The sequence below is a fragment of the Lactococcus muris genome (genome assembly GCF_042849115.1).
Lineage (GTDB): Bacteria > Bacillota > Bacilli > Lactobacillales > Streptococcaceae > Lactococcus > Lactococcus muris.
Genome location: NZ_BAAFQO010000019.1, coordinates 1 through 41920, shown reverse-complemented (window position 1 = coordinate 41920; position 41920 = coordinate 1). Strand labels below are relative to the sequence as shown.

Annotated in this window: 41 protein-coding genes; 11 read left to right on the top strand and 30 right to left on the bottom strand. The window is 39.5% G+C overall.

What is annotated here, in order from left to right; genetic code table 11:
* The 9 genes from ACGHCK_RS10150 to ACGHCK_RS10110 form a co-directional block, all read right to left on the bottom strand.
* Nucleotides 1-598 (bottom strand): IS30 family transposase (locus ACGHCK_RS10150; protein WP_394304441.1); only part of this gene is annotated, 598 nt, incomplete at its 3' end.
* A gap of 348 nt (nt 599-946) precedes the next feature.
* Nucleotides 947-1921: a choloylglycine hydrolase gene (bsh, locus tag ACGHCK_RS10145; RefSeq protein WP_271328245.1), complete on the bottom strand. Its 975-nt coding sequence runs from the start codon at nt 1919-1921 to the stop codon at nt 947-949.
* A 507-nt stretch (nt 1922-2428) separates the two neighbouring features.
* The gene (gene groL / locus ACGHCK_RS10140; RefSeq protein WP_251422864.1) at nt 2429-4054 is read right to left on the bottom strand and encodes a chaperonin GroEL; all 1626 of its coding nucleotides are present in this window, start codon (nt 4052-4054) and stop codon (nt 2429-2431) included.
* Nucleotides 4055-4082: 28 nt separating this feature from the next.
* The gene (gene groES / locus ACGHCK_RS10135; RefSeq protein ID WP_202230133.1) at nt 4083-4364 is read right to left on the bottom strand and encodes a co-chaperone GroES; all 282 of its coding nucleotides are present in this window, start codon (nt 4362-4364) and stop codon (nt 4083-4085) included.
* Between the two features lie 148 nt (nt 4365-4512).
* On the bottom strand, nt 4513-4662 hold the full coding sequence (locus ACGHCK_RS10130; protein WP_251422862.1) for a ClbS/DfsB family four-helix bundle protein: 150 nt from the start codon (nt 4660-4662) through the stop codon (nt 4513-4515).
* 381 nt (nt 4663-5043) lie between these two features.
* Nucleotides 5044-5433, bottom strand: coding sequence for a single-stranded DNA-binding protein (locus ACGHCK_RS10125; protein ID WP_202230132.1), 390 nt, complete (start codon nt 5431-5433; stop codon nt 5044-5046).
* Between the two features lie 77 nt (nt 5434-5510).
* The gene (ytpR, locus tag ACGHCK_RS10120; RefSeq protein ID WP_251422859.1) at nt 5511-6134 is read right to left on the bottom strand and encodes a YtpR family tRNA-binding protein; all 624 of its coding nucleotides are present in this window, start codon (nt 6132-6134) and stop codon (nt 5511-5513) included.
* Nucleotides 6131-6457, bottom strand: a complete 327-nt coding sequence (locus tag ACGHCK_RS10115) for a thioredoxin family protein (protein ID WP_251422856.1) — start codon at nt 6455-6457, stop codon at nt 6131-6133. Before ACGHCK_RS10115 ends, ytpR begins: the two co-directional genes overlap by 4 nt.
* Nucleotides 6454-6741, bottom strand: a complete 288-nt coding sequence (locus ACGHCK_RS10110) for a hypothetical protein (RefSeq protein WP_202230129.1) — start codon at nt 6739-6741, stop codon at nt 6454-6456. The genes ACGHCK_RS10115 and ACGHCK_RS10110 overlap by 4 nt, the downstream gene beginning before the upstream one ends.
* Before the next feature lie 148 nt (nt 6742-6889).
* Between ACGHCK_RS10110 and pepA the strand changes: the two genes are divergently transcribed.
* Both pepA and ACGHCK_RS10100 read left to right on the top strand, forming a co-directional pair.
* A complete protein-coding gene (gene pepA, locus ACGHCK_RS10105; protein WP_251422853.1) occupies nt 6890-7957 on the top strand; it encodes a glutamyl aminopeptidase in 1068 nt (355 codons plus the stop codon).
* A gap of 123 nt (nt 7958-8080) precedes the next feature.
* Nucleotides 8081-8734: a phosphatase PAP2 family protein gene (locus ACGHCK_RS10100; RefSeq protein ID WP_251422850.1), complete on the top strand. Its 654-nt coding sequence runs from the start codon at nt 8081-8083 to the stop codon at nt 8732-8734.
* A 167-nt stretch (nt 8735-8901) separates the two neighbouring features.
* Here ACGHCK_RS10100 and ACGHCK_RS10095 read toward each other — a convergent pair whose 3' ends face one another.
* The 3 genes from ACGHCK_RS10095 to ACGHCK_RS10085 form a co-directional block, all read right to left on the bottom strand.
* On the bottom strand, nt 8902-9309 hold the full coding sequence (locus ACGHCK_RS10095) for a methylated-DNA--[protein]-cysteine S-methyltransferase (RefSeq protein WP_202230126.1): 408 nt from the start codon (nt 9307-9309) through the stop codon (nt 8902-8904).
* Nucleotides 9299-9808, bottom strand: coding sequence for a methylated-DNA--[protein]-cysteine S-methyltransferase (locus tag ACGHCK_RS10090; protein WP_202230125.1), 510 nt, complete (start codon nt 9806-9808; stop codon nt 9299-9301). Before ACGHCK_RS10090 ends, ACGHCK_RS10095 begins: the two co-directional genes overlap by 11 nt.
* A gap of 81 nt (nt 9809-9889) precedes the next feature.
* A complete protein-coding gene (locus ACGHCK_RS10085) occupies nt 9890-12319 on the bottom strand; it encodes a transglycosylase domain-containing protein (RefSeq protein ID WP_271328243.1) in 2430 nt (809 codons plus the stop codon).
* Nucleotides 12320-12454: 135 nt separating this feature from the next.
* Between ACGHCK_RS10085 and tyrS the strand changes: the two genes are divergently transcribed.
* From tyrS to ACGHCK_RS10070, 3 genes are all read left to right on the top strand, one after another.
* Nucleotides 12455-13714, top strand: coding sequence for a tyrosine--tRNA ligase (gene tyrS, locus ACGHCK_RS10080; RefSeq protein ID WP_251422839.1), 1260 nt, complete (start codon nt 12455-12457; stop codon nt 13712-13714).
* A 128-nt stretch (nt 13715-13842) separates the two neighbouring features.
* Nucleotides 13843-14310 (top strand): hypothetical protein, encoded by a 468-nt coding sequence (locus ACGHCK_RS10075; RefSeq protein ID WP_251422836.1) that lies wholly within the window; start codon nt 13843-13845, stop codon nt 14308-14310.
* Nucleotides 14311-14389: 79 nt separating this feature from the next.
* A complete protein-coding gene (locus ACGHCK_RS10070) occupies nt 14390-16480 on the top strand; it encodes a cation:proton antiporter (protein WP_271328242.1) in 2091 nt (696 codons plus the stop codon).
* 33 nt (nt 16481-16513) lie between these two features.
* Here ACGHCK_RS10070 and ACGHCK_RS10065 read toward each other — a convergent pair whose 3' ends face one another.
* The 5 genes from ACGHCK_RS10065 to ACGHCK_RS10045 form a co-directional block, all read right to left on the bottom strand.
* Nucleotides 16514-17917 (bottom strand): MFS transporter, encoded by a 1404-nt coding sequence (locus tag ACGHCK_RS10065; protein WP_251422831.1) that lies wholly within the window; start codon nt 17915-17917, stop codon nt 16514-16516.
* Nucleotides 17918-17985: 68 nt separating this feature from the next.
* Nucleotides 17986-19206, bottom strand: a complete 1221-nt coding sequence (gene thiI, locus ACGHCK_RS10060) for a tRNA uracil 4-sulfurtransferase ThiI (protein WP_251422828.1) — start codon at nt 19204-19206, stop codon at nt 17986-17988.
* Nucleotides 19207-19287: 81 nt separating this feature from the next.
* A complete protein-coding gene (locus ACGHCK_RS10055; RefSeq protein ID WP_202230415.1) occupies nt 19288-19749 on the bottom strand; it encodes an HIT family protein in 462 nt (153 codons plus the stop codon).
* A 60-nt stretch (nt 19750-19809) separates the two neighbouring features.
* Nucleotides 19810-20820: a YeiH family protein gene (locus ACGHCK_RS10050; RefSeq protein ID WP_251422826.1), complete on the bottom strand. Its 1011-nt coding sequence runs from the start codon at nt 20818-20820 to the stop codon at nt 19810-19812.
* 193 nt (nt 20821-21013) lie between these two features.
* Nucleotides 21014-22852, bottom strand: a complete 1839-nt coding sequence (locus ACGHCK_RS10045) for an APC family permease (RefSeq protein ID WP_251422824.1) — start codon at nt 22850-22852, stop codon at nt 21014-21016.
* 363 nt (nt 22853-23215) lie between these two features.
* Here ACGHCK_RS10045 and lysS point away from each other — a divergent pair, with 363 nt between their 5' ends.
* Both lysS and ACGHCK_RS10035 read left to right on the top strand, forming a co-directional pair.
* On the top strand, nt 23216-24706 hold the full coding sequence (gene lysS / locus ACGHCK_RS10040) for a lysine--tRNA ligase (protein WP_202230455.1): 1491 nt from the start codon (nt 23216-23218) through the stop codon (nt 24704-24706).
* Between the two features lie 69 nt (nt 24707-24775).
* Entirely contained in the window at nt 24776-26371 is a 1596-nt protein-coding gene (locus ACGHCK_RS10035) for an NAD(P)/FAD-dependent oxidoreductase (RefSeq protein WP_251422821.1), read from the top strand.
* Nucleotides 26372-26482: 111 nt separating this feature from the next.
* Here the strand turns inward: ACGHCK_RS10035 and ACGHCK_RS10030 are convergent, their stop codons facing one another.
* The 4 genes from ACGHCK_RS10030 to ACGHCK_RS10015 all read right to left on the bottom strand — a co-directional run bounded on the left by ACGHCK_RS10030 (nt 26483) and on the right by ACGHCK_RS10015 (nt 28934).
* The gene (locus ACGHCK_RS10030) at nt 26483-27121 is read right to left on the bottom strand and encodes an ATP-binding cassette domain-containing protein (protein ID WP_251422818.1); all 639 of its coding nucleotides are present in this window, start codon (nt 27119-27121) and stop codon (nt 26483-26485) included.
* A complete protein-coding gene (locus tag ACGHCK_RS10025; protein WP_251422814.1) occupies nt 27108-27281 on the bottom strand; it encodes a hypothetical protein in 174 nt (57 codons plus the stop codon). Before ACGHCK_RS10025 ends, ACGHCK_RS10030 begins: the two co-directional genes overlap by 14 nt.
* On the bottom strand, nt 27278-28378 hold the full coding sequence (locus ACGHCK_RS10020; protein WP_251422811.1) for a hypothetical protein: 1101 nt from the start codon (nt 28376-28378) through the stop codon (nt 27278-27280). Before ACGHCK_RS10020 ends, ACGHCK_RS10025 begins: the two co-directional genes overlap by 4 nt.
* Before the next feature lie 361 nt (nt 28379-28739).
* Nucleotides 28740-28934, bottom strand: coding sequence for a hypothetical protein (locus ACGHCK_RS10015; RefSeq protein ID WP_251422809.1), 195 nt, complete (start codon nt 28932-28934; stop codon nt 28740-28742).
* Between the two features lie 490 nt (nt 28935-29424).
* Between ACGHCK_RS10015 and ACGHCK_RS10010 the strand changes: the two genes are divergently transcribed.
* Nucleotides 29425-30312, top strand: coding sequence for an Rgg/GadR/MutR family transcriptional regulator (locus ACGHCK_RS10010; RefSeq protein ID WP_251422807.1), 888 nt, complete (start codon nt 29425-29427; stop codon nt 30310-30312).
* Nucleotides 30313-30382: 70 nt separating this feature from the next.
* Here ACGHCK_RS10010 and ACGHCK_RS10005 read toward each other — a convergent pair whose 3' ends face one another.
* From ACGHCK_RS10005 to ACGHCK_RS09985, 5 genes are all read right to left on the bottom strand, one after another.
* The gene (locus tag ACGHCK_RS10005; RefSeq protein ID WP_394304561.1) at nt 30383-32062 is read right to left on the bottom strand and encodes a hypothetical protein; all 1680 of its coding nucleotides are present in this window, start codon (nt 32060-32062) and stop codon (nt 30383-30385) included.
* A 186-nt stretch (nt 32063-32248) separates the two neighbouring features.
* Nucleotides 32249-33232, bottom strand: a complete 984-nt coding sequence (locus ACGHCK_RS10000) for an FAD:protein FMN transferase (protein WP_271328459.1) — start codon at nt 33230-33232, stop codon at nt 32249-32251.
* Nucleotides 33201-33797 (bottom strand): NADPH-dependent FMN reductase, encoded by a 597-nt coding sequence (locus ACGHCK_RS09995; RefSeq protein WP_251423903.1) that lies wholly within the window; start codon nt 33795-33797, stop codon nt 33201-33203. The genes ACGHCK_RS10000 and ACGHCK_RS09995 overlap by 32 nt, the downstream gene beginning before the upstream one ends.
* Before the next feature lie 55 nt (nt 33798-33852).
* Nucleotides 33853-34659, bottom strand: coding sequence for a transporter substrate-binding domain-containing protein (locus ACGHCK_RS09990; RefSeq protein ID WP_251423900.1), 807 nt, complete (start codon nt 34657-34659; stop codon nt 33853-33855).
* Nucleotides 34660-34671: 12 nt separating this feature from the next.
* Nucleotides 34672-36102, bottom strand: coding sequence for an amino acid permease (locus tag ACGHCK_RS09985; protein ID WP_251423897.1), 1431 nt, complete (start codon nt 36100-36102; stop codon nt 34672-34674).
* 324 nt (nt 36103-36426) lie between these two features.
* Between ACGHCK_RS09985 and ACGHCK_RS09980 the strand changes: the two genes are divergently transcribed.
* Nucleotides 36427-37179: a peptidylprolyl isomerase gene (locus ACGHCK_RS09980; RefSeq protein WP_202230432.1), complete on the top strand. Its 753-nt coding sequence runs from the start codon at nt 36427-36429 to the stop codon at nt 37177-37179.
* Between the two features lie 379 nt (nt 37180-37558).
* On the opposite strand, the gene ACGHCK_RS09975 is transcribed toward ACGHCK_RS09980, so the two are convergent.
* The 3 genes from ACGHCK_RS09975 to ACGHCK_RS09965 all read right to left on the bottom strand — a co-directional run bounded on the left by ACGHCK_RS09975 (nt 37559) and on the right by ACGHCK_RS09965 (nt 40230).
* Nucleotides 37559-38437, bottom strand: coding sequence for an RluA family pseudouridine synthase (locus tag ACGHCK_RS09975; protein ID WP_202230433.1), 879 nt, complete (start codon nt 38435-38437; stop codon nt 37559-37561).
* 313 nt (nt 38438-38750) lie between these two features.
* Nucleotides 38751-39563, bottom strand: coding sequence for an NAD kinase (locus tag ACGHCK_RS09970; protein WP_251423893.1), 813 nt, complete (start codon nt 39561-39563; stop codon nt 38751-38753).
* Nucleotides 39550-40230, bottom strand: coding sequence for a GTP pyrophosphokinase (locus tag ACGHCK_RS09965; protein ID WP_202230435.1), 681 nt, complete (start codon nt 40228-40230; stop codon nt 39550-39552). Before ACGHCK_RS09965 ends, ACGHCK_RS09970 begins: the two co-directional genes overlap by 14 nt.
* A gap of 301 nt (nt 40231-40531) precedes the next feature.
* On the opposite strand from ACGHCK_RS09965, the gene ACGHCK_RS09960 reads away from it, so the two are divergent.
* The gene (locus ACGHCK_RS09960) at nt 40532-41128 is read left to right on the top strand and encodes a CYTH domain-containing protein (protein ID WP_202230436.1); all 597 of its coding nucleotides are present in this window, start codon (nt 40532-40534) and stop codon (nt 41126-41128) included.
* Between the two features lie 130 nt (nt 41129-41258).
* Nucleotides 41259-41777 (top strand): dithiol-disulfide isomerase, encoded by a 519-nt coding sequence (locus ACGHCK_RS09955; protein ID WP_251423890.1) that lies wholly within the window; start codon nt 41259-41261, stop codon nt 41775-41777.
* A gap of 41 nt (nt 41778-41818) precedes the next feature.
* Here the strand turns inward: ACGHCK_RS09955 and ACGHCK_RS09950 are convergent, their stop codons facing one another.
* A complete protein-coding gene (locus ACGHCK_RS09950; RefSeq protein ID WP_394304562.1) occupies nt 41819-41914 on the bottom strand; it encodes an IS3 family transposase in 96 nt (31 codons plus the stop codon).
* Nucleotides 41915-41920 lie beyond the last annotated feature (6 nt).

The following is a 41920-nucleotide window of genomic DNA, read 5'->3' as shown; positions in this document are numbered from 1 at the left end:
TGAGCGTAACCAAGCATGAACCACCAGTCTTTCCAGCTACAGTATCGGCTTCCCAATGTCCAATCTCCAGACGTTGATTGGCACTTTCTGGACGTTCATGAATGGTATGGGAGATAGGGATTTTCCCCCTCTTTTCTTGATGTCCTTTCGTGTGCCTAGTTTTCCCTTTATGACGCAGTGAACGAATTAACCCACGATTACCATGACTTAATTTTTCAAGCTCAAATAGGCCATTATAGATTGCCCTATAGAGGGTTGTATAACTGACCTGTACTTCCGAATCTTCATGCTTTAATCGTGCAGAGATTTGTTCAGGAGACCATTGTAAATCAACGAATAAGTGTCTCACTTTCTCCCAATATTGACGATTGGTGAAGATTGCTTTTCTTCCACAATGACTTTTTCTGCTCTGGTATTTGCTTTGGGCAACCGTTGGAGAGTAGTCCTGATTAACACTATTTCTTTTAAGCTCCCTTGAAATTGTGGAGACACTCCGATTTAAGCGTCTAGCGATTTCACGCACAGAAACCTTTTGTGATGACCACAAAAATATACTTTCTCGTTCAAATATTGTAAGATGAGTGTAGGGACTATTCATATTTCCTCCAGCTTAATAATGTTCTCGACAAACTTATTATACTGGATTTATGAATAGTCTTTTTTCTGTTGCACTTAAATTATAAATTCAAGCTACTAAAAAATCCCCACCGAAGCAGGGACACCTATAAGAACAGACTTTTATTATAACATAAAAGAGCACCGCGAAACTACGACGCTCTCAATTCTATGAATAATATGTTTGCCGCTCACTTAAGCAAAAAGACGGCCTTGGATGTTACTGTTGTAGCTTATGGCTCCAAATATATTCTGACATCTGTTTTTTTACTTTTCAAGCGCCAATCTGAATGTTTTCATTTAGAAAAAATTTACCAACATTCTACATAAACTAATTGGCATAATTAATTTGCTGCTTTTCTACTAGGGGATACTTAACTATTTGATTACTCTCCAAGTCCTCTTTAAACATATCTAAGGCTGTAATTTGGCTATTTTCATATGTTCGATAATAATAGATTCCCTTATCTGCATTGCAGCAGGATGAATATACTGTATATTCGTATTTCTCATCTCCTACGTCACACAGGCCTCTTTGTTGCTCCACTGCTCCTAATATATGGAAAAACTGGCTAATGCTTTCATCTTCTGAATTTCCTGATACTGAATTTAATTTCGCAAAAGCTGCTCTAACAAATCGAGATGTTGAAGAAAGATCTCCTGGTAAGCCTATTCCTCCCATACCTCGACTATAAACCTCTAAATCCACTTGATTTGAAAAATTATTTTTAGGTGTCATGTTAGATAATGCACGATAGTTATTCAAATTAAAGAGTTGATAATCAAAAGAAGGATTATTTGTTAAAACTCCTACAGGATTATCGTATATATGAAGCCCATCTTCCATACTTTCAATGACGATTGATTTCTCCTTATCTGCAAGCAACCAATGCAACGGTGATAGAGGAAGGTCATCACTAAAATTAATATTGACTAAATTTATAGTATTTAAAAGTTTTTTGGCTTCATCTACAGTCGTACACTGCCCTAAAATGTATGGAATAAATTCAAAAGGTGAAACATTTTCTTTTCCTTCCTCATATTCATTATAGTATGCGTAACCAGCAAAATTTAACCCAGCCATACATAGCCCTTTTTCATTCATGGCATCATAGTAAAGAGGATAATCTGCTATACCTGCAGCTATTCCAATCATTGCATAATAAGTATTTAAATTTTCTATTTTTCGAAAATCTAAGATATAATTTCTCGGAGTAATAGCTACAACTTCATTGTAAGATATCTCATAGTCAAAATTTCTTCCAAAGTAATGGTCTTTTGTCACGTATGTAATTGATGTGCACATAATTCCCTCCAAATTCTCAACTTAATGCTAGATACCGTGTTTATTACACTATACCCAAACAGTTTCAATAGACAATGTTTTGAATAAATTTCATACAATTGACCACATTTTATTAACTCTTCACAGCTTTAAACGTTCCCTATGAAAAGTTTACACAATTTCTAAAGTGTGAAGAAAATTCTAAGCAATCAACCGTATTCAACCACATTATAGTAGTCATTCTGCCTCATGTCAAGAAATTTCTTCCATACAAGAAAAGATTAAACACATGTACCTATCCTAGCAAAATCAAACACATCTCTGAAAATAATGATGGAACGTATAGGACATGCTAAGGCAGATACTCCCCTATTAATTTATAACCATGTTACTCAAAAATCAAAAGATCAGATAACAACTGCCCTAGATAATATACTTTAAATTATTGTCCACCTTTTGCTCCCTTTATGCATTTTATGAGTAAAGACACAAAAAGAACCCTTATTATTAAAGGGTTCTTTTATAATATTACATCATGCCACCCATCATTGACGGATCCATGGCTGGAGCAGCTGGACTAGCTGGCTCTGGTTTATCCGCAACAACTGCTTCTGTCGTCAAGATAAGACCTGCTACTGATGCAGCATTTTGAAGTGCTGAACGTGTTACTTTTGCGGGATCCACAATACCTGCTTCAATCATTTGCACCCACTCACCGGTAGCCGCATTGAAGCCGACACCTTTACCTGCAGATTTGAGCTTGTCAATGATGACTGAACCTTCATAACCAGCATTGGCTGCAATTTGGCGTACAGGCTCTTCAAGTGCACGGCGAACGATGGTCACACCTGTTTGTACATCCCCTTCTTCTTCCAGCGCATCAAGAGCAGAGAGGACTGTTACAAGAGCAGTACCACCACCAGCGACGATACCTTCTTCTACAGCTGCACGTGTTGCATTAAGCGCATCTTCGATTAAAAGTTTTTGTGCTTTGAGTTCAGTTTCTGTAGCAGCACCTACTTTAATCACAGCGACACCGCCAGAAAGTTTTGCTAAGCGCTCTTGAAGTTTTTCACGGTCAAATTCAGAAGTTGTTTGTTCAACTTGAGCTTTGAGCGTAGCTACACGTGTTGCAATTGCATCTGCTGAACCAGCTCCTTCAACAATTGTTGTGTGTTCTTTATCGACAGTGACTTTGCTCGCCTGTCCAAGGGCTTCTAAACCTGCATCTTTAAGTTCCAAACCAAGCTCTTCTGTAATAACAGTCCCACCTGTAAGGATAGCTAAATCTTCCAGTTGTGCTTTACGACGGTCACCAAACCCTGGTGCTTTGACAGCAACGACATTGAAAGTACCACGAATCTTGTTCAACACAAGAGTTGGTAAAGCTTCACCATCAACATCATCTGCTACGATAAGCAAAGGACGGTTTGTTTTCAAGATTTGTTCAAGTAAAGGTAAGATTTCTTGGATATTTGAAATCTTCTTGTCCGTAATCAAGATGTATGGATTATCAAGGTTAGCAACCATTTTTTCATTATCTGTTACCATGTATTGAGACAAGTAACCACGGTCAAACTGCATACCTTCTACAACTTCAAGTTCAGTTTGCATACCTTTTGACTCTTCAATAGTAATAACACCGTCATTACCAACTTTTTCCATAGCATTGGAGATGTACTCTCCAACTTTTTCTGAACGAGAGGATACAGCTGCAACTTGTGCAATAGCTTCCTTACCAGATACTGGGATAGCCAACTCTTTAAGTGCTTTCACAGCTGTTTCAGTAGCCAGCTCAATACCACGACGAATTCCCACTGGGTTAGCACCAGCAGTTACGTTTTTCAAGCCCTCACGGACGATAGCTTGTGTCAAAACTGTGGCTGTTGTTGTTCCGTCACCGGCAACATCATTTGTTTTTGAAGCAACTTCACTAACCAGTTTTGCTCCCATATTTTCAAAATGATCTTCCAGCTCAATCTCTTTTGCGATAGTTACACCATCGTTAGTGATAAGGGGACTTCCGTAAGATTTTTCAAGAACAACATTACGACCTTTAGGGCCAAGTGTTGTTTTTACTGTATCTGCTAAAATATCAATACCACGAACCATTGCTGAACGTGCATCTGATGAAAATTTAATATCTTTTGCCATTTTTTACTCTCTCCTGTCTTTATTTTCCTTAAACAATCGCAAGAATATCAGATTCCTTGATAATCAAGAAATCTTCGCCTTCAAATTTTACATTGGTACCCGCAAATTTTTCAAAGAGAACTGTATCACCAACTTGTACTGTAGGTGCAATAACCGTTCCATGATGAGTTGTTTTTCCTGGACCTACTGCTACTACTTCAGCAATCTGCGGCTTTTCTTGGGCCGCTGAAGCCAAGACAATACCACCTAAAGATTTTTCTTCTTCCTCTTTTATACGCAAAACAACGCGATCTGCTAAGGGTTTCAACATGTTATTCCTCCATTTTTGTTTTATTTTAGCACTCTTTAAGTTTGACTGCTAACTTATATCTCTTATTTTACCGCGAAGGTCAAAATTAGTCAAGAAAAAAACTCTTTTTTCTATCTTTGGAACCTTTTATTATGAAGGCGTATCTTCTTCAGAGCCCAATCATAATAGAGGCAAGAGAGAACTGAAAATACTGCCCTAAGCTTGTCGTTCCAGTCCACGAATAAAAACTCTCTGTGTAGAGCGCTTTATCAAAAAATTGTCGCAAGGGACTAAGCCTTTCTTCATGACTCACAGACATTTTTTCTTGATTGCTCTAGTAGGGAGTTATTTGCTGCTTTTCTCCAAAATATTGGTTCATTTCCAACTATAGAGGAGGGTAAAAAGTCTTGATTCTCCCTTACATAGTTTTGTAAAAGTATCTGCCACTCACAAAAATGCACAAAGACATCATATATGTTTTTGTCCCGCCCCTAATGTGCTTTCCCTACCTCGTTCATAGCCAAACTTAAAGTTGCTTTCTCGTGCTTCAAGAGAGTTATACAACCAAGTTACATATTTTACTCCAGTTTTCCTATGAAAAAAGAAGAAGTTCTTCCTTTATTTTTCGCGTTTGTATCCTTCTTCCTCATCCTTCATTGTTTCCTTTATATTAGCAGAAGAAAAATGGTTTTTTTCGCTGTCAAAAGGGAAGTTCTTCTTCTTTCAAATCTAGAGGCTCACTTTCTACATTTCCCTGTCGCATGGCGACTGTTGCACGGCTCTCCAAAAGATCAAAGTTTTTAACCAAAACTTCTGTCACATAGCGTTTCTGTTCCTGTTTATCAAGATAAGTTCGCGTTCGTATTTCTCCTTCAACCGCAAGTAAAGCTCCTTTTTTAGCATAAGATGCACAATGTTCAGCAGCTCTTTCCCAAAAAACTAGGGAAATAAAGTCCGCATCCTTCTCACCTTCTGCATTTTTGTAGCGTCTTTTAACTGCTAAATTTATCCTAAGCAAGCTCTTATCGTTTGTCGTCTTACTTAGCTCTGGGGTTGCAACAAGCCGCCCAATAAGTAGTGTTTTATTCATCGTTTTACCTCCTGTTATTAATAATACGAAAAAAGATTCCAACTTTCACTGGAATCTTTTTCTTTATTTTATTTTTTTTAAGCTTGCCACATTGTTTCTGGGTCAAAAGCTGCACCAGCTGTCACGTCTGTTTGTAGGTCAATAATTCCACGAACTTGTGGCGCATTTGGCAAATCAAGCTCACGCGCTGAACATAACATACCAAAGGAAGGTACACCACGCAGAGCACCAGGCCAAATCAAACTTCCTGAAGGCATCATAGCACCTGGTAAGGCTGCAACTGTTTTCATACCAACAAAGGCATTAGGTGCGCCACAAACGATTTGCACAGGTTCTTCTAATCCCACATCTACTTGACATACATGCAAATGATCACTGTCTGCATGATCTTCCATTGTGAGAATCTCCGCCACAACGAACTTGGGCTGTCCATCATATACAAGTTGCTCTTCAAACCCTGCTTTACTCAATCTTAGGTTAAGCTCTGCAACCTGTGCTTTAGTCAAAGCGTTTTGCCCTTGAGCCAAATCTGGCCACTCTTCTTTAACATTGAAAATATTCCAAGCTACTGTTTGCCCAGTATCTTCACGGAAGACACGCGCAACATCCGCCTTACGCTCGTAGTTTACGTCCGCTCCCTCATTGTTCGCCACAATAAGCATGAGGACATCACCCACATTTTTATTATACGTTGCAATCATTTTCTTTCTTCTACACCCTTCAAAAATTCACTCACTTCTTCTTTTGTTTTACGCAATTTATTAACCAAACGGCCTGTTTCCTTGCCATTTTCAAGTGTTACAAAACTAGGAATGCCCATGATTCCCCATTCGATAGCTAAGTCCATAAATTCATCACGATCAACTTCTACAAAGTTAAAATCTGAAAACTCTGCTTCGAGTTCTGGCATTCTTGGTTTGATGAACGTGCAGTCGGGACACCAGCCTGCAGTAAAGAACAGCACGTGTTTGCCATCTGATTTAACAATTTCAGCAAGCTCTTCGTAATTTTTTGGAATAATCATAAATACTCCTCTCCTAACTCTGTAATTTTCAAGGTTTCTCCATCAATTTCAAAATTGATATTTTGGTTTTTCCCAACAACCACACCACCTTTATAAATAGCTCCTCGATCAGCTTCTTCAAAGAGCCAGACCACTTGAATATCTTGATCGGCAAAAGATTCGCGTACAGCGTCAATAAGCTCCTCGCGCAAATTACCCTCAATATGTTTGTAGCCTCGGTAAAGTATCTGCGCGCCAGCTATAGCGGCAAGCAAACCCAAGCCAACTTTAAAATATTTTTTCATATAAAAATTTTAACATAAAATCTTTCATATTAATACTTATAATTACTCCTCCTTCCTCTTGTACCAGTTGCCCCCTCCTGACAATATGTTGTCATATGTTACCTTTAAATGCTACAATAAGGGGTATAAAAAACCAAAGGAGCCTCACATGACTTTATTTAGCAAGATTAAAGAAATAACTGAAATCCAAGCAACCAGCGGCTATGAAGCCCCTATGCGTGACTATATGCGCGCACGCATGATTGAGCTAGGATATAGCCCTGAAACTGATGGCCTTGGAGGCATCTTTGTCACAAAAGAAAGTCAAATAAAAAATGCTCCACGCGTGATGATTGCTGCGCATATGGATGAAGTTGGTTTCATGGTTTCCTCCATCAAATCTGACGGAACTTTTCGCGTTGTCGCTCTTGGTGGATGGAACCCCTTAGTTATTAGTGCCCAACGTTTCACTCTATTTACACGTGATGGTCAAAAAATCCCTGTCGTTACCGGCGGCTTACCTCCACATCTTTTACGCGGTGCTTCCGGAGCACTCACTTTGCCACAAGTTGAAGACATTATCTTTGATGGTGGTTTCATGAACAGAGAGGAAGTTTTAGAATTTGGGATACGTCAAGGGGATGTTATCGTCCCAGAAGCTGAAACTATCTTAACTGCCAATGGCAAAAATGTTATCGGCAAAGCTTGGGATAACCGTTATGGTTGTCTTATGGTTCTAGAACTTTTGGACTACCTTAAAGATAAGGAATTGCCTGTTACATTAATTATTGGCGCAAATGTCCAAGAAGAAGTTGGTCTGCGCGGCGCTCATGTTTCAACACGAAAATTCAGACCTGAGCTCTTCTTCGCTGTCGACTGTTCACCGGCAACGGATACATTTGCTAATGACAACGGTCGTCTAGGTGCAGGCTCACTGCTCCGTTACTATGACCCCGGACACATCATGCTTCCTGGTATGAAAGATTTCTTGCTCAATACAGCAGAAATCAACGGCATTAAGACACAAGCCTACATCTCCAAAGGCGGCACCGACGCTGGTGCGGCCCACTTGCAAAATGAAGGCATACCTTCAACAACAATCGGCGTATGTGCACGTTACATCCACAGCCATCAAAGTATCTTCAACATTGATGACTTCATGGAAGCTCAAAACTTTATTCGTGCCATTGTGACATCACTTGATAAAGAAAAGATTTCAAAGATTAAAAATTATTAGTTTACAAAGAGGCAGCCGCCTCTTTTTAGCGGTAATTCGCTAAAATCCCTCTAGCATTCATCTTTGTTTTAGATAAAAAGTAAAAAATAAAAGTCATTTTTCAAATAAGATATGAAGGAAACTATGAATAAAAAAATCTACTATAGCTTAGGTGCTGTGGCACTAGCTTTATTTATAATACTCACTGTTATTGTGAAGCTCCATTACACCCATTCTCCAATGCCATATATTGATCCCTACTTGCAGACAGCTGCATGGCACTTGCAAGACAACACTTTTCTTATACAAGTTTCATCTATTGTTGCAGTCCTTCTAGGGGATGCTCTGGGAGCTATAGTTGCGCTAATCATTATTGCGGTTCTTTTTATTAAAGATAAAGTGTCAGCGATTTGGCTGGCCCTTGTTTCGGGAATAGCTGTGGGAGGCAATGCGCTCATCAAGCTCATCATTGGTCGTGAGCGTCCAGAACTGCACCGTTTTCCTGCCTTTTTCGATCAAACTGGGAAAAGTTTTGCGAGTGGGCATACGACTTTTGCAGTCGTCCTGTTTGGTTGTCTCTTTTTCATCCTCTTACAATATCTTACTTCTATATGGAGCAAGTATTTAGCTGGTCTCGTGACTTTATTCCTAATCTTTTTAACAATGTTTTCTCGTGTGCTGCTTTGGGTGCATTATCCCTCTGATACCTTAGGAGGATTGCTTTGGGGCGTTTCCATTATCTGCTTTACTTATCCTACTTATCTTCACTATAAAAAACGTGCTCTTCAAGCAAGTTGAAAAACACCATATAATTTCTCCTTCATATAATCTGAGGCAAAAAATCCAAAATAATCAAAAATCGCTCAGTTTCGGCAAAGAAAATGCCGTAGTTGAGCGATTTTACTTTTAGGACTTAGCTTGAACTCCGTCGAATTTCGACTTTTCTCCCAGCCTCTTTTTTTCCTTTATTTCCTGTTTAAATTTTTTTCATACTCTAGAATTTTCTGTTTTATGTGTACAGCATCCTCCTGCCCCATGAAACCTCCCAAGCTTCCGTCTTTACGAGTGACTCTGTGGCAGGGTAAAATTACAGGTAGGGGATTTCGTGCTAAAGCTTGTCCTACAGCTTGTTGAGCTTGAGGACTGCCGACACGGGCTGCCATTTCTTGATAACTAATCGTAGTTCCCGCAGGAATTTTTTGTAGTTCTAACCAAACAGCTTGCTGAAAGGCAGTACCTCCACTTAATTCAAAGTTCTGGTTATTAGTAAGTTCCTCATAGGTCACTTCTTCATGTTGGTTATCAAAAAAAACTTGGATAATTTGTCCTCTCTGATTACGTTTCACCGAAAGCTTAATTTCTTCATTCACCACATGCAACCTCCTCCTCGAAATGCAAAAGCCATTGTTTTCTCCATATTCCCGCTGCGTAACCTGACAGTTGCCCTGAACTACTTTTTAGTCGATGGCACGGTATCACAATAGCAAAATGATTGGAAGCATTTGCTGCTCCAACTGCAATGCTTGCATTGGGATTGTCTATTTTTTGAGCAATTTCCTTATAGGTTTTCGTCTGTCCAAATGGAATCTGCTCAAGTTCACGCCAAATCTTTTTTTGAAATGCCGTACCTTGAAAAACCAAGGGTAAGTCAAATTCTTTCCGTATTCCTGAAAAATACTCCTGCACTTCTTCTTCAACAAGACGGGAGACAAAGGTCGGGCGTTCTTCCAAGTCTGCTCCTAGACCGTCTATTTTCTTTTTCAAGTTCTTCCGCTCAACAAATTCGAGAAGATAGAGGCTTTCATAATCACTAATACTCAGCATTTCCCCTATGGGTGTCTGAAAATGATTTTTATAGAGAACTTTCTTCATGTGCTTATTATAGCACATGAAAAGCGATAGTTTTCGATAGTGAGTCCCTCTTTTGAAATAAAAAGGAGCCAAAGCTCTTTTTTACTTACTGCCTCCCAAAATCTTACTCCAGGCATCATTATAGTTGGCCTCTGTACCACCGATACCAAACTTAAACTGTGTCACAGGTGCACCATTTTTCGCCCAATAGCTCGTGGTTGTTGGGCCTGAAACCTTGACGTTCTTAAGCTTTCCTCCAGTCACCGTGCCTGGTTTTTGTCCCGTAGACTTGAGGACTGTACTCTTAATCACATCTGGATCCTTACTTGGGTCTGGGAATTTTTCTCCCGGCCCAAAGATATTCGGGTCAGCTGCTGCAATAGCATTAACTAAGTTAGCCATATATGTTCCATTGTTTACAGCTGCTGTCTTGCTCCCCATAGAAGTATTGTCGTCGTGACCAATCCAGCCTCCAAGAGAAACTGTTGGTGTAGAAAGCATGAGCCAGCCATCCACATAGTCGTTAGAAGTTCCCGTCTTACCAGCCCAATCTACATTGTTTGCAAGTGATGGATTAATGGCTTGCAAGTCTTGCAAAAAGTTGGTCGTACGTCTACTTGGCTCATAAGTCAAAACATTGCGCAAGAGGTTTGTAGTAATTGTAGAGGTTGCCTGTGAATAAACCCTTGTCGCTTTGCTCTCATGCTCATAAATGTCTTTCCCAGCATCATCCTTAATGCTTTGTACAACAAAGTAAGGTTCATAAACCCCTCCATTAGCCAGAGTTTGATAGCCATTGGTATGCTGTACCACGGTTGGTTCAATCCCTCCTCCAAGAGGAAGAGACTCTATGTTGTAATTAGGGACAGAATAGCCCATCTTACTCATATAAGGTTCAACACTGTTGCCTGAGTTCAGAATTGCTTGATATGTCCAGTGTGTAGGAATATTCCAAGAAACACCTAGTGCTTCGTTTAAGCTAACCATACCCGTCCCTGTTTCACCAACGTGTAAGATAGGTGTCCCATCGGAAAAGTTTGCGGGATAGTTACTGAGCATGCTAGCTGAACCAAGCAAGCCTAAATCAATAGCCGGTGCGTAAGCCAGAATGGGCTTAATAGAAGAGCCTGGACTACGCGTCGTATCAAAGGCATGGTTATTTTGATTCGTTGCATAGTCCAAACCGCCAATAAAACCAAGTACTGCTCCTGTCTTATTGTCCATCAAAACATTACCCGGCTGAACTTCACCTGTGCCGTCTTGTAAAATTCCGCCGTATTGAGCAACTGCATTTTGCATGGCTTCATAGACTGCTTGATTAATTGTTGTTGTAATCGTGTAACCACCTGTTTGTAAGGCTTGTGCTGCCATTTCACGATATTTTTGTTTCGTGCTGTCGTTGCCCTGTTCAGTAGCAGAAACCTCATCCTTCTTGATAAGATAGTCATATACATGTTTCAAAGCTTCATTATAAACTACATTGTAAAGGTAGCCATGTGCCACAGAATCTTGTGGTTTTGAAGGTAAAAATTCTTTAGATATATCAACTGCACGGTATTTTTCATAGTCTTCTTTGTTCAAATAACCTGCACGATACATATTGAAAAGGACATTTTGTTGCCGTGCCAAGCCATAAGAAAGTAATTCTTCTGACTTGAGTGAACCATCTGCATTATAGGGCGAATACACGATCGGACTCTGAGGCAGGCCTGCAATAAAAGCTGCTTCTGGCACAGTTAAATCCTTAGCTGATTTTCCAAAAATTCCTTGCGCTGCTGCTTGGACTCCAGCAATATTTTTCCCTTGATTATTTCGTCCAAAAGGTGAAACATTGAGATAATCTGTTAAAATTTCATCCTTACTCAAATATTGATTAAGCTGCAAGGCATATACAATCTCACTGGCTTTACGCTGGAAAGTGACACTGTCTCCAAGAGACTGCTGCTTGACCAACTGCTGGGTAATGGTAGAACCACCGGAACTCGTTCCTCCACCTAATGCTCCTAGTATCCCACGGACTACAGCTTTAGGGACAACACCATTATTGGTTTTAAAAGTTTCATCCTCTGTAGCAATCAAGGCATCTTTTACATTTTGTGAGATTTGATCACTGGACACATTTACCCTTACCAAATCACTAGAAATGTCTGAAATATTTGTACCATTGCTGTATTTCATTACAGACACGCCATGAATATTTCTAATTTGCTCAAGAAGTTCGTCCTTTTCTGGAACATCAGTATTTTCAACTAGTCGTGCAAAATAACCTGCTCCTGCAGCTACGCCAAATACGCCCGTTAAAAGAAGAAGAACACCCAAAACAGCAACCACACCACGTCCTACCGAAAAGACCGTTTGCCAGGTTGTTTTATTGCCTTCGTCTGTATTATTGACCTTATCTTTTTTAGTTTTATGAGGCTTTTTAAGCGAACTCTTATGGTCCGCTTGTGCCTCTTTTGCTCGCTTTGCCTCCAGTTTGGCCTGCAAACGTGCACGTGTACGCTCTTTGGATTGCTCTTGATTTTTTTTCATACTACATATTATATCAAACTTCCTTTCTTTTTTCGTGCCTATTTTTGCATTTTTTTGATATAATGAGAACGTTAATCTAATTTACTGAGAGAAACTATAACAAAACTGTCAGTATTAACTAGTTTAGGAGGTAACATGAATATTTTTGACGAACTAAAAGAACGTGGTCTAATCTTTCAAACCACTGATGAAGAAGCTCTTCGCGAAGCTTTGACTGAGGGCATGGTCAGTTATTATGTTGGTTACGATCCTACTGCTGACAGTTTACATCTCGGAAACCTAGTGCTTCTCTTAACTATGAAACGTCTGCAGATGGCTGGACATAAGCCGTATCCTTTAGTGGGAGGCGCAACTGGTTTAGTCGGTGACCCTTCTTTCAAAGATGCTGAACGTGGTCTACAAACAAAAGAAACAGTTGTCGAATGGGCGAACAAAATTCGAGCTCAGCTGGAACGCTTTCTCGATTTTGAAAATGGTGAAAACAAGGCCCAAATGGAAAACAATTATAACTGGTTTAAAGATTTGACCTTCATTGATTTTCTTCGTGATGTCGGTAAATACTATACAATTAACTACATGATGAGCAAGGACTCCGTCAAGAGTCGTATTGAAACGGGTATTTCTTATACTGAGTTTGCTTATCAAATTATGCAAGGTTATGATTTCTATGAGCTCAACCAACGTCATGGTATTACCCTGCAGCTTGGTGGTTCTGACCAATGGGGAAATATGACTGCTGGAACAGAGCTACTTCGCCGCAAAGCTGGGAAAACCGGGCACGTTATCACTATCCCACTAATTACAGACTCAACAGGGAAAAAATTTGGTAAATCTGAGGGTAACGCTATTTGGTTAGATGCTGATAAAACCTCTCCTTTTGAGATGTATCAGTTCTGGCTTAACGTCAATGATGATGATGCTGTTAAAATGCTGAAAATATTTACCTTTTTGTCACTTGAGGAAATCGCTGAAATTGCTGAGAAATTTGAAGAAGCACGTCATGAACGCCTAGCTCAAAAAGTTTTGGCCCGAGAAGTCGTGACACTTGTTCATGGGCAAGCTGCCTACGAGCAAGCTGTGAAAATCACTGACACATTATTTGGCGGGGGGGATTTGAAAGCACTCGATGCCAAATCCATTCTTTCTGGTTTAAAAGACGTTCCAACATATCAGGTAAAATCGGACGATAATCTTAATATCGTTGAACTTTTGATTTCAGCAGGAATCGAAAACTCTAAGCGCCAAGCGCGTGAAGATGTGACAAATGGTGCGATTTACATCAATGGTGAACGTATTCAAGACTTGGATTACATGCTCTCAGACGCTGATAAAATTGATAAGCAATTAACAGTTATCCGCCGTGGTAAGAAGAAAAACTTTATCCTAACTTATTAATTTGTAGAGAAATCAAAGACAGTAGAATGCTCATTCTACTGTTTTTTCGTAAATAAGAAAGACTATTTTATTTTTTCGCCGTAATCATGGTATAATAGCTCTAAGAACAAGATTATAAGGATAGAATTATGTCTGATAAAGATTTTGAGCAAATGCTGAAAGACTTGCGTCAACAATATTTAGAAAAACAAAGCGATACAGAAAGAGCAACTGTTTCTGATAAAGGCGAGATTTTTACTCCTGTTTCACAGGAAGAAAAAAGAAATAAGGTTCTTGAAGCACTTCATCTTCTTGAAGAGAAAAAGCTTTTCTTGTCTAATAAACTTGATGATTTACACCAGCAAGCAGCAAGCTATGAACAAATTTCAAAACTTAAGCATCAAATTGAAGCGCTTAAGCACAAACAAGCTCTACTAAAACAGAAGCTGGAATACATTGACAGCGGCGAATCTGACTTTGTAAAAAAAGAAAAACTGAAACGTCAGTTGACAGAACTTGAGTTGAAACGCTGTCGCGCCATTTTAAGTAAAAAAAGTTGCGACAAGATCGATCAGAAAATCAGTCAAAAAAAAGAACTTTTAAAAAAAATAAAGTGACCTTGTTCAGCTTATAATCTTATAAACTGTACTTTTTGTGTGGTTTTTTCTCTAAAATAGACAAAAGAAAGGAAAATTTGTGCTCCATACTATTTTTTATGTCATCGTTTTTCTTCTTGCTCTAGTTATTTCAAATATCATCAATAAAGTTTTCCCAAAACTGGCTCTCCCACTGATTCAAGTCGTGATTGGGCTGTGTTTGGGCTTTTTGGGTGCTTCAAAACTTTTGCAAGTTGACCCAGTGTTTTTCTTAGGCTTTATCATCGCGCCCCTGCTTTTTCGTGAAAGTGAGGAAGCAGATATCAAACATATCTTTAAGCATACGCGCACGATACTCATACTTATTTTTCCATTAGTTTTTATTACAACAATCGGTTTGGGTTATTTGACACACTTCTTTTATTTTTCAGTTCCCTTGGCTGCTTGTTTCGCTTTAGGGGCTTCTTTGGCACCGACAGATGCTATTGCGGTTGCTGCCTTATCTGAACGCTTTAACTTTCCAAAGCGTGTAATGAGCATCCTCACAGGAGAAGGATTGTTGAATGACGCTTCTGGTATCATTTCCTTTCAAATTGCTGTACTCGCCCTGACAACTGGCGAATTTTCGCTTGCCCATGCTTCTACTGACTTGGTTGTCTCTGCTATTGGTGGAGCTGCTGTTGGTTTCCTTCTTGTTTGGATAAAATCTTTTATTTTACGAATCCTTGAAGACGTAGATGCACGAGATGTTACAGGCTACCTTATCTTAGAACTTATGCTTCCTTTATCCGCGTTTTTAATTGCTGACTTGCTTGAAGTTTCAGGAATTATCGCTGTTGTTGTAGCCGGTGTTATGCAGGCCAATGGGCTAAAACGCACTACCCTTTTCGATGCTCAGGTAACAAAAGTAAAAAATACCATATGGGACTTGCTGACTTTTGTATTGAATTCAACAGTCTTTCTTTTCCTTGGTATAGAGCTGCATCAGCTGGTCTTTCCACTTATTGCAGATCCTCTCTACTCTACTTCTTCTCTCTTGTTAATGGTTCTTTTTTTAACAATAGGGCTCTTTATCCTCCGTTTTTCTCTACTGGCTATCTACTATCGCTATGTTTCTCTTCGACGCAATCAAGATTTTTCAGCCTACTGGAACGATATACTGCTGCTTACTTTTTCAGGTTCGAAAGGTACTGTAAGTATTGCTACTGTACTCCTGTTACCACGTACAGTTGATGTCCCTCATAGCTTAATCATCTTCCTCTGTGCTGCTGTCACAGCGCTCAGTTTTTTAACCGGACTCTTTGTCCTCCCCTTAATTGCAGCCAAGAAAGTCGTCAAAGTGGATAACATGGTTAAGATTTCAATCTTAGCGGATGTTGTGCGAGAGCTTGAAAATGACTTGAAACAGGTTCACAAAGAAAAGGCCCGGCTGGGCTATAATATCGCAATCGATAGCTATCAGGATCGCATCCAAAAACTCATTATAGAGCAAGAGAGTTCAAATACTTCTGTTGACTTTAACGAATTGCAACTTCTTATCGTTCGTCTTGAAGCCGAAGGGTTAGAGAATGCTTTGAGGCAAAATGAAATTTCCATGTATACTTATCGTACTTATCAGCGTTATCTCCACTCTATGGAGCAGTCTGTTGCCCATAATTTGGTTTCAAGTTTACAGTATGCTTCCGCTATTTCGATACGTGTCATTCATTTCCTCCTGTCAAGAATCATTCATCTGGACTTCAGTTTCCGAAAAACACGTCCAGATAATGCAATCACGCATCGGGAGATTACCGCACTATACTTCTCTAACACAAAGTTAGTCTTGCAAGCACTGGACAACTTGGAATCTGTTTATGATGAGCGCCTGATTCACTATCTTCAAGCAGAGCGCCTACGTTCTGCAGAGTTTGTCTCACGCGGAGGCTATATCACAGGGATTCTCCACCGCGCTCAACCCAATAATCTTAAGGAAATGATGCGTGCTTACTATTTAGAACGCAAGGCTATTTTTGAGTATGAATCGCGTGGTGAACTCACTATTGGCGAGGCAAAGGTTCTACGCCAGAATGTCAATACTTTAGAGGACTATTCTCTCGCGAGCAACCATCATACATTGCTTTATGATTTTATTGAAAAAAGACGTAAAAAAATTCAAAAGAAGGCGAATGATACGCTCTCTGTCCATGAATAAAAACAGCTTGGCAAGAAGTTTGCCAAGCTATTTTTATTTTTTTCGTCCCAAGAGGCGTACTCCTGCCAAGAGCCAAGAAATACTTGTCAAAATCAATGAAACAAGAAAGGCCATCTGCATGCCTTGTAAGAAGGTTTCTGGATAATCTGGTAAATAAGTCCTTACCGTATAACCAAGTTGACTCGACATGGATAGAAATAAGATTATGGTTGCTATAGATGTTCCTAAGACAAAAGCCATATTCCGGATTAAGGAGTTCACAGAGCCAGCAATTCCTAAATATTTCCGTTCCACTGTTTCCATAATCAAGGCATTATTGGGACTTTGGAATGCTCCCATTGAGGCTCCTTGAAGCAATAACACTGCAATAACCCACCATTGTGGGGAATCTACACGGATAAGGAGATAACCGATTTGTGAAAGTACAACGCCCGTAATTCCCACAAAAGTAATCACTTCCTTATCGATTTTATCTGCAAGTGCACCAGCAATAGGACTTACTAGCAGCATTGCCATAGGGTAGGCCATCATGATAAAACCTGCTGTCCCAGGGGAATAGTCCCGATAATCCTGCAAGTAAAAGGGAAGGAGAATGCTTGCAAACATTGCTACAGTAAAATTTAGCATTGACATCACGAGGCTCAAGGAAAAGAGCCTGTTCTTAAAAATGGCTAAATCAAGTAAAGGCTTGTCCTTCCGCCGTTCAGTAAAAATAAAACTGATAAAAAGAACGACTCCAAGCGCTACACTCAACAATATAAGAGGGTTAGTCCAGCCTAAGGCTTGTCCAAAATTCAAAGCCATAAACAAGAGAACAATGACCGCAGTCATCTGTAAACCACCTGACACGTCTACTTCACTTACAGAGCCTTGTTCCTCATCCTCTGGCAGAGCACGACTCCCAAAGATCCAAGCCACTATCCCTATCGGTACATTAATCCAAAAAATATAATTCCAAGAAGCAACTTGTAAGATTAAACCACCAAGTGCTGGTCCTGCTATAGAACCAACAGAAACGAACATGGAAGTGATTGACAGAGCACGCGCACGCCGCTCAACGGGGAAAACTTGAGCCACAATTCCAAAACTTGTAGCCATAAACATCGATGCGCCAATAGCCTGGATCACACGTGCAAAGAGTAAGAAAGGAAGCCCCAAGCCAAGATTTAAGCCCGCAAGCAGCGAACCAACAATAAAAATCGTCCAGCCCCATCTCGTAACCGTTGTCTTTCCAATCAAATCAGCCAGCCGCCCAAAAATAAGAATGACTGCACTAATAACGATTAAGTAAATAGTGACCACCCAAGTAATCTGGGCTGTCGATACATTCAGCTCACGTGCCATTGTCGGCAGTGCAATATTAACAATTGAACCGTCTAAGGTAGACATCAGTGTAAACAGACCAATGGTCAGAAGCACTTTTGTTCTGTTTTTCATTTGTTCCCTTTCTCTTCCTCTATGGAAAGGCTAAAAGCTTCATCCAATGATACAGTTACTTTCAAAAATCAAAGCAAGTCGTAAAACTCATCTGCTTCTTCTTTGTCCCAGTTTTCTCCTGTTATTTTACTCACCATAATGCCTTTAACTGCACGATCAACCATACCTTCAACATCCAAACGTTTTTCATAGGTCAGGACATTGTCCAGCTTTGGATTTGTTTTAGGGGATGGTGGTGCAAATACGGTACAGCAATCTTCAAAGGGCAAAATCGACAGGTTGAACGTATCAATTTTTTCGGCAATGTCAATGATTTCAATCTTATCCATTGTAACAACTGGACGAATCACCGGTGTACTCGTGACTTCATTAATCACAGACATTGAACCAAGAGTTTGTGAAGCAACCTGCCCCAAACTTTCTCCGTTAATGATTATTTTTCCACCCCGTTCTTCACGGATACGGTCAACCACACGCATCATAAAGCGGCGTGTCAAGGTCATCAAATATGCTTGTGGGACTTTGGCTTTTATTTCTTCTTGAATCTCCGTAAAAGGTACTTCTATAAAGGTAATCGTCCCACCAAATACCGTCAATTTTGCTGTTAAGTCCTTCGCCTTTTTCAAAGCTCCAGGACTGGTATAAGGGGGAGAGGCAAAGTGGACAGCCTCTATCTCTACACCACGTTTAAGCGCCAAATAACCTGCCACTGGCGAATCGATTCCACCTGAGAGCATCAAATGGCCACGTCCAGCAGTCCCAACCGGCATACCACCCGCACCTTTAACTGTTTCAAAGCTCAGATAGGCACCTTCGAGCCGAATTTCAACACGAAGTGTAATATCTGGCTTTTTCATCTGAACCTTTGCATACTCAAAATTATCAAATACAGCATCACCTAGAGTCATGTTTAACTCTGTTGAGTCTTGTTCAAAGCTATGGTCAGAACGCCGCGTAGCGATTTTGAAAGTCATTCCTTCATGATAAATTTCTTTCATCAGAGCAACCGCAGCTGCTTTTAGCCCCTCAATCGACTTTTCAACCTTAATAGAAGCAGAAAAGTTTTGGATCCCGAAGACCTTCATCAAACGTCTTGAGACTTCTTCATAGTCTGTACCGTTCAGTTCAATATGCGCACGATCACGCTGTGCAGTAATCTTCAAATCTGTCAAATCTGCAAGGACTTCTTTTATATTATTGGCCAAGCGATTGATGAAGAAACCACGGTTTTTTCCTTTTGTTGAGAGTTCGCCATAGCGAATCATAATTTCATCATATGCGATAGTCATTGTTTAATCTCCTACTTGCTTCTGTCCAAATAATCGTCAAAATTTGAATAATGTTCCAGTATGCTGCCATACTTTGTTAAGCTATTTCACCATATTTGTAAGTTTTTCAATTTCAGCAATCAGTTTCTGACGAAGAAGCTTATGTTTTTTATCTGTATATTGGTAGCGGTCATCCGTCCAGTGCGATTTATCATAAAGCCATACTGGCATTTTCCTTCGCTCTTCTGATTCACTCGCATATCTTGGAAACACATGTGCATGCAAATAGGCATCCGTATTTCCAAGAATATCATAGTTGATACGCAAGGGTTCGCAGACATTGATTATCGCATCGCCAACAATGCTCATCTCTTTCAAAAACTGAGTTCTTTCTTCAATTTCCATATCATTCAATGAATAATATTTTTCTTTCGGTAACAGTACACAATATCCCTCAAGAAATTGCGTGTCACCTATCGCAACATAACTTGCTTTAAGTTCTGCAATAATCATCGGATTTGTTCCGTTGGCCGCCGATTCAATCCTGTCTTTTCGCCAATCCATAACTTCCCCCCTCTAATCTACATCATTGAGTATATTATATCATTTTAGATATTTATTTATCTAAGCCAATAATAAACGTATCAGAATAAGCGCGACTCCTACTTGAAAGAGAAGGACGACCAAACCATAAATTGCTAACTTTCTACCCGCTCGGATAAATTCCACCAAATTTAGGCGCAGACCAATTGCTGCTAGCGCAATAACTTCACACCAGCTACTGATAAAACGTGCAGCTTCTGTTATAAACCTGGGAAACTGAAGTATAGTATCCAAGCTACAAAAAATAACAAATCCCAAAACATACCAGGGGAGAAAGGCTTGGCGTTTTATCTTTAAGTGCTCCTCTGCCTGCTGTTTCAAGCCCCCTTCCGATTGACGTACTTGGTAGGAAAAATAGAGCACAACAAAGACCAGCATGATGATCCGCATAATTTTAAATAATGTTGCCATAGTGGTTGTTCCTAAATTCACCATGGTCGCCGAAGCTACAACTTGACCAACCGACTGAATCGTCCCACCAATCAAAGCCCCACGTAAAAAGTCGTTTTCTCCCAATAACCAAGTTCCTAAGATGGGCAACAGAAGCATTAAAAAGGTTCCCATCAAGTTCACCATAGTTATTGCAGTACGCTTATCCTTATCCTCTGCACCAATGACTGGCTCAACTGCCGCAATAGCCGAGGAACCACAAACAGCATTTCCTGAAGCCATAAGTGCATTTACTTTAGATGAAAAGCCTAGTTTTTTCCCGATAAACATGACAAAGACAATTGTAAGCACCATTTGTAAAAGAATGAAACTCATTCCCTTCCAACCTAACTCTTTTATCGTTTGAAAGGTCACCGTGGCTCCTAAAAACATCACCGAAAATTCTAGGAGCTTCTTTTCTGACCATGCTGTCCCCGCAAAAAGGATGGGTTGCTTAAAATAAATATTTCCTAAAACAATGCCTAATAAAATAGCAATGGTTGCTGCGCCTAGTCCTTTAAAAACAAATAGATTCAAAACATAGCTCATCAGTGCAACTGCAAAACTTAGCCCCAAGCCTGGTACGATATTTTTATTTAGCATGAAAACTATTATAGCAAAAACAGGGAGTGATTTGTGGGCCTGAATCCTCTAGGAGATAGCATCAGGGGCATTGACAACAATATCTGGCCTACTCTTGTATAAGTTTCATCCCCTAATTAGTTAAGAAACTCTGTTCAAAAAAACGTCAGAATGTTGAATTTATCATTCTGACGTGTGTGTTTGTATTTTTTGCTTATTTTTTCAAATGGTAGTTGTAGCTGGCAAGAATAATGTCCTCGTGGGAATTCAGGTAATAACGCAAGCGTAAGCCTGTCTGGTTGTGGAAAATATTTTGCCAGGGTTTCGATGGAATAAATGTCGGAATCAAGACTGTTGTTGTATAGTTATGTGCCTTAGCTTGTTTTGCAGCCAAGTTGATAAAGCGAACAGCTGGGGTGATGATGCTACGGTAACTTGTATGCACGACTGTCAGCTTAATATCTGGAAAAGTTTCATTGAAATCTCTTTCAATTTCTGCTTCTTTTTCCGTATCTTCTTTTGTCGACACGTGGAGAGCAATGAGATAATCCCCTACAGAACGCGCATAGTTAATCGCCCCGATATCTACATTTGTCACATTTCCAACCAGAACAATCACTGTATTTCCATCAAACTTATGTTCTGCTGTTTCTTTACGCAAGCGTAATTGCTCTGCCACATTCATATAATGATTATGAATACGGATAAAGCAGAAAATCAAAAGCGGCAAAACGACAAAGAAAGGCCAAATTTCAGAAACACGGAAAATCAGCAGTATCATAACAACAACAAAGGAGATAAGAGCTCCAATGATGTTTGGAATGGAGTGCAAGAGGAACTTGTTTCCCAGTTTCTTACGCCAGTGCACAACCATACCAACTTGCGCGAGAGTAAAGGGCGTGAACACACCGATAGCATAAAGAGGAATCAGCCTATCTGTTTGCCCATCGAAGATAAACAGGAGGATAACTGCACCTATAGCAAGGCTAATGATACCATTTGAGTAGCTCAAACGCGTACCACGCGCCGTGAACAAATGCGGCATATATTTTTTCTTAGCCATATTAAAAGCAAGCATCGGGAAAGCTGAATAACCTGTGTTTGCTGCTACTGCTAAAATCAAAGCTGTTGCAATTTGGAAAATAAAGAAGAAAGCATGGCCAAAAACACTGTCTCCAAAGATTTTTTGTGCCATCTGTGCAATGATGGTTACATCAGCACGTGGTGTCAAGCCTAACCAATAGGCAAAGAAGATAACACCACTAAAGAAAGCTGCCAAAATAATACCCATCATCACCAAAGTTTTGGCGGCATTTTTTTCCTTCGGCTGCTTAAAGAAAGGTACAGCATTAGAAATGGCTTCTACCCCTGTCAAAGACGAAGAACCTGTGGAGAAAGCTTTAAGCAAGAGGATAAGTGAAATACCGCCAACTGTTGTTCCGATATGCGCAGGTGCTTGATAAGGCAAGCTGCCTGCGAAGATGCGAAAGATACCCACGCCTAGGAGAGCGACAGTTGCAAGGATAAAGGTATACACAGGAATCATCAGAAAGGCGGCCGACTCACGAAGGCCTCTCAAGTTCATCAGCATAAGCAATAAGGCCAACCCTACTGCAATTTGTAAATTGTACTGATGAAGTTCTGGTAAAGCTGAAGTAATTGCATCTGCACCAGAAGCTGTAGATACAGCAACAGTTAACATATAGTCAACCAGTAGTGAACCCCCAGAAATCAGGCCCGGAATCGTCCCAAGATTCTCTGTTGAAACCAAGTAAGCGCCACCGCCTGACGGATAGGCATGAATAACTTGTGTATAGCTTCCAATCAAGGCAAACAGTAAAACCAAGATAATTAAGGCAATAGGTACAGAATACCAAGAAGCACTTGCCCCTACGGCTACGAGTACTAAAAGAATTTGCTCAGGTCCATAAGCGATTGATGACAAGGCATCTGACGATAGCATGGCCAAAGCCTGTAATTTGGTCAGCAAATGCGAATCACCTACGGTAGATTTTAAAGACTTACCAATTAAAAGCTCTTTGACTTTTTTCAAAACGCAACTCCTATAGAATAAATAAAATCTTTAAGTTGGATTTATCTGGCTTAATTCAGTCTAGGCTTGACTTCCCTAGCATAATACTGCCTCTCCAATATAACTCAACCATTGTAGCATTTTTTTATTGATTTTAGTAGTATTTTTATGTTTGATTTCAGTAACAAATGCATATCAAGAACAGCTTGCTCACAGACATACAGCTCCTTATACTTTCGTGCCAAATTTTTGAAAAACTTGTGTTGCAAAAACTGGCTCTATCTTTGGCCTAAAACATTTTTCAAAAACATGTTTATGGGCTATCAAAAGCAGTAAAATTATGCTAAAATATGAATGATATAAACTTTTTTTATAGGAGAAAACATTTTGGCTGAAATTATTGAAGAACTTAATGACCAAATGAAGGTACGGCGTGAAAAAATGGAAGCACTGCGCGAGTCAGGTATCGATCCATTCGGACACCGGTTTGTTCGTACACATAACTCTGCAGAACTACATGCGAAATACGATGAAAATACTAAGGAAGAATTACAGGAAAAAGACTTGCATGCAACAATCGCAGGTCGTCTGATGACAAAGCGCGGTAAAGGTAAAGTGGGATTTGCTCATCTCCAAGACCGCGAAGGGCAAATTCAGATTTATGTGCGTAAAGATGAGGTGGGTGAAGAAAACTATCAAATCTTCAAACAAGCTGACCTCGGTGATTTCCTGGGTGTTGAAGGGCAAATCATGAAAACAGATATGGGTGAGCTTTCCATTAAAGCCAGCAAACTGACTTTCTTGTCCAAAGCACTTCGCCCATTGCCAGAAAAATTTCATGGCCTTACAGATACGGAAACACGTTACCGTAAACGTTACTTGGACTTGATTTCAAACAAAGAAAGCTTCAACCGTTTTGTTACGCGTTCTAAAATCATCAGTGAAATCCGCCGCTATATGGACGGACGAGGTTATCTTGAAGTTGAAACACCTGTTTTAAACAATGAAGCCGGCGGTGCTGCTGCCCGTCCATTCTATACACACCACAACTCATTAAACATTGATATGGCGCTCCGTATTGCGACAGAATTGCACTTGAAACGCTTAATCGTTGGTGGCATGGAAAAGGTTTATGAACTCGGTCGTGTCTTCCGTAACGAAGGAATGGATATGACACACAATCCTGAGTTTACAACCATGGAATCCTATGAGGCCTATGCTGATTTTGATGACATTATGGACTTGACTGAAGGTATTTTCCAGCATGTTGCCCACACTGTGCTTGGTAAAGATATTATTGAGTATGATGGTAAAGAAATCAACGTGGGTGGCAAGTTTGCCCGTGTCCACATGGTTGATGCAATCAAAGAGCAAACAGGGGTAGACTTCTGGAAAGACATGTCCTTTGAAGAAGCTGTTGCTTTAGCTAAAGAACATGATATCTATGTTGAAAAGCACTTTACAAGTGTCGGACACATCATTAATGAATTCTTCGAAAAATATGTTGAAGATACATTGGTTCAACCAACATTTGTTTTTGGACATCCAAAAGAAATTTCACCATTAGCTAAAATGAATGAAGAAGATCCTCGTTTTACAGATCGTTTTGAACTCTTCATCAACGGTAAAGAATACGCAAATGCTTTCTCTGAGCTCAACGACCCTATCGATCAGTTGGAACGTTTTGAAGCACAGGCTAAAGCAAAAGAACTTGGTGACGATGAAGCAACTGGCGTGGACTATGACTATGTAGAAGCCTTGGAACACGGTATGCCACCAACAGGGGGGTTAGGCATTGGTATTGACCGTCTCGTCATGCTCTTCACTGGAACAACATCTATCCGTGATGTCCTCCTCTTCCCAACAATGAAATAAAAAGAAAAATCCAGTTTTTTTAGCTGGATTTTTTCCAATCACACAGTATATTTAGATTAAGAGAATAAAATGCTAAGAATATCTCAAATAAAAACTTCCATTGATAATCCGGTGGAAAAAGTGAAAGAACTCCTCTTGAAAAAATTAAAAATTCAAGAGTCCGACTTGATAAGCTATCGCATTTATAAAGAATCGATTGATGCCCGACATCGTGGAGAAATTAACTTTATTTACACCGTTGATGTTGAAGTTAAAAATGAAGTAAAAATCCTCAAAAGAAAAATCAAAAATGTTTCTCCCTCACCAGATTTAAAGTATAAAAATCCCCAACCAGGCACTGAACCTATGGCTCATCGCCCTCTTGTTATAGGTTTTGGTCCAGCTGGGATGTTTTCTGCTCTCCTTTTGGCTCAAATGGGTTACCGCCCAATCGTTTTAGAACGCGGGCAGAAAGTTGAAGAGCGTGTAAAAGCCATTGAGAGCTTCTGGAAGGAGGGGAAGCTCAATCCTGCTTCAAACGTTCAGTTTGGCGAAGGTGGAGCAGGGACCTTTTCTGATGGAAAACTCACCTCTCGTGTCCGGGACCTACGCGGTCGTAAAGTCTTAGAAGAATTTGTCAAGGCGGGTGCACCAGAGGATATTCTCTATAAAGCTCATCCCCATGTTGGTACAGACTTGCTCCGTGATATTGTAAAGAATATTCGTGAACAAATTATCGCTCTTGGTGGCGAGGTGCTTTTTGACAGCCAGGTTGCCTCCTTCCTCATTGAAAAGAATAAACTTCAAGGCATCGTTCTAAAAAATGGGCAGAAAATCTTCTCCAATCACGCCGTTTTAGCTATTGGGCACAGTGCACGAGATACTTTTTCAGAACTTTATGACAAGGGGATTAACATGACAGCCAAACCCTTTGCCGTCGGTGTACGTATCGAACATCCTCAAAGCCTGATTAATAAAGCTCAATACAAAGAATTTGCTAAACATCCACGGCTTGGAGCAGCCGAGTATCGATTGACACATAAGGCAAGCTCTGGGCGCGGCGTTTATACTTTCTGCATGTGCCCAGGAGGTCTTGTTGTACCAGCAGCATCTGAGGAGGGACGACTGGTCACAAACGGGATGAGCGAGCACGCCCGTTCTGAGGAAAACGCCAATAGCGGTCTTTTGGTTCAAGTCTTCCCCGAAGATTTTGGAAAAGACCATCCTCTGGCAGGTGTAGAATTTCAACGTCAACTTGAGGAAAAAGCCTTTGATTTAGGAGGCAAAAACTACAAAGCTCCTGCTCAACTGGTGGGCGATTTCCTTGAAGACAAAGCTTCAACTCAGACAGGTGAAGTTACCCCTTCTTATGCACTAGGCGTTACCCCTACTGATCTCCGTCAACTTTTCCCTGAATATATCACTTCTTCGATAAAAGAAGCACTTCTTGGATTTGATAAAAAAATAGAAGGTTTTGCCATGCCTGATGCTGTTATGACTGGCGTAGAGTCGCGTTCATCTTCACCTGTCCGCATTAACCGTGATGAAGAAAGCTTCCAGTCCCTTTCGACAGAAGGGATTTACCCTTCTGGTGAAGGTGCTGGCTTTGCCGGTGGTATCGTTTCTGCTGCTATTGACGGTCTCAAGTGTGCCGAGCAAATGATTTCTACTTTTGCCCGACCATAAAAAAGAAAAAAGCATGATTTCTTTAAACTCAGAAATCATGCTTTTTTAAGCTTCACTATCAAACGTTACGAGTACACTAATATTAGCATTCAAACATAGGCATAACTTTTTTTAATTCTCATAACTGATCAGCCCTTCCAAATCTAATTTCACATTTTCTAAATCATCAAGAATTCCTGTATGAGAAACATTCAAAATATAGCTTTCTTTCCTCACCATGTCTAAAATCCGAAAAATTTCTTGCAAGCTTTTTCTATCAATATGCTCAAAAGCTTCATCGAATAACATAATCTTACATGAAGCCAAAACAGTAGCTATAAACGCTAACTTTTGCTTCGTACCTTGAGATAAATTCTTAACCAAAGTATACTCAAACTCTTTCATACTCAGATCTTCCATCATTTTTTGAGATACTTCCATATTGCTCTTTATTTCTCTTCGGTATAGACGCAAAATATATTCTACAAATTCAATACTTTTCAAAAATTCATAGCCAAAAAAATCCGAAGTCAGTTTTACAATTTCAAAATTTTTCTTTACGTCAATCTTTTCTGTACCAATAGAGGCTGTGAATTCTTCAACTCTTAATTCTCCATTTAAGGCAGATAAAAAGCTGCTTTTTCCTATTCCATTTTTCCCAACAATATTTGTGATAATTCCTTTTGAAATTGATGTTTCTAAAAAAGGAATGACCACCTTTTGTCCTTGGTATAAGTTTTTTACTTTGATATAAAATCTAGTATTTCCCATAAATCACCCCCATGATAAGTCCAGCTAAAAATATTATTGCACATGAACCAAAAAATATTAAAGCAAATATGTTTTTCTTCTTTTTACTAAAAAATTTCAAAAAAAGATGACTAGCATAAAGAAAAGCTATGCTGAGTGATAACAATGGCCAAATATTCATATTTTTTTCTCTCCTCCCAGTTGTACTATTGCTTTTCCAAACAAATAACTTGTAAACAAAATGAATATTGCAATATAAACTTTTATAAAGAACATCTCTGAAATATCAAGGTCTTCCGCCTTATTGACAATCTGAGTTAGACCTATAAGAACCAATAATGCCAAGTAAATGAACGGATTGTATGCTGCTTTTACAGACATTGTTTTGTCAATGGCCAAAGATTGATAATCTATCAAAATCGTACTTTCTTGTATTAAGGATAATACCAAACTGATAGGAACAGAAAGTAGAAAAAGTGTCCGTTCACTGATCAGTATCAAAAATAAAATGAGCATAGGAAAACTAATGAGAAAAAGAGTGAAATTTTTTTCAAGTAATTTGAAGAAAAAATTTTTAAAACTCATTAAAAAAATATTTTTTTCTTTTTTGTTAGCAAATAAACACAAAAAATACCATAATTTTTCTACAAGATAAGAAAGATAAAAGTAAAAAGTAATCTCAAAAATCAAAAGCTGAATTTCTTCTTTGAATGGATAATTAAGTATTGAAAAAACAGATACAATAACGATTACAGGAATTAAAAATACGTCGTTAAATACCTTGCTATAAGGTGGAGCAATAAGATAACTCGATAATCCACGCGTTTTTATGCTCAATTCAGCTAACAATTTATTAGAAGTCATCGTCTCTTTTCTTCTTTTAAAATATTTAATGGAAAAAAGATCAAATATAACCGATAGTGCAAGAACCACAAGAATCATTTCGTTGAACAATCGTGCAACATCAATACCTAGTAAAATTTTGAGTAATTTATCAGTATCGTTGTTTAAGATACCCCAAATAATCTTGGGAAGTGAGTTCTTGACATGAATAGCTAAAAGTATAATTGCCAGGCCATTAATTAAATTAAAAAATAAGTGGCGTGTTTCAATGATATTTTTACCAACAGAAAGTACTGCTAATAGAGCAAGGAGATGAAAAAACTCCTTGTTTATCAGTAATAGAAGAGCTTCAACAAAGATAAATGCAAGAAAATTATAGACTAATAAAATATTACCTCTTTTAAAAAAATAGAAGAAAGTTTTATTGCTCGACATTTTAAGTAAGCACTCAGGATACCCTAGCCCCCCTTGTATGTTGATTCGATTATTTAAAATTAAGTAGCTGCTATAGCAATTCGAAAAAAGTAAAAATTACAGATACACACTTTTTTCAAAAATAGTGTACAGTACGGACAATAGGGGAATAAAATACAGCAAGACAGACCTAACAAAACCGATCAAAAACGATAATTTCAAACAGACACGCTCTGGTAAATACGAAAAAATATCTCTTATATTGTTATTTAAACGATTACAAAAGGCTCTAAAGTCTCTCAGTACTAACACTCTAATCATCACGCCTCCAAAAATAGGCAATGACAAATAAAGTTTTGCCATTGCCCTTCATCACTACATCCTATGCAGCAATAAATCGTTGCCAAAGTTTCCTCTGAGCATATTTTCTAAGAAGAGCAACAATCCCTGCAACACCTGTGAAAGCTCCAGAAAAAAGAGAAACCGCTGTCCAAATGTTCATTCCCATGCTTACCGCATTTGCAATACCTCGAGCCATTGTATAGCTCATACCAGTAGCAACTAAATCAAGCATCATTCACCTCCATATTTTTAGTTATAGAAACTAAAATTGTTCCTATGGGGATTTGCATTTTGTGCTATAACGAAATCTAACACTTTTAATTTATCTTCTAGCACCGAAAGATCTTTAAGAAATTTTTCAGTATTTTTTATTGATGCATTTGTAGCTACATCACCACTATACAGTACTGTAAAGTCTAAAATCCTGATGTAAGATATAATGCCTTATCACTCAAAGCCACAGTAAACAAGAGCAGCATTTTATGCTTTTTCAATATTCTTTTTCCTCCCCTTTTTTTAATTATATTAATATTGTATAATATATAACATACAATATTAATATAATACAATAAATTCAAACAGAAATTAAATTTTTATTTCTCAAGAAACACAAATATATAAAACTGTAAATAAAGCCAAAATCACTCGAAAAAGTTGAATTAAACGGATGTTTAGCTATTTTTTCATAAAAATGGATTTGTATATATAAAAATTGGGGAGAGTTTATGAAAACGAAAAAAGAAAAACAATTAAAATTTGGGAATATTCTCGGACAATGCTACAAAGACTTCCGACTGGCAAAAGGATTTTCTCAGAAAGAAGCGGCTAGTGATGATATTTCTGTTTCGCAGCTATCTAATTTTGAAAATGGGCGAACTGTGCTAACCAGTGATGTGTTTATCGCAACGTTACAAAATATAAATGTGACTTTTTTAGAATTTCAAAATCTATACAATAAACGCTTGGAACCAAATGATATTCTCCTTTTCAACACCGAAGTATCCGAAGCTTACATGAGCCGAAATATTTCGAAACTAGAAAATTTATTATCTATAATAACAGATAAGATAACTCAAATTCCAAACAAGAAAAAGTTTAAATTGGATAAAATTAAAATCCAGTCACTTATAGCAAGCCTTGATTCTGACTTTCAAGTCCCAAAATCTGATATTAATTTTGTGAAAAACTATCTATACAATCTCAAAGAATGGGGACAATATGACATTTGGCTATTTGGACACTGTTTTCTTTTATTCGACTTCATTACAACGGCAGATTTGGCTCAAAAAATGGTTGATCCAACAAGTATAAATAACGATTTACACTATACCAAGCATGCCATGTTTCAAACTTTGAATAATATCATTAGCGTTTCAATTCACGATAAAATGTTTTCTCTGGCAGAAAAGTATATTAATTATCTTGAGAATAGTAATATCCATGAGTACTATCTCTATGACAAATTAACACTTCGATATAATAAGGCGATGCTTGCTTATAAAAGAGGGAATAAAGCCTCAATAGAAACTTTGAAAGAATGCAAAAGAATGTTTGAGTTTTGCGATTGCTACTACACTGCAAACTTAATCGCACAAGAAATTAAAAATCTTTAGCCCTTGATACCCTACTGAAAATGTACAGCAAGAAAACAAAGCTTTCTGTGAGAGAAAGCTTTGTTTTGCTTTAGTTTGTTTGGTTGATGATGAGGGCTGGGCGCATACCGCCATTCGCTCCAGCAGCATTTATGCCCCAGTGAGAATTTAACCATCCAGTAGCATTAGTTACACCTGTATCTCTATTAACAAACCAACCTGTATCAGGATTAAGACCTTGTGAGGAAGGTGTACGTGTCCACCAAAGTATATTATTTGGAGCTGCACGTTGTTCCCTATTAGGGAAAGCACGTCCTGGACCTGACAAGCGTAGCACATCTGCTAAAGAGAGAGCAAAGGCACGTGGGGTGCCACCTGAGTCAACTTGAGTGATGTCAGCTGCAGCATCAGGAAATTGATCCAAGTTGCTGGCACTCATTATCCAACGCCAGCCGCCTTCCCAAACAATATCTTCATCCAAAATAGCAGGACCTATATATGGGACAGAGACAGGTTGAATCATCGCCTGAACTTCTGGGGCAAGAGCTTGACGCCAAGTATTCAATTCTGCTTCATGTTGTGTCAAGGGGATATTAGTAATTACACCATTCCGAATAATCATATGATTCCCAGAACCCATGTTTTCAAGGTAGCGGTACTGCTCCCCAGCCATGGTAAAGATACGCCCCGGACGCATGGTCGAAAAGTCAAAGGCTGCAGGGGCACTGTCTTCATTAGGCAGTGGGTTCGGGCCGTCATCAAACATCACTCCGTTCTGGATACCACGGAGAAGGTCTGCCAGCTCCGCATGGTGTTGCTCCCCGTCATTGAGGAACTCCTCATGCTGGTCAGGACTCACCAGTCCACTCTCGACATGAATCCCATAGTAGTAAAAACCGTTAAAAACTTTATCCTCAATGGCAGCCGTCATCTCCGCTGCATCTAGCAGGTAAGAGCTGGCTTGCTCACTGTTCAGTCTGTTGGCCCAGTAAGCCCAACCTGTGTTGTGGTCAACCACCCAGAAGTTGCCTATCTTGTCTTCGTTAGGCAAGTTGCTCCACTGGTTCATGGTCATTGGGGCACGGTCTTGGGGGAGGTTCTGGGCAGTTTGGTTGGTCACTTCTTCCCCCGGCCAGATTGGACCACTGTTGTCAAAGCTGCCGCCTGCTGACCAGTAAGCATCAATACCGTCTCCCGGATGTGTCGCGCCGTCTGTGACCGCATCTGTAGCACCGCTCCCTTCAATCCAGTCCCGCGCATGGCCTGCCGCTGCTGTTCTCTGATCAAGGTTATCATGGTTGAAGGTGGGCATATACCATGGAGCATCTTGACCTGAACGTTCCCAACCGAAGATGAGTGTGGCATACTGGTCAAAGGCATTGGACGGATTATTGTTTGCACGGTCATTGATATTGCCTGCGCTTGGAATCCATGTGGTCCAGTTTTCTACATCGTCACGGCTGGTCCCTGCGACCAGGGGCGTGAAGTTGGCCTCATTACGCTGGCGGGTTTCGAGAAACTCGGACAGGAGTATCCTTGCCATGATTGGCCGCTCCCCGTAGTTTTCCACGAAGACGTCCTTGTTTTCCGTGTCTCGGTTGTAGTAGTCGTGGACACGGCCACCGACATTGATGTCCACTTCATTCAGCCGGTCATTGATAGCTCGCTGGTTGAAGGCTTGGAAGGCGAAGGTGCCGCCTACTGCGAGTAGCAAGAGCGACAGGAGTGCGAGGTTGCGCAGCCGCCGCTGTTTTTTCTTTTCTGGTGTCATAAACTCCTCCTTTGACGTAACCTGTACTTTTAGATTTTCATTACAACTACATTTCTAATGTTACGTTTACTTTCTGAGTCTATAGTATAAAAAAAAAAAAAAGGTCAAATGAAATGAGCGTTTGATGAGAAAACTCAAGTTTTAATCCTATTAAAAAACTCCCGAATTCAGGAGTCTTGATTTTACTTAGTTTTTTAAGACGAAACCCTTGTCCATCACTCTCACATCTTTAGGCTTCATCCCAAGAATTTTTATTTTTCTGTCCTTGCTAATCAGAACTGCCCCTCGAATAACTGAGCGATTCTTAAGAAAAACTTCTTCTGGATTTTCTGCAAAAAACAAGCGTTTTGCCTCAATCTCCCCGTCCAGTGATGTGTCAGAAAATACAGTCACACTCGCTAGATTGTTCGCATGGGGATAACCTGTTTCGGGGTTGAGAATATGATGATAAGTTTTCCCCTCCCTCTCTAAATAACGCTGATCAATCCCTGAAGTTACAGACGAGCTTGAACTTGTTAAAACTTGTAACACTAGCGATTTATCCTTTTCCAAAGGATTCCGAACACCTACACGCCATTGTCTATTTAAGGGCTTTCCTAGAAAACGAAGATTTCCCCCAAGGTTAATCATCCCCGTACAAAAACCCTGTTCCCTCCAAAATTCTGCAATTTTGTCTGCAATATAACCCTTGGCAATTCCTCCTAAATCTAGGGACATCCCCTTTTCAGGGAGAAAAATTGCCTTCTCCTGCTCATCAAAACTAATGCCGTCAGGATTCGTCAAACAAAGTGCTTCTTGAATTTCCAAATCCGAAGGAACCCGTGCATCTGCAAAGCCAATATGCCATAGTTTAGCCAACGGTCCAATACTTGCATTGAAGCCAAAGTGCTCCTGACTGACACGAATAGCTTTTTGAGTAAGCGTATAAACCTCTTTGGATAGACTTACTGCTTTCACTCCTGCCGCCTTATTGACTTCCATCAGCTCCGAATGCTCCCTGTGGACAGTAAATAAATCTTCGTAATGTACAATCTTTTCGTAGGCCTGATCAAGTTTTTCCACACTTGCTAATCCTTCTGCCCGCAGCAAGCTCAGTTCAATAACTGTCCCGAGTGCCTGATATTTTTTCGATAAAAAGTCACTCATGCTCAGAAGCTCCAGTATCTGCATCTGTCTCCATAAGCTTTCTCAGGGGTTTCAAGCTTTTCGCATAAAGACAAAAATTCCTAAAGCAGTGCTCCAACCAAGAAATAGTCTGCCTGTCTATCAAATTTCCCGAGGTATCAAAAGATTCTGTTGCGTGACTGAGTAGAAATTGGTTAGCAGGCAGAACAAAAGCTTCCAAACCAGGTGATGAAAGAATCTGTCTAAGATTTTCCTGAGCAAAAACAGTTCCCTGTTTGCCCAAGGAGGTTCCCACTATCATAACCGGGGTATTGACAAGCGGCTGAACTGCACTCCAAGATAGCCATTCCAGCAAGGACTTCAAAGCAGCTGTAATCCCGTGATTATATTCAGGTGTAGAAATAATCAGACCATCTGAATCTTCTATCGCTTCTGCAATTTCCAAAATTTGCTTGGGCAAGTCCAAACTATCTTCAGTAAATAAGGGAAGCCCCGCTATTTCAATAATCTCAATCTCGGCTTCATCTACAAAATGTTTTTTCATATACCAGAGCAACTTTCTATTATAGGAAAAACTGGCATTGGTACCTACAATTGCAATAAATTTCATATCTATTCCTCTTCATTAAAGTAAAAAGAGCTTTCGCTCCTTTTATTTTAACATCTTAGGGTTGAAACCACCGCTGCGATAGCTTGCTAAGTTCACCTGACTGACGAAGTTCTTGTAAACCTTGGTCTACTTTACTGATCAGCTCTTTATCTCCCTTACGAGCTGCGACAACATAATTTTCTTGGGGGTATGGCGTGTTGAGAATGTTAAATACAGCATTAAGCTGCTTTTCCTTGAGGTAAGTCTTTGCATAATGTTCGTCCAAGAGAAGGGCTTCAACTTTCCCCTCTTGCAAGGCTGCCACTGCTTCACTGGGTTTATCATATAAAAACATCAGATTTTCTTTTACAATATTTTTTAAGACATGGGGATACTTACCAAATATTTCGTACTCTACAGAAGCTTTCTGTCCTCCGACAAGTAAATCATGCATGTCGCCGATATTATAAATATTCGCCTCCCTTGGTACAAGTAACACAGTTCTTGAAGTAAGATAGGTTTGACTAAATAACATATCTTTTTTATGTGCCTTGTTTACGATATAGGGTCCCCAGATTAGGTCCACTTCTCCCTCTCTTAAAGCCTTCTCCTTGGAAGACCAGTCCAAAGCTCTCCACCTAATCCGAATATCGTAAGAATCAAAGATAGCCTCAGCCAAAGCTACATTGAAGCCTGTAGGTTTTTGCTTTTCCTGAGATGAGCTTAAGGGTGCAAAGTCTGCTTCGTAACCAATGGTGATTGTCTTACTTTCTTCAACTTTTTCCCATGTATTTTCCTTTTGGCTAAGGCCATAGGCTGTTAGGCTCATAAAGATAAGTAAGAGGAGTAAAGGGATGAGGAGATAGGTTTTGATTTTCTTCATTCTATCATTCTATCATTTCTCACGCCGCAAATCTACTGCTTTGAGTGGAACTAACTTTGTATGATATTTCCATTTATAGCCGAAATAGAGTGCTAAAAACAAAGGAATCGCGGCGTATAGGGCTAAACCTTCTCCCCAGTGACTGCTGAAAAGTAATGCTGGATTAAGATTAATCACAATTGCCACTGTCATTATTAGGGATATAATGGGACCAAAGGGAAACCATTTGGCTTGATAAGGAAGCGTCTTTAGATCCCTCCCTTGTACTAGGAAAGCACGACGAAAGCGTATATGGCTAAGAGAAATTCCTACCCAAGCGATAAATCCTGTCAAACTTGATAAATCAACCAGTAGAAGATAAATTTGCGTCCCAAAAATCCCTGTTAAAAAAGCAATCACACATACAGCTGTAGTTGCCAACAAGGCGTTTATAGGTATACCGTTTCTGGCTATTTTGGAGAAGTGTTTTGGTGCACCTTCTTTTTTTCCCAAAGAATAAAGAATACGTGTCGAAGCGTACATGACAGAGTTTGCTGATGAAATGACAGAGGTTAGGATAACAGCATTCATCACACTGGCCGCAACAGCCAGACCAATGTTTTTAAAAACAATGGTAAAGGGACTCATCACAGCTGTCGAATCAGAATTCAACAATCGTGGATCTTGATAGTTAATGAGCGCTGCAATAATAATGATTGTAAAAATGTAGAAAAGAAGGATGCGCCAGAAAATAGAGTTCATCGCTTTAGGAATACTCTTTTCAGGATTTTCTGTTTCACCTGCTGTAACCCCCAACAACTCTGTGCCTTGGAAGGAAAAGCCTGCGATAAGTAAAACGCCCACAAATCCCGTGATACCTCCTGCAAAGCCATGATTTTCAGCAGTAAGATTTTCCACAACGTTAATATGATTTCCAAAAATACCGATAATTGTCAAAAGCCCAACCACGAGAAAAACAAGGATTGTGACCAGCTTGATAATAGACAGCCAGTATTCTGTTTCTCCAAAGGCCCGGACTGCCATAATATTGATCGCGAAAATAAGCACAGCAGCCAGACCTGAAAAAATCCAAGTAGGGACATGCGGCAACCAAAATTGGGTAATCAATCCTGCTGTCGTCAAGTCAACGGCAATGGTGATGGTTCCATTTAGCCAGTAATTCCAGCCCAGAGCAAAGCCAAAAGCTGGATCAACAAACCGTGAACCATAATCTGTAAAAGATCCTGATGTTGGCAAATATGTTGCCATCTCTCCTAAGGAAGTCATCACAAAATAAACCATTATCCCAACCAAAATGTAAGCCGCTACCGCTCCAAAAGGACCTGCCTGGCTGATGGTTGCTCCTGAAGTCAGAAAGAGCCCCGTACCAATTGTGCCACCCAAGGCAATCATCGTGATGTGCCTCTGCTTTAAATCGCGTTTTATTTGATTTTCATTTTTCATATTTTTTTCTTTCTCTAAAACTTTTTGTTCACTTACAGCATAATTTTGCCCAAAAGAAAAGACCAAATAGTCAAACTATCCGGTCTTTTTGAGAATCACCGGCATAGATGTCTTTCGAGCGTACTCTAAAGCTGCATCTATACCAAAAGTATGACACAACTCCTATCTATGCACATGATGATGTTGAGCTTGTCGGTCAAACTTAGACATATATGATTCTCCTTCCTGATATTTTTATTTAGTATATTCCTTTATTCAAAATTTTGCAAGAATAAACTTTTCATAGTCGTTTAGTCTGAGGAATATTTATGTTAAAATATAGAAATGGAAAAGAAAAAAAATACGAATATCATTTTTGGAGGACTCTTAGTCCTTGTCGTTGTTATTGTCGGCAGCCTAATTTACTTTGCAAACAACTCCGGCAGCACAACTGATGCAAAAGACGACCTGCAAAGTGTAGCACTCCCGCAGCTATCTACTGAGGTTGGGCAAGACGAAGCTGAGGTTCAAATCCAAACTACAGCAGGAAATATCAACATTAAACTCTTCCCTAAACTTGCGCCGATGGCTGTGGAAAACTTCTTGGCTTTAGCTAAAGAGGGCTACTATAAGGACAACGAGTTTTTCCGAGTGATTAACAACTTTATGATTCAGACAGGCGACCCTAGCAACAAAGGAACAGGCAGCAAGTCGGTTGTGAATAATAACAAGCCCTTTGCTACTGAAATCTCTAACCAGCTTTATAATATTCGTGGTGCAGTATCACTTGCTAACAGTGGTCCGGGAGAAACAAGTAGCTCACAATTCTTCATTGTTCAGAATCCTAAAGCTGCGGATCAAGGCTTGACAACAGAAAAATACCCTGAGAAGATTATCGAAGCCTACAAACAAGGTGGAGCTCCTTTCCTTGACGGACAATACACTGTCTTCGGTCAAGTTATCTCTGGCATGGATGTTGTAGATAAGATTGCTGCAGGTAAAGTGACAACAAACCCAAATAACCCTCAAGAAGAATCTTCACCTGTTAATCCTGAAAAAATTACAGGTGTGAAAATTATCAAGGGCTGGGATTTCTAACACCTAACACATAAAAAAACTCTTGTTCAAATACAAGAGATTTTTTTATAGGCTGACAAGATAAGCAAATAGTTCCCCCCTTGTCCTCCTATCACATAAGGTTAAGGAATAAAAAAGAGCTTAGCGCTAACAAGCTCTTTGTAGCTACATGAAAAATGACAGTCCAACAATTGATAAGTAGCCGCCATCAATCTGCTAAATATAGTGCCCCCAAAAGTTAGAGTTAAAAATTTAACATTTGGAGGTCTTTTCTTATTATTCAATATCTCCGCATCGGCATTGTAAATACAAGGGGGAGTAACCGTGTTACCGGCAAACATTATTATCCTTCTCTTCTTGCGCGGGCAGCTCACGAAATAGGAACAATGATAGGAGCATCTTAACCCATCAATCTTTGCATATCTTCTGGCATCTCTAGCTCAATATCGATTAATTCATTTGTAAAAGGATGTACAAATTGTAAATGATGACAATGAAGTGCTTGACGATCTATTAACTCATGGTTGCCACCGTAAAGTTCGTCTCCTACAAGAATATGTCCCAGATGTGAAAAATGAACACGGATTTGATGGGTCCGACCTGTATGTAAAACAACATCCAGTTGCATCAGACCATTTTTTTCCGCCACAACTTCATAGCTTGTCCGCGCTTCCTTTCCATCAGGACTCACGCGCCGCTCGATGATTGAAGATTCTACTCGACCAATAGGCAGATTAATCTCGCCAGATTTTGGTAATTTTTCATCCGCATAAATAATGGCATAATATCGTTTTGTCACGCTCTCTTTGTACTTTGGATGCACAATTAAAGAATGGGCCAGACTGTGCTTAGCAAAAAGCATCAAACCGCTCGTATCGCGATCCAAGCGCGTGATGATATGCACTGTTTGATCTTCATATTTTTTACGGACAATATAGCCTTTGACCAGATTAGACATGGCGCCTGTCGGATGCAAACGTCCCGTAATTGACGTCCGTCCTGCCGGCTTATTGACAATCAAATAATGTTCATCTTCAAAAACCACCTCTGGGTCAATATCCTCGGGAATCAGCAGGTCTGTTCCTTGTTCTACCGGTGTTATAATCGTCACAACATCATCGACTTGCAAAGGAAAGAGAACGTTGCGCTCCATACCATTCACCAAAATCTTGCCACCATCAAACTTGACATGTGAAAGAAAGCGCTTGGAAACACCATGCTGCTTCAGTAAAGTTTTTACCGTGTTCCCATCAATTGTATTTGTAAACGAAAATTCCACTGCCTTAACTTCTCCTCTTAAGTCTGTTCCTGATCAAACATTTGTATGCTTCCTTCTAGCAGATTAAGTCTTACTTTTCGACATCTAAAAACTCCAACACATGTCGGAGTTTGCCTAGAACAGGATTTTATTATATCACATTTGTTTCGTATGAGTAAATATGTTTTAATCAAAAATAAGACAAGCACATGAAATAATGAATGAAAACGAGAAAGCTTCCTTGTGCTATTTTGCTCTAAAAAAACAGCTCAAAATCTCTCAAAATAGCCAATGTCGTCAAAAATCGCTTTCATACATCAAGCACTTCATACCCTTACTCAACTTCTCCAATAAATGCGTTTCGCACACGTTCCCAAAAACTTGTGTGGGCACAGTTAGCAAAAGCAATCGTTTTGCCGTCCATACTGTATTCGATAGCTTCAATCTTTTCATAATTAAAACTCAGCTGATCGACAGTGACACTATAGTCCTCAACATCTTCCGGACAAATGATAATCGTGTCTTTTTTAGCAACCACCATCGGTGCACCTAATGTTCGGTAAACAATATTATTAAGGCTGGCTATCTCAGCCATTTGCATGGCTTCCACGTGGGGATGCAAAACAGCGCCTCCTATAGACTTATTATAGGCTGTTGATCCCGTAGGTGTGGACACAGAAAGACCATCACCACGGAACTTCTCAAAAAGAAAATCAGATATTTTGATGTCCGCCACTAAAGTCTTAGATGTGCGGCGAATGGTTGACTCATTAAGCGCATAATGCAGTTTTTCAGAACCATCCTGGAACTTCACCAAAATACGGAGAAGGGGATAATGTACAGCATGTTGAGCTACTTCTGATTCTAATGCCACAATCACCTTATCTAAATCAGTATCCATGAAGTCGGTATAAAAACCCAAATGTCCCGTATGAACGCCTAGAAAACGAAGCTTATCCAGTTTATTCTCATAGAGATGCATGGCTTTGAGTAAGGTACCATCCCCCCCTACAGAGATAACTACTTCTGGATCTTCTTCCTCAAATTGAAAATTTTTAGCTTGCAAAAGCGCTGTTAACTCTAACAGCGTTTCCTGTGATTTTTCACTTGAGTTCCCTACCAACCAGATTTTTTTACCAGAGCTCATTGTCTTCCCCGTTTTCCTTTTTATAATCCAGCCTTGCTTGAGGATCATCAAAAAGCAATTGTGCTTCCTGAATATCTTCTCGAATGGCTCCCATTTCCATATCAAGCTGTGCTGCCATATGTGCTGCAGTAGTCAAACGTTCTCGGACTTCCTCCGGAATAACCCCGCCATATTTATAACTTAGGGAATGTTCAATCGTTGCCCAAAAATTCATTGCCAATGTCCGGATTTGAATTTCTGCAAGAACGACCCGTGAGCCTTCAATAGTATCAATTGGATACTCAATCACAACATGATATGAACGATATCCACTCACTTTTTGATTGTGTATATAATCACGCTCCTCAACGATTTTTAGGTCTTTACGCTTTCTTAAGAGCTCCAAAACATCCCAAACATCATCAACAAACTGCACCATAACGCGAACACCAGCGATGTCTTCCATCTCTTGAATCGTTTCCAGTGTATAGCCCCTCATCACAGCCTTCTTACGAATCGAGTCTCGGCGCTTTACACGACCAGTAACGAATTCTATCGGTGAGTAGAGTTTTTTCTTCAAAAATTGCTTGCGCACGCCACGGAGTTTGATTTTTAATTCTCCGACCGTTTGAACATAGGGATCAAGAAATTCTTCCCAATCAAATTCGGCTGCTGTACTTTCAGTCATAAGCTTATCCAAATTAACCTTTGGTCAATTCTCCTTTGCATTTTATTACAGTCCTCCTAAATTATACCATATCTCCCCTATATTAACTAGACAACTTTACATAATTTAGAGTGGGAAAAAGCGGTCACAAATGTACCATAGACCTTAGAAATAGGAGGTCCAGTTTCTTTGTGACTTTACTTAGATACGGGCTTTTGATATACTTTTAAATAATAAATCATTTATCATTCTAACCAGAAGGGAGGATGTCTCTCTTGGAGATCTTGCAAAGAGTAATCTAAATAGAGCATCTTTTATAAAAATGTCAACAAATTTAGAAATCGAGCATAAAACGATGCTCTCCATGCCGGAGTATGACCGCTTGAAAACCCTCTTTTCTCATGTCACTCCGGTTCGACAGACAAATCACTATCTTGACTCCCAAGATTTTACACTTCGGAAGAAAAAGTTAGCCCTACGTATACGTACCTTTGACCGTTCAGCGGAAATGACGCTTAAGGTCCCTCAACAGGTAGGCAATATTGAGCATAACATAGAGCTTACGCTTGAAGAGGCACAATACCTTATCTCTCAAAAAAGCGTCACCTGTGGTAAAACTGACCTCAGTGAAATCTGCGATATTTTGAAAGAGAGAGGTGTTGATTTAGAAAGTATCACCTTGGTGGGGAGCTTAACAACTATTCGCTATGAACAGCGTCTTCCTATTGGTCTAGCAGCTCTTGACAAAAATGACTATCTTGGGCATACGGATTACGAGCTAGAATTAGAAGTAACAGACAGTGAACAGGGAAAAAAGGATTTTTTAGCTTTTTTGAAAAAAAATCACATTGAATTTCGTTTTTCAAAGTCCAAAGTCGTGCGTTTTCTGGACTGTTTACGCCATATGAATCAACAGTAAAAAGTGCTTATTTAGCACTTTTTGCATATAATTTGGTCTGCTATCTAAAATTTGATAAACTATATTTCATAGATATACCAACAGATAAAAAATAATTATAACAGACTTAATAAGGAAAAATATAACACTTATGTATGACATCCATCATTTTTTCACCCCAATTCTTAACAAATTCTCTGAATTTGACTCTCACAACTGGTATCTCTATCCTCTGGCTACACTTGCAGCAGCTAAAGAACTACGTGACAGCAGTAATCTGCCTAAAAATATTGAGCATCTCAATGCCAGCTTCGACCGCCTTCAAAAGATTTCTTCAGACTTTTTAACGATAAATCTGCACGGACGAAAATATGGACGAAAGTTTATCCTGGCCTTGCAAGAAAGGTTAGAAAATCTAACTGTTCTCGACTACAACAATCAGATGCGTCACGAGATATTGTTAGAAATAAACTTAACCACCGCTGACTTTGTGGCTCATCGCCATTTTGCCAAAAAGCAAATGATAAAAAATGCGCAAGAATTTTATAAAAATAATTTCACTCAAATTCCAGCAACCTTAGTTTACACAGAAAATGAATGTTTACATATCGAGAGCTATTCTCACCTTATTATTCAAAATTACCTTCGTCATATTGAAAAAACTGCCTGATATGTCAAGCCCCAATAAAATAGACAAGTAGAAAAACCTACTTAGTTATGATGTTCAATAAGGTATGCACTCCGATATTCCATTGGTGTCATGCCTTTTAATTTTTCTTGTGGACGGTCATAATTGTACCAAAAGATGAAATC

Coding starts and splice junctions, on each gene's coding strand:
- bsh (WP_271328245.1), bottom strand. CDS start 1,921: ATGTGCACATCAATTACATACGTGACAAAAGACCATTACTTTGGAAGA.
- groL (WP_251422864.1), bottom strand. CDS start 4,054: ATGGCAAAAGATATTAAATTTTCATCAGATGCACGTTCAGCAATGGTT.
- groES (WP_202230133.1), bottom strand. CDS start 4,364: ATGTTGAAACCCTTAGCAGATCGCGTTGTTTTGCGTATAAAAGAGGAA.
- ACGHCK_RS10130 (WP_251422862.1), bottom strand. CDS start 4,662: ATGTCTGTGAGTCATGAAGAAAGGCTTAGTCCCTTGCGACAATTTTTT.
- ACGHCK_RS10125 (WP_202230132.1), bottom strand. CDS start 5,433: ATGAATAAAACACTACTTATTGGGCGGCTTGTTGCAACCCCAGAGCTA.
- ytpR (WP_251422859.1), bottom strand. CDS start 6,134: ATGATTGCAACGTATAATAAAAATGTGGGTGATGTCCTCATGCTTATT.
- ACGHCK_RS10115 (WP_251422856.1), bottom strand. CDS start 6,457: ATGATTATTCCAAAAAATTACGAAGAGCTTGCTGAAATTGTTAAATCA.
- ACGHCK_RS10110 (WP_202230129.1), bottom strand. CDS start 6,741: ATGAAAAAATATTTTAAAGTTGGCTTGGGTTTGCTTGCCGCTATAGCT.
- pepA (WP_251422853.1), top strand. CDS start 6,890: ATGACTTTATTTAGCAAGATTAAAGAAATAACTGAAATCCAAGCAACC.
- ACGHCK_RS10100 (WP_251422850.1), top strand. CDS start 8,081: ATGAATAAAAAAATCTACTATAGCTTAGGTGCTGTGGCACTAGCTTTA.
- ACGHCK_RS10090 (WP_202230125.1), bottom strand. CDS start 9,808: ATGAAGAAAGTTCTCTATAAAAATCATTTTCAGACACCCATAGGGGAA.
- ACGHCK_RS10085 (WP_271328243.1), bottom strand. CDS start 12,319: ATGAAAAAAAATCAAGAGCAATCCAAAGAGCGTACACGTGCACGTTTG.
- tyrS (WP_251422839.1), top strand. CDS start 12,455: ATGAATATTTTTGACGAACTAAAAGAACGTGGTCTAATCTTTCAAACC.
- ACGHCK_RS10075 (WP_251422836.1), top strand. CDS start 13,843: ATGTCTGATAAAGATTTTGAGCAAATGCTGAAAGACTTGCGTCAACAA.
- ACGHCK_RS10065 (WP_251422831.1), bottom strand. CDS start 17,917: ATGAAAAACAGAACAAAAGTGCTTCTGACCATTGGTCTGTTTACACTG.
- thiI (WP_251422828.1), bottom strand. CDS start 19,206: ATGACTATCGCATATGATGAAATTATGATTCGCTATGGCGAACTCTCA.
- ACGHCK_RS10055 (WP_202230415.1), bottom strand. CDS start 19,749: ATGGATTGGCGAAAAGACAGGATTGAATCGGCGGCCAACGGAACAAAT.
- ACGHCK_RS10050 (WP_251422826.1), bottom strand. CDS start 20,820: ATGCTAAATAAAAATATCGTACCAGGCTTGGGGCTAAGTTTTGCAGTT.
- ACGHCK_RS10035 (WP_251422821.1), top strand. CDS start 24,776: ATGCTAAGAATATCTCAAATAAAAACTTCCATTGATAATCCGGTGGAA.
- ACGHCK_RS10030 (WP_251422818.1), bottom strand. CDS start 27,121: ATGGGAAATACTAGATTTTATATCAAAGTAAAAAACTTATACCAAGGA.
- ACGHCK_RS10025 (WP_251422814.1), bottom strand. CDS start 27,281: ATGAATATTTGGCCATTGTTATCACTCAGCATAGCTTTTCTTTATGCT.
- ACGHCK_RS10020 (WP_251422811.1), bottom strand. CDS start 28,378: ATGTCGAGCAATAAAACTTTCTTCTATTTTTTTAAAAGAGGTAATATT.
- ACGHCK_RS10015 (WP_251422809.1), bottom strand. CDS start 28,934: ATGATGCTTGATTTAGTTGCTACTGGTATGAGCTATACAATGGCTCGA.
- ACGHCK_RS10010 (WP_251422807.1), top strand. CDS start 29,425: ATGAAAACGAAAAAAGAAAAACAATTAAAATTTGGGAATATTCTCGGA.
- ACGHCK_RS10005 (WP_394304561.1), bottom strand. CDS start 32,062: ATGACACCAGAAAAGAAAAAACAGCGGCGGCTGCGCAACCTCGCACTC.
- ACGHCK_RS10000 (WP_271328459.1), bottom strand. CDS start 33,232: ATGCAGATACTGGAGCTTCTGAGCATGAGTGACTTTTTATCGAAAAAA.
- ACGHCK_RS09995 (WP_251423903.1), bottom strand. CDS start 33,797: ATGAAATTTATTGCAATTGTAGGTACCAATGCCAGTTTTTCCTATAAT.
- ACGHCK_RS09990 (WP_251423900.1), bottom strand. CDS start 34,659: ATGAAGAAAATCAAAACCTATCTCCTCATCCCTTTACTCCTCTTACTT.
- ACGHCK_RS09985 (WP_251423897.1), bottom strand. CDS start 36,102: ATGAAAAATGAAAATCAAATAAAACGCGATTTAAAGCAGAGGCACATC.
- ACGHCK_RS09980 (WP_202230432.1), top strand. CDS start 36,427: ATGGAAAAGAAAAAAAATACGAATATCATTTTTGGAGGACTCTTAGTC.
- ACGHCK_RS09970 (WP_251423893.1), bottom strand. CDS start 39,563: ATGAGCTCTGGTAAAAAAATCTGGTTGGTAGGGAACTCAAGTGAAAAA.
- ACGHCK_RS09965 (WP_202230435.1), bottom strand. CDS start 40,230: ATGACTGAAAGTACAGCAGCCGAATTTGATTGGGAAGAATTTCTTGAT.
- ACGHCK_RS09960 (WP_202230436.1), top strand. CDS start 40,532: ATGTCAACAAATTTAGAAATCGAGCATAAAACGATGCTCTCCATGCCG.
- ACGHCK_RS09955 (WP_251423890.1), top strand. CDS start 41,259: ATGTATGACATCCATCATTTTTTCACCCCAATTCTTAACAAATTCTCT.